The sequence below is a fragment of the Rhizobium sp. IBUN genome (genome assembly GCF_000510625.1).
Lineage (GTDB): Bacteria > Pseudomonadota > Alphaproteobacteria > Rhizobiales > Rhizobiaceae > Rhizobium > Rhizobium altiplani.
In genome coordinates this window covers 1-56,363 of record NZ_AZNV01000031.1, presented here as the reverse complement: position 1 = coordinate 56,363, position 56,363 = coordinate 1, and the positions used below count along the sequence as shown (strand labels likewise).

52 protein-coding genes and 4 pseudogenes (1 of these 56 running past the window's edge) are annotated in these 56,363 nt (G+C 58.3%); 33 read left to right on the top strand and 23 right to left on the bottom strand.

Going from position 1 to position 56,363, the window contains the following annotated elements; translation table 11 throughout:
• The 6 genes and pseudogenes from RHIBUN_RS0123945 to RHIBUN_RS33845 form a co-directional block, all read left to right on the top strand.
• Nucleotides 1–607: the 3' portion of an ABC transporter substrate-binding protein gene (locus RHIBUN_RS0123945; protein ID WP_025661502.1), read on the top strand. 326 nt of this gene lie to the left of the window's left edge; only the last 607 of its 933 coding nucleotides appear in the window; its start codon lies beyond the left edge, outside the window; the stop codon is at nt 605–607.
• A 5-nt stretch (nt 608–612) separates the two neighbouring features.
• Entirely contained in the window at nt 613–1,467 is an 855-nt protein-coding gene (locus RHIBUN_RS0123940; RefSeq protein WP_025661501.1) for an amino acid ABC transporter permease, read from the top strand.
• Nucleotides 1,468–1,534: 67 nt separating this feature from the next.
• Nucleotides 1,535–2,665 carry a sugar phosphate isomerase/epimerase family protein gene (locus RHIBUN_RS0123935; protein ID WP_025661500.1) on the top strand — a complete coding sequence of 377 codons (1,131 nt, stop codon included), beginning with the start codon at nt 1,535–1,537 and terminating at the stop codon, nt 2,663–2,665.
• Nucleotides 2,666–2,832: 167 nt separating this feature from the next.
• A complete protein-coding gene (locus RHIBUN_RS0123930) occupies nt 2,833–3,573 on the top strand; it encodes a GntR family transcriptional regulator (protein WP_025661499.1) in 741 nt (246 codons plus the stop codon).
• A 314-nt stretch (nt 3,574–3,887) separates the two neighbouring features.
• On the top strand, nt 3,888–4,148 hold the full coding sequence (locus tag RHIBUN_RS0123925; protein WP_025661498.1) for a type II toxin-antitoxin system prevent-host-death family antitoxin: 261 nt from the start codon (nt 3,888–3,890) through the stop codon (nt 4,146–4,148).
• Nucleotides 4,138–4,535: pseudogene (locus RHIBUN_RS33845) on the top strand (hypothetical protein). Before RHIBUN_RS0123925 ends, RHIBUN_RS33845 begins: the two are co-directional and overlap by 11 nt.
• Here RHIBUN_RS33845 and vapC read toward each other — a convergent pair.
• The 5 genes from vapC to RHIBUN_RS0123890 form a co-directional block, all read right to left on the bottom strand.
• A complete protein-coding gene (gene vapC, locus RHIBUN_RS0123915; protein ID WP_025661497.1) occupies nt 4,532–4,933 on the bottom strand; it encodes a tRNA(fMet)-specific endonuclease VapC in 402 nt (133 codons plus the stop codon). The pseudogene RHIBUN_RS33845 and the gene vapC overlap by 4 nt on opposite strands.
• On the bottom strand, nt 4,933–5,163 hold the full coding sequence (gene vapB, locus RHIBUN_RS0123910; RefSeq protein WP_007788143.1) for a type II toxin-antitoxin system VapB family antitoxin: 231 nt from the start codon (nt 5,161–5,163) through the stop codon (nt 4,933–4,935). Before vapB ends, vapC begins: the two co-directional genes overlap by 1 nt.
• A 343-nt stretch (nt 5,164–5,506) precedes the next feature.
• Nucleotides 5,507–6,259, bottom strand: coding sequence for an ABC transporter ATP-binding protein (locus tag RHIBUN_RS0123900; protein ID WP_025661496.1), 753 nt, complete (start codon nt 6,257–6,259; stop codon nt 5,507–5,509).
• The gene (locus tag RHIBUN_RS0123895; protein ID WP_025661495.1) at nt 6,253–7,317 is read right to left on the bottom strand and encodes an iron ABC transporter permease; all 1,065 of its coding nucleotides are present in this window, start codon (nt 7,315–7,317) and stop codon (nt 6,253–6,255) included. Before RHIBUN_RS0123895 ends, RHIBUN_RS0123900 begins: the two co-directional genes overlap by 7 nt.
• Nucleotides 7,318–7,320: 3 nt before the next feature.
• Nucleotides 7,321–8,451, bottom strand: a complete 1,131-nt coding sequence (locus RHIBUN_RS0123890; RefSeq protein ID WP_025661494.1) for an ABC transporter substrate-binding protein — start codon at nt 8,449–8,451, stop codon at nt 7,321–7,323.
• A 102-nt stretch (nt 8,452–8,553) separates the two neighbouring features.
• Between RHIBUN_RS0123890 and RHIBUN_RS0123885 the strand changes: the two genes are divergently transcribed.
• A complete protein-coding gene (locus RHIBUN_RS0123885) occupies nt 8,554–9,369 on the top strand; it encodes a class I SAM-dependent methyltransferase (RefSeq protein ID WP_025661493.1) in 816 nt (271 codons plus the stop codon).
• A gap of 676 nt (nt 9,370–10,045) precedes the next feature.
• Here the strand turns inward: RHIBUN_RS0123885 and RHIBUN_RS0123880 are convergent.
• The 3 genes from RHIBUN_RS0123880 to RHIBUN_RS0123870 all read right to left on the bottom strand — a co-directional run bounded on the left by RHIBUN_RS0123880 (nt 10,046) and on the right by RHIBUN_RS0123870 (nt 13,830).
• Nucleotides 10,046–10,420 (bottom strand): hypothetical protein, encoded by a 375-nt coding sequence (locus RHIBUN_RS0123880; RefSeq protein ID WP_025661492.1) that lies wholly within the window; start codon nt 10,418–10,420, stop codon nt 10,046–10,048.
• A 234-nt stretch (nt 10,421–10,654) separates the two neighbouring features.
• Complete coding sequence (locus RHIBUN_RS0123875; protein WP_025661491.1) at nt 10,655–12,073, bottom strand: DUF2252 domain-containing protein; 1,419 nt, start codon at nt 12,071–12,073, stop codon at nt 10,655–10,657.
• Nucleotides 12,074–12,126: 53 nt separating this feature from the next.
• Nucleotides 12,127–13,830 (bottom strand): SulP family inorganic anion transporter, encoded by a 1,704-nt coding sequence (locus tag RHIBUN_RS0123870; RefSeq protein ID WP_025661490.1) that lies wholly within the window; start codon nt 13,828–13,830, stop codon nt 12,127–12,129.
• A 1,059-nt stretch (nt 13,831–14,889) separates the two neighbouring features.
• Between RHIBUN_RS0123870 and RHIBUN_RS0123860 the strand changes: the two genes are divergently transcribed.
• The 3 genes from RHIBUN_RS0123860 (at nt 14,890) to RHIBUN_RS0123850 (ending at nt 20,471) form a co-directional block, all read left to right on the top strand.
• Nucleotides 14,890–16,041 (top strand): patatin-like phospholipase family protein, encoded by a 1,152-nt coding sequence (locus RHIBUN_RS0123860; protein ID WP_025661488.1) that lies wholly within the window; start codon nt 14,890–14,892, stop codon nt 16,039–16,041.
• A gap of 207 nt (nt 16,042–16,248) precedes the next feature.
• Nucleotides 16,249–18,972 (top strand): glucosidase, encoded by a 2,724-nt coding sequence (locus RHIBUN_RS0123855; protein ID WP_025661487.1) that lies wholly within the window; start codon nt 16,249–16,251, stop codon nt 18,970–18,972.
• Between the two features lie 29 nt (nt 18,973–19,001).
• Nucleotides 19,002–20,471 carry an alpha-amylase family glycosyl hydrolase gene (locus RHIBUN_RS0123850; RefSeq protein WP_025661486.1) on the top strand — a complete coding sequence of 490 codons (1,470 nt, stop codon included), beginning with the start codon at nt 19,002–19,004 and terminating at the stop codon, nt 20,469–20,471.
• Nucleotides 20,472–20,700: 229 nt separating this feature from the next.
• On the opposite strand, the gene RHIBUN_RS0123845 is transcribed toward RHIBUN_RS0123850, so the two are convergent.
• Both RHIBUN_RS0123845 and RHIBUN_RS0123840 read right to left on the bottom strand, forming a co-directional pair.
• Entirely contained in the window at nt 20,701–21,051 is a 351-nt protein-coding gene (locus RHIBUN_RS0123845) for a potassium channel family protein (protein WP_245271714.1), read from the bottom strand.
• A gap of 254 nt (nt 21,052–21,305) precedes the next feature.
• The gene (locus RHIBUN_RS0123840; RefSeq protein WP_051420088.1) at nt 21,306–22,577 is read right to left on the bottom strand and encodes a cation:proton antiporter; all 1,272 of its coding nucleotides are present in this window, start codon (nt 22,575–22,577) and stop codon (nt 21,306–21,308) included.
• Nucleotides 22,578–22,622: 45 nt separating this feature from the next.
• On the opposite strand from RHIBUN_RS0123840, the gene RHIBUN_RS36510 reads away from it, so the two are divergent.
• The 5 genes from RHIBUN_RS36510 to RHIBUN_RS37480 all read left to right on the top strand — a co-directional run bounded on the left by RHIBUN_RS36510 (nt 22,623) and on the right by RHIBUN_RS37480 (nt 25,984).
• Nucleotides 22,623–22,790, top strand: a complete 168-nt coding sequence (locus tag RHIBUN_RS36510; RefSeq protein ID WP_156932743.1) for a hypothetical protein — start codon at nt 22,623–22,625, stop codon at nt 22,788–22,790.
• A gap of 218 nt (nt 22,791–23,008) precedes the next feature.
• A complete protein-coding gene (locus RHIBUN_RS0123830; RefSeq protein WP_025661483.1) occupies nt 23,009–23,350 on the top strand; it encodes a DUF3302 domain-containing protein in 342 nt (113 codons plus the stop codon).
• Nucleotides 23,350–24,507: an HlyD family secretion protein gene (locus tag RHIBUN_RS0123825; RefSeq protein WP_025661482.1), complete on the top strand. Its 1,158-nt coding sequence runs from the start codon at nt 23,350–23,352 to the stop codon at nt 24,505–24,507. The genes RHIBUN_RS0123830 and RHIBUN_RS0123825 overlap by 1 nt, the downstream gene beginning before the upstream one ends.
• A gap of 458 nt (nt 24,508–24,965) precedes the next feature.
• Complete coding sequence (locus RHIBUN_RS0123820) at nt 24,966–25,763, top strand: DUF2092 domain-containing protein (RefSeq protein WP_025661481.1); 798 nt, start codon at nt 24,966–24,968, stop codon at nt 25,761–25,763.
• A gap of 20 nt (nt 25,764–25,783) precedes the next feature.
• The gene (locus RHIBUN_RS37480; protein ID WP_025661480.1) at nt 25,784–25,984 is read left to right on the top strand and encodes a hypothetical protein; all 201 of its coding nucleotides are present in this window, start codon (nt 25,784–25,786) and stop codon (nt 25,982–25,984) included.
• A 650-nt stretch (nt 25,985–26,634) separates the two neighbouring features.
• On the opposite strand, the gene RHIBUN_RS0123810 is transcribed toward RHIBUN_RS37480, so the two are convergent.
• From RHIBUN_RS0123810 to RHIBUN_RS37475, 4 genes and pseudogenes are all read right to left on the bottom strand, one after another.
• Nucleotides 26,635–27,297 carry a hypothetical protein gene (locus RHIBUN_RS0123810; protein WP_025661479.1) on the bottom strand — a complete coding sequence of 221 codons (663 nt, stop codon included), beginning with the start codon at nt 27,295–27,297 and terminating at the stop codon, nt 26,635–26,637.
• A 352-nt stretch (nt 27,298–27,649) separates the two neighbouring features.
• Nucleotides 27,650–28,270, bottom strand: a complete 621-nt coding sequence (locus RHIBUN_RS33840) for a hypothetical protein (protein ID WP_051420087.1) — start codon at nt 28,268–28,270, stop codon at nt 27,650–27,652.
• Between the two features lie 285 nt (nt 28,271–28,555).
• A complete protein-coding gene (locus tag RHIBUN_RS0123800; protein ID WP_025661478.1) occupies nt 28,556–30,661 on the bottom strand; it encodes an alkyl sulfatase dimerization domain-containing protein in 2,106 nt (701 codons plus the stop codon).
• Nucleotides 30,662–31,048: 387 nt separating this feature from the next.
• A pseudogene (locus tag RHIBUN_RS37475) lies at nt 31,049–31,213 on the bottom strand (IS110 family transposase); the annotation flags it as partial.
• Between the two features lie 12 nt (nt 31,214–31,225).
• Between RHIBUN_RS37475 and RHIBUN_RS35630 the strand changes: the two are divergent.
• Nucleotides 31,226–31,935, top strand: a pseudogene (locus RHIBUN_RS35630) (transposase); the annotation flags it as partial.
• Between the two features lie 227 nt (nt 31,936–32,162).
• On the opposite strand, the gene RHIBUN_RS33830 reads toward RHIBUN_RS35630, so the two are convergent.
• Nucleotides 32,163–33,035 carry an AraC family transcriptional regulator gene (locus RHIBUN_RS33830; RefSeq protein WP_037217473.1) on the bottom strand — a complete coding sequence of 291 codons (873 nt, stop codon included), beginning with the start codon at nt 33,033–33,035 and terminating at the stop codon, nt 32,163–32,165.
• A gap of 134 nt (nt 33,036–33,169) precedes the next feature.
• Between RHIBUN_RS33830 and RHIBUN_RS0123775 the strand changes: the two genes are divergently transcribed.
• The 7 genes from RHIBUN_RS0123775 to RHIBUN_RS38050 all read left to right on the top strand — a co-directional run bounded on the left by RHIBUN_RS0123775 (nt 33,170) and on the right by RHIBUN_RS38050 (nt 40,352).
• The gene (locus RHIBUN_RS0123775) at nt 33,170–33,913 is read left to right on the top strand and encodes an SDR family oxidoreductase (RefSeq protein ID WP_025661475.1); all 744 of its coding nucleotides are present in this window, start codon (nt 33,170–33,172) and stop codon (nt 33,911–33,913) included.
• 262 nt (nt 33,914–34,175) lie between these two features.
• Nucleotides 34,176–34,523 (top strand): nuclear transport factor 2 family protein, encoded by a 348-nt coding sequence (locus RHIBUN_RS37470; protein ID WP_025661474.1) that lies wholly within the window; start codon nt 34,176–34,178, stop codon nt 34,521–34,523.
• Between the two features lie 296 nt (nt 34,524–34,819).
• On the top strand, nt 34,820–35,653 hold the full coding sequence (locus RHIBUN_RS0123765) for a carbon-nitrogen hydrolase family protein (RefSeq protein ID WP_025661473.1): 834 nt from the start codon (nt 34,820–34,822) through the stop codon (nt 35,651–35,653).
• Between the two features lie 135 nt (nt 35,654–35,788).
• A complete protein-coding gene (locus RHIBUN_RS36940; protein WP_198021172.1) occupies nt 35,789–35,953 on the top strand; it encodes a transposase in 165 nt (54 codons plus the stop codon).
• 67 nt (nt 35,954–36,020) lie between these two features.
• Nucleotides 36,021–36,551: a hypothetical protein gene (locus tag RHIBUN_RS34850; RefSeq protein ID WP_025661471.1), complete on the top strand. Its 531-nt coding sequence runs from the start codon at nt 36,021–36,023 to the stop codon at nt 36,549–36,551.
• A gap of 531 nt (nt 36,552–37,082) precedes the next feature.
• A complete protein-coding gene (locus RHIBUN_RS0123745; RefSeq protein WP_025661469.1) occupies nt 37,083–37,643 on the top strand; it encodes a transcriptional regulator in 561 nt (186 codons plus the stop codon).
• Nucleotides 37,644–37,697: 54 nt separating this feature from the next.
• Complete coding sequence (locus tag RHIBUN_RS38050; protein ID WP_025661468.1) at nt 37,698–40,352, top strand: erythromycin esterase family protein; 2,655 nt, start codon at nt 37,698–37,700, stop codon at nt 40,350–40,352.
• A gap of 630 nt (nt 40,353–40,982) precedes the next feature.
• Here RHIBUN_RS38050 and RHIBUN_RS0123730 read toward each other — a convergent pair.
• Entirely contained in the window at nt 40,983–41,966 is a 984-nt protein-coding gene (locus RHIBUN_RS0123730; protein WP_025661467.1) for a zinc-dependent alcohol dehydrogenase family protein, read from the bottom strand.
• 166 nt (nt 41,967–42,132) lie between these two features.
• Between RHIBUN_RS0123730 and RHIBUN_RS0123725 the strand changes: the two genes are divergently transcribed.
• A complete protein-coding gene (locus tag RHIBUN_RS0123725; protein WP_245271713.1) occupies nt 42,133–42,435 on the top strand; it encodes a hypothetical protein in 303 nt (100 codons plus the stop codon).
• A gap of 61 nt (nt 42,436–42,496) precedes the next feature.
• On the opposite strand, the gene RHIBUN_RS0123720 is transcribed toward RHIBUN_RS0123725, so the two are convergent.
• Nucleotides 42,497–42,763, bottom strand: a complete 267-nt coding sequence (locus tag RHIBUN_RS0123720; RefSeq protein ID WP_025661465.1) for a hypothetical protein — start codon at nt 42,761–42,763, stop codon at nt 42,497–42,499.
• A 149-nt stretch (nt 42,764–42,912) separates the two neighbouring features.
• Here RHIBUN_RS0123720 and RHIBUN_RS0123715 point away from each other — a divergent pair, with 149 nt between their 5' ends.
• The 3 genes from RHIBUN_RS0123715 to RHIBUN_RS0123700 all read left to right on the top strand — a co-directional run bounded on the left by RHIBUN_RS0123715 (nt 42,913) and on the right by RHIBUN_RS0123700 (nt 45,309).
• The gene (locus RHIBUN_RS0123715; protein ID WP_025661464.1) at nt 42,913–43,746 is read left to right on the top strand and encodes a universal stress protein; all 834 of its coding nucleotides are present in this window, start codon (nt 42,913–42,915) and stop codon (nt 43,744–43,746) included.
• A gap of 74 nt (nt 43,747–43,820) precedes the next feature.
• A complete protein-coding gene (locus RHIBUN_RS0123710; RefSeq protein ID WP_025661463.1) occupies nt 43,821–44,633 on the top strand; it encodes a universal stress protein in 813 nt (270 codons plus the stop codon).
• A 229-nt stretch (nt 44,634–44,862) separates the two neighbouring features.
• Nucleotides 44,863–45,309 carry a hypothetical protein gene (locus tag RHIBUN_RS0123700; RefSeq protein ID WP_025661462.1) on the top strand — a complete coding sequence of 149 codons (447 nt, stop codon included), beginning with the start codon at nt 44,863–44,865 and terminating at the stop codon, nt 45,307–45,309.
• Here RHIBUN_RS0123700 and RHIBUN_RS0123695 read toward each other — a convergent pair.
• Nucleotides 45,263–46,012: a response regulator transcription factor gene (locus tag RHIBUN_RS0123695; RefSeq protein ID WP_025661461.1), complete on the bottom strand. Its 750-nt coding sequence runs from the start codon at nt 46,010–46,012 to the stop codon at nt 45,263–45,265. The two genes, RHIBUN_RS0123700 and RHIBUN_RS0123695, sit on opposite strands and share 47 nt — an antisense overlap.
• A 352-nt stretch (nt 46,013–46,364) precedes the next feature.
• Here RHIBUN_RS0123695 and RHIBUN_RS0123690 point away from each other — a divergent pair, with 352 nt between their 5' ends.
• The 3 genes from RHIBUN_RS0123690 to RHIBUN_RS0123680 all read left to right on the top strand — a co-directional run bounded on the left by RHIBUN_RS0123690 (nt 46,365) and on the right by RHIBUN_RS0123680 (nt 49,179).
• A complete protein-coding gene (locus RHIBUN_RS0123690) occupies nt 46,365–47,657 on the top strand; it encodes a trypsin-like peptidase domain-containing protein (RefSeq protein ID WP_245271712.1) in 1,293 nt (430 codons plus the stop codon).
• A 324-nt stretch (nt 47,658–47,981) separates the two neighbouring features.
• Nucleotides 47,982–48,437: a host attachment family protein gene (locus RHIBUN_RS0123685; RefSeq protein WP_025661459.1), complete on the top strand. Its 456-nt coding sequence runs from the start codon at nt 47,982–47,984 to the stop codon at nt 48,435–48,437.
• Between the two features lie 61 nt (nt 48,438–48,498).
• Nucleotides 48,499–49,179, top strand: coding sequence for a CBS domain-containing protein (locus RHIBUN_RS0123680; protein ID WP_025661458.1), 681 nt, complete (start codon nt 48,499–48,501; stop codon nt 49,177–49,179).
• Here RHIBUN_RS0123680 and RHIBUN_RS0123675 read toward each other — a convergent pair.
• Nucleotides 49,176–51,083 (bottom strand): PAS domain-containing sensor histidine kinase, encoded by a 1,908-nt coding sequence (locus tag RHIBUN_RS0123675; RefSeq protein ID WP_025661457.1) that lies wholly within the window; start codon nt 51,081–51,083, stop codon nt 49,176–49,178. The two genes, RHIBUN_RS0123680 and RHIBUN_RS0123675, sit on opposite strands and share 4 nt — an antisense overlap.
• A gap of 14 nt (nt 51,084–51,097) precedes the next feature.
• Nucleotides 51,098–51,676 carry a helix-turn-helix domain-containing protein gene (locus RHIBUN_RS0123670; protein ID WP_245271715.1) on the bottom strand — a complete coding sequence of 193 codons (579 nt, stop codon included), beginning with the start codon at nt 51,674–51,676 and terminating at the stop codon, nt 51,098–51,100.
• Here RHIBUN_RS0123670 and RHIBUN_RS37455 point away from each other — a divergent pair.
• Nucleotides 51,638–51,922 (top strand): hypothetical protein, encoded by a 285-nt coding sequence (locus tag RHIBUN_RS37455; RefSeq protein ID WP_245271716.1) that lies wholly within the window; start codon nt 51,638–51,640, stop codon nt 51,920–51,922. The two genes, RHIBUN_RS0123670 and RHIBUN_RS37455, sit on opposite strands and share 39 nt — an antisense overlap.
• A gap of 257 nt (nt 51,923–52,179) precedes the next feature.
• Nucleotides 52,180–52,503, top strand: coding sequence for a hypothetical protein (locus RHIBUN_RS0123665; RefSeq protein ID WP_025661455.1), 324 nt, complete (start codon nt 52,180–52,182; stop codon nt 52,501–52,503).
• A 256-nt stretch (nt 52,504–52,759) separates the two neighbouring features.
• Here RHIBUN_RS0123665 and RHIBUN_RS33820 read toward each other — a convergent pair.
• From RHIBUN_RS33820 to RHIBUN_RS0123635, 3 genes and pseudogenes are all read right to left on the bottom strand, one after another.
• A pseudogene (locus tag RHIBUN_RS33820) lies at nt 52,760–53,587 on the bottom strand (universal stress protein).
• A 658-nt stretch (nt 53,588–54,245) separates the two neighbouring features.
• The gene (locus RHIBUN_RS0123645; protein ID WP_025661452.1) at nt 54,246–54,704 is read right to left on the bottom strand and encodes a pyridoxamine 5'-phosphate oxidase family protein; all 459 of its coding nucleotides are present in this window, start codon (nt 54,702–54,704) and stop codon (nt 54,246–54,248) included.
• A gap of 247 nt (nt 54,705–54,951) precedes the next feature.
• Nucleotides 54,952–55,602 carry a BON domain-containing protein gene (locus RHIBUN_RS0123635; protein WP_025661450.1) on the bottom strand — a complete coding sequence of 217 codons (651 nt, stop codon included), beginning with the start codon at nt 55,600–55,602 and terminating at the stop codon, nt 54,952–54,954.
• A gap of 207 nt (nt 55,603–55,809) precedes the next feature.
• Here RHIBUN_RS0123635 and RHIBUN_RS0123630 point away from each other — a divergent pair.
• A partial coding sequence (locus RHIBUN_RS0123630) for a BON domain-containing protein (protein ID WP_025661449.1) occupies nt 55,810–56,363 on the top strand: 554 nt, incomplete at its 3' end.

Genomic DNA, 56,363 nt, shown 5'->3' with positions numbered 1-56,363 from the left:
CGGTGCCGGCGCTGCCATCGTTCCCGCGATCCTCTCCAAGCGCTTCGATATGACGATCTCCGGCATCAACGACGATGTCGAACTGGAAAAGCAGGTCGATGTCATCGACTACATGTATGACGCCACGACGATCATGACGATCAAGGACAACCCGCTCGGCATCAAGAGCATGGAAGCCCTCTGCGGCAAGAAGGTCGCCGTTCCGGTCGGCACCTTCCAGGGCAAGATGGTCGAGGCCGCCTCGGCGAAGTGCAAGACACCCATCGACATCATGGCGATCCCGAAGATGCCGGACGTGCTGCAGGCGGTGCGCACCGGTCGCGCCGACGCCACCGTCAACGGCTACGCGACCAGCGTCTACACGACCGAACACCAGACCGGCAACGGCAAGGGCCTGCAGGCGCTTCCCGAAGTCCGCCTCGCCGTCGGCTACCTCGGCATGCTGACATCGAAGGACAATCCGGAGCTCCGTGACACCGTCGTCGCCGCCCTGCAGCAGATGGTCGACAGTGGCGCCTACGAAACGATCATGAAGAAGTGGAGCCTCGGCCCGCTTGCCGTCAAGACCGTCAAGGTCAACGACGCCGCCAGCATGCCAGCGGAGTGAAACCCATGGCACTGTTCACCACGCAGACAACGACAATGAGCCTGCCGCCACCGGCCATGAGGTCGATCAAGTGGGGACAGTTCGCAACTGGTGCCAGCGCGATCCTCGCGCTAGTGCTCCTCGGCACCGTCGTCGCGCAGAGCCAGAGCGTGCAATGGTCCGAAATCCCGCGCTATCTCGTGCATCCCTCCATCCTGCGCGGCGTGCTTCTGACGCTCGAGCTCACGGCCGGTGCCATGGTCCTCGGCATCGGCCTCGGCTGCCTTCTCGCCGTCATGGCGACGTCGACGAATATCGTTCTGAAGGCGATTGCCGCAGGCTTTGTGTGGTGGTTTCGCGGTGTGCCACTGATCGTCCAGATCTTCCTCTGGTTCAATATCGCGCTTTTCATTCCGCAGGTCGGGGTGGGACGCTATAGCATCTCGATCAACGACCTGGTCACACCGGCGCTGGCGGGCTTCCTGGCGCTCGGGCTGCATGAGGCCGCCAACATGTCGGAAATCATCCGCAGCGGCCTTCTTGCCGTCGACCGCGGGCAGCGCGAGGCGGCGACGGCACTCGGCTTGAAGTCCCGGCAGACATTCCGGACGGTCATCCTGCCGCAGGCCGCACGCCTCATCGTGCCCCCGACCGGCAACCAAGCGATCGGCATGCTGAAGGCAAGCGCCATCGTCTCCGTCATCGGCATGCAGGACCTGCTGACACAGGCGCAGGTCATCTATGCACGCAACTTCCTGGTGATCGAACTGCTGTTCGTCGCGTCCATCTGGTACCTCGCGATCACCACGGTAGCGTCGATCGGCCAGCACTATCTCGAAAAGAGCCTCCAGCCCAGATACCGCATGGCGAAACGCGGTTGAGGACAGACCAACAACAAGTGCGTCGCCAGAGCAGCGAGGCCTGTCAGGAAACGACAAGGAACACATCATGAAGCTTGGCATCGACAATATCAAACTGCCGGAATCGAAGAAGCGCGGCCCGCTCGGCAGCCTTGACCACGTCAAGGAACTCGGGCTTTCGGGCATCTTCTTTTCGACGGCGCTGGACATGAGCCCGACGCTCGACCTCGGCGAGCTGCGCGACATCAAGGCGAAGGCCGACGAGCTCGGCCTCTACCTGGAAAGCGGCGTCGGCAAGATCAATCCCTATTGCAGCGCCGAGGAGCCTACCCTTCGTGCCGCCGGCGACGGCGACATCATCCTAGGCTTCACGCGGATGATCGAGGCGAGCGCCGCCATCGGTTGCTTCGAGCTCTGGGTCGCGCCTGGCAACTTCAAGTCCGAATATCGCGGCCGGCTGGCCAACGACCGCTTCCGGACCGACATCACCTGGGATGACCAGTTGATCGGCATCGAGAAGGTGCTACAGAAGCTTGCTCCGGTCGCCCGCGTGAATGGCGCGCACCTGAACATCGAGACCCATGACGAGATCACCTCCTTCGAGATCCTGCGGCTGATCGAGAAGGTCGGCGCCGATTGCGTCGGCGCCGTCTTCGACACTGCCAATGGCCTGCAGCGCGCCGAGCATCCGGTCTTCGCGGCGAAGCGCCTCGCCCCCTTCGTCCGCCAGACGCATATCAAGGACGCCTATGTCGGCCGCGCGCCCGGTGGCCTCGATTTCCAGACCCGCCCCGTCGGCGGCGGCATTGTCGATTTCCAGACGATCCTGCCGATCCTCGCCGAAGCCAACCCCACACTCAACCTCTCGCTGGAGGTCGCAGCCTCCGTCGCCGACAAGCCCCGCAAGGCCAACCCGCGCCAGTGCATCCAGATCGACGATCCGATCTGGCGCGCCGGCCATCCCGACCTGACAGCCGAAGAGCTCGACGCCTACACGGCGCTGGTCGATGCCTATGAGACGCGCGTCGCATCCGGCGAAGTCCCGGACTGGGAGACCTACGAAGCCAGCCAGTACGGCTATCCCACCTACGAAAATCAATCCTACGGCTTCGACGAGGCGATCGCCTTCATTAAACAGTCGGCGCGTCACATCGAAACGATCTGCAAGGACAAGGGGATTCCCTTGAACGCTGCGGCGGCGAACAAGCAGGCAGCCTGATCGCCTGAAGTGACGGTGGCTTCGGCCGCTCTCACTTCACCAGCTTATGGTGGAAACATCGAGTTGCGCACAAACATTCTTATGGAAAAAATTACAGTGCGCAGATATCGGTTAAATCACGGCTTACGGCATGACCCCGACGCCGTGGGATTGCCTGGAGAGGGATGATGAAGAGAACGCGCCGTCAAAGCCTGAAATCGCCCGCGACCAACGGCGCGGTAGACACCGCAGACAATGACGATGTGTCCGAGCGCATTCGTAACACGCTAGCGGCAGCGATCGGTGAAGGCGCGCTCAAGCCAGGGACCAAGATCCTTGAAGAAGCGATCGCCGAGCATTTCGGGGTTAGCCGAACCGTCGTTCGCGGTGCACTCGGCGTGCTCGAAAGCGACCATCTGCTCGAACGCAAGAGAAACCGTGGCACCTTCGTTGCTGAACCGAGCATCGAGCAGGCAAAGAGCCTATTCGAAGCACGGCGCAAACTGGAGCGGCTGCTGCTTGAACTCGTCATCATACGTGCGACACCGGAGCAGCTCGATGCACTGGAGCGCCTGACGGACGAGGAAGAGCACATCCATCACCACGGCGACGAGAAATCGAAGACGGTACTCTCGGGGAAGTTCCACATCGCCCTCGCTGATCTTGCCGGTAATCCCGTGCTGACGGAAATGCTGTCCAAGATCGTCGCGCGCCTCTCCCTCGTCATGTCGCTCTACGAAGAAGACCGCAAGGACGACTGTGGTGCCGACCACCACCGCATGATCGTTGCGGCGCTGAAGGCGAAAGACCTCGCCAAGGCACAAGACTTGATGGATCACCATCTCGCGGACATCGAGGGCCGCGTGCGACTGACAGAGGGCCAGGGTGATCGGCACACGTTCCTGGCAGTGTTGGAAAACTTCTCGTGAGCTTATCTATCGGGCCGGGCGGCAGTGGCCCTTCCTCGTCAGCAAGAGCGCTGTGTCGCCTTGATAGAATACGAACTGCCGACCTTGCGTTCCATCTCGCAAAGAAATGATCCGAGAAAGAATCTTTGGGAGAAGCGTGGAGGAACTGAAACACAGAGACCCGCCGCGAACCACGGCCGGGTTGCCGGTCCACGTCTCCCCGAGAAAGGGGCCACCGACAATCTCGCTCGCAAATCCGTCGGCTTGGCATCGCGTCTTTTTCTTCAAATATAGAAAATCTGGATATTCGGGAAATCTCAATCGGAGCTCGTTCCATGCGCCAGTTCACGACGGGTGACCTCAATAAACAGGTTGGTGACGTCACCGATGCTGCCAGCCGCGAGCCGGTCGTCCTGACCAAGCATAGGAAGCCGCGCTTTGTCCTTATGAGCTACGATCATTACCAGCGTCTGCGCACCGGCAGCGATACTCGCAAAGTACATCGTGCGCCGGGAATGCCTGCAGAGCATATGGACCTGTTTGACGCGGAAATCGATCGTCTGGCGCGTGGCGAAGGTTACGGCGATGAGCCGTGAATTTCTCCCCGGCCAGATCATCGCCCTTCGTTATCGAACGACCGCGGAGAGACAGATGGACGCACGTCGCGGCCGACCTGCGTCGTCGTCGCGGTCCGTAGCGCCAAGGACGGCCTCACGCACCTTGCCCTTCTTGCTGTTACCACGCAGCCACCGCAGTTGGATCGCGCCGCCATTGAAGTTCCGGATACGGAAGCACGCCGAGCCGGCTTGAGCGACCTGAAGCGCTGCTGGATCATAGTCGATGAATACAATTACGATATCGCCGAGCGTTCCTGGTATATCGAGCCCGACGGAAACGTTCTCGGCCGTTTCATCAAGGCGACCTCGATGAAGATCACACTCGGCGAATTTAGTTCGCCCGTCGTGATCATTCAAAGCGCCTAGGCTGTCCAGTCCTCGACACGTAAGCCAGGCACGCGATCAAACTCACGCCGATTGTTCGTGACCAGTATCAGCCCCCGCGAGCGGGCGTGACCGGCGATCAACTGGTCGTAAGGCCCGATCGGGGTGCCGCCGCGTGCAAGTTCCGCACGCAATTGTCCTGTATGGCCTGCTGCCATCTCGTCATATGGAAGGACTTCGAGCCGTGCGGCAAAGCCTTCGACGACCGACAGATTCCGCTCTGGGGCGGCTGACTTCTCTGCTCCATAGATTAGCTCCATCAGACTGATGGAGCTAATGCAGAGTTGACCATGGTGTCGGTTGAACGCCTCGCGCACCTGCTGCGGGCGGTTCTTCACCGTAAAGATACAGATGTTTGTATCCAGCATGTACTTCAGCATTAAAATGCGTCACGCTCCTGCAAGGCCGGTTGATCACGTTCGGTCATAAAATCCGAGGTAGCCGCTTCGCCTTCGAACCAGCTGTCCCAAACTTCTCCGGCAGGGGCGATAATCCTCGTGCGTCCAACTGCGACAATGTCGACGCGCTTTACATCATCAGGCAGAGCGACGGCCTTCGGCAACCGAACGGCCTGGCTGCGATTGCTTTGAAACACTGCACCTTGTTCCATTTCCTATCCTCCGCAATATACGAAAGCCATATCCCATTTAGTTTCGCGAATGGGATATGTCAATGGGATATACTTCGACAGACTGGGCGATGTTTGAGAACTCGGCCCAAAGCCGCGGCCTGTGTCGATGCGCTCAAGGCCGGACATCAGTACCATGCTGGAGGTTTCGACGACCTGCCACCAGACCACTGCGATCATCGCTATCGCCGCAGGCGAGTGACTGGAAGGTCAGGTCGTCCAATAGCCTGTTTGAAGCGAAAATGAGTCATCGTGCCTGCGCGAAGCGAGCGATTCTGGATTTGCGATCGGAATGCTCCGGCTTATCGCGCCAGCATCAACTTGATCAGAGCGCCCCATCGACAATGACTACAGGTCGCCCGCGCGAGCAGGATTCGATGCGGGCATCCACACGATAGATGTCGCGCAGCATTTTCGATGTGATCACGTCAGCGGTCGCGCCGCTCGAGGTCATTTCCCCATTGGCGATAACGATCGTGTTTGTGCAATAGCGCAAGGCGTGATTGAGATCATGGAGCGCAATGAGCACGATCATGCCGGTGCGGCTGGCGAGATCGACGACGAATTCCAGTACATCGATCTGGCGATGGAGGTCGAGGGCCGAGGTCGGCTCGTCCATCAGCAAGACCTCGGGTTTGCGCACCAGCGCCTGGCCGAGCGAGACGAGCTGTCGCTGGCCGCCCGACAGGGCGTCTAGCCCCCGGAAGGCAAGGTCCTCGATACGCAACGCCTTCAGGATCGCGTCGATCTCGAAAAGCTCTTCGTCCTTTACCCGCCAGCCGCCGCCCTGTTTTGTGGCAAGCAGGAGCGACTCGTAGACCGTCAGCACGGCATTCGAGCCGGTGTCCTGCGGCATGTAGCAGATCGCCCGGTCGCCGCGCGTCGCATCCGAAAGCTGCACGACACCGGGGCCGGAAATTAGACCGGCGATACGCTTGAACAGCGTCGACTTGCCGGCCGCATTCGGGCCGATCACGGCCGTGGTCGAACCGGGCGTCAAGAGCTCGATTGCGACCTTGGACAGAACTGTCGTGCGGCCATAGCTGGCGCCGAGGTCTTTAAGCACCAAGCTTACCATGCTCGCCTCCGGTTCGAGAAAATCAGGACGAAGAAGAAGGGAACGCCGACAAGCGCGGTGATGACGCCGATCGGCAGGATGGCGCCGGGGATCAGCACCTTGCTGACGACCGACGTCGCCGAGAGCAGCAGCGCACCGCAGATCACGGAACCGGGCAGAAAGAACCGCTGGTCCTCTCCGACGACCATGCGCGCGATATGGGGGCCGACAAGGCCGACAAAGCCGATCGTCCCGACGAAGGAGACAGGAATGGCGGCAAGCAGGCTGACGACAAGCATGGTGTGAAGGCGCAGGCGCCGGACATTGACACCCATACTTGCAGCCTTGTCGTCCCCGAGCCTCAGGGCTGTCAACGCCCATGCGTTATGCACGAAGAGCGGTAGCGTCACGACGAGAATGGCGCCGGTGACGAAGACTTTGTCCCACGTCGCCTTGGTAAGGCTTCCCATGGTCCAGAACACGACTGCGGCGAGCGCCTGCTCGGAGGCGAGGTATTCGAGAAGCGACAGGGCGGCATTGAACGTGAAGACGAGGGCGATGCCGAGCAGCACGATCGTCTCGACCGTAACACCGCGCAGCGTCGATGCGAAATGGATGAAGAGCGCGGCCACCATCGCCATGACGAAGGCATTGAACGGAACCATGTATTGAACCGCGCCCGGAAAAATGGCGACCCCTGCAACGAGCCCCAGCGCCGCGCCAAAGCTGGCGGCCGCCGAAATGCCGAGCGTGAAGGGACTGGCGAGCGGGTTCGAAAGGATCGTCTGCATCTGCGCACCTGCCAACGAGAGCGACGCGCCGACCGTGATCGCCATCAGCGCAATTGGCATGCGGATATCCCAGATGACGACACGCAGCTGGTCACCGGCAGCCTCTGGGGAAGCGAGCGCCGACAGCACCTCGGCAAGACTGTAATTCGCGGGGCCCAATGCCATGTCGGCAGCCATGCTTGCCGCAAGCGCGACGACAAGACCTGCCAGGATAAGGATGCGCCGAAAGGCAAGGGCGCGATATTGATCGCGCCCCGTCACCTTCGTTTCGATCGTCGCAACGCTCATCGCCTATTCGCCCTTCAACGAGACAAAGTAGCCTGGCTTGTAGTCGAGCGGCAGGAAGCGAGCATGCAACTCCTTGAAGGTCGCTTCCGGGTCGAGTTCGTTGAACAGGTCAGGGTGCAGCCATTTGGCGATCTGCTGGATTGCGACGAACTGATAGGGATTGTTGTAGAACTGGTGCCAGATGGCATGGACATTGCCATCCTTGACTGCCTTGATGCCGGTAAAGGCCGGGCGTTTCGTCAGGTTTTCCAGCTTGCGGTGCGCTTCGGCGATATCTGCGCCATAGCCGACGCCGACCCACTTGCCACCAGGCACATAGCCTTCCCACATGCCGCCGGTGATGATGACCTGATCAGGATTGGAGGCGATGATCTGTTCCGGGTTCACCGTGCCGAAGGTGCCTGGAATGATGTCCTTTGCCATGTTGATGCCGCCGGCCAGCTCGACCATCTTGCCGAAATTCTCGCTGCCGAAGGACATGCAGCAATCGTCGGAATAGCCGCCCGCACGCTCCATGAAGACGACCGGCTTTGCGGGGTTACTCTTCTCCAGGACATCCGTGACCTTCTTGATGGCGTCGGCGCGGAAGGTGATGAAGTCTTCGGCAACCTTCTCCTTGCCCATCAGCGTGCCCATGATACGCATGCTAGGCTCGGTGTTTTCCATCGGCTTTTCCCGGAAGTCGACATAGACCAGGGGAATGCCGACCTTGGCGAGCTTGTCGATATAGCCGGCCTCTTCCGTAGCTGTCTTGGCATCGACATTCATCAGGATGACGTCGGGTTTCAAGGCTACTGCCTGTTCGATATCGAACGTGCCATCCTTCATACCGCCGAAGGTCGGCAGCTTGGCGATGCCAGGATATTTTGCGAGATAGGCCGCGTAGGATTCCGGGTCCGCCTTCGGCAGGTCGTCGCGCCAGCCGACGACGTGCTGGAACGGGTTGTCCTTGTCGAGCGCGGCAAGGAAATAGATCTGCCGGCCTTCGCCGAGGATGACGTGCTTTGCCGGTACATTGACTTCGACGTCGCGGCCCGTCACGTCCCTCACGACGACGGGGTCGGCAATCGCGGGCAGCACTGTGGACACGAGAACGCCAAGGGCGATCATTGCCGACTTGCCAGAAAAGCGCATGGTTGAATCTCCGGTGGAAACTGACCGGCACTTATTATTTGATGACTTTCATAGTCAAGATTTATCTTTTAGAAGCATTCGAAGCTGAGATAAGGACGGAACATGCAGAGCGATCGAATGGCAGATAGCGCCAATTTCACCTTGCGCGATGAGATCAAGGCCTATTGGTCCGAACGCGCGGCAACATTCGACCAGTCGTCCGGCCACGAAATTTTCTCCGAGGAGGAGCGTGCGGCCTGGCACGCACTGATCGGGCGGCATCTCGGTCGCGGCGATGGCCGCAAGGCCCTCGACCTTGCCAGCGGCACCGGTGTGATCTCCCACCTGATGGACGATCTCGGCTACCAAGTCACCGGCATCGACTGGTCGGAAGCCATGCTGGAGCGGGCACGCGCCAAGGCGGCATCGCGGGGACGGGCGATCCGCTTTCACGTTGGCGATGCAGAGAACACGCTTGAAGCCGATGACAGCTACGACGTTATCATCACCCGCCACCTTGTGTGGACGCTGGTTGACCCCGAAGCCTGTTTTGCGGAATGGCTGCGCGTCCTGAAGCCGGGCGGGAAGCTGCTGATCATCGACGGGGATTTCGTCAACACGGGCCTTGCTGAGCGGCTCATCAAGCGTCTCGCGACCTTCCTCGAACGGACGAACCTCATCAAGACACAGGCACCCCATGCCCCCGCCACCATGGGCAGCATGCATGAGAGTATCCTGTCGCGCGTCCATTTTTCTGGAGGCGCACGGGTTGATACGGTTTCCCGCATGCTGAAAGCAACCGGTTTCTCCCCCGTTGCGGCCGACACTAACCTGCGGAAGATCCATAAGGCGCAGTCGCAGTATTTCGGCTTCTTCAAAGCCATCGCACGAGGCCTTCAGCATCGTTACGCGATCATAGCGCAAAAGCCAGCTGAATAGTCAGCAGCGGATTTTGAGGAACCTCCAGCCCTTGAGATGTCATCAAGTATGAATAGCGGCCGGCACCGTGGCACGACAGGGCGCGCGGCAGCTCGCCGGGCGGCACCATGACGGTGCTTGATGTCTCGCGACTTAGTCGCAGCGAGCGCCGTTACAGCCTTAGATCAGTTGCGGCCAGATGGGAGCCGTGCCTATTATAGGTAGTGCTCCTGCGGATGGACAGCGGGTGGACCATGGAATGCTTACCGTTGACGTTATGTTGCTAATTGCTGCTGCGGTGCTCACGGGAGCTCTGCTGCTGCTTTGTGGTTGGCCCCTGCCTATATCTCGCTCATTGACCGGCGCTCTCGCTGTCATCATGGCGGTGGTGGGTTTGGGACTGATGCTGTTAGTTTTCAAAGATGCGTCGATGAAGGTGAATGCAGCACTTGAGCGTGCAAGCGAGCCTCGATACGCCTCGGCTGGTCCCCCACCCCAATCTCGTTAAACAGCGCGAGTGAGACGCCGCCTTTTGTATCAACAACTGTCCCGGGCGACAGCGGGCGGAACAGATTTACAGATCCCACCCATTTTGGGCTTTACGACGGCGGACGCGCCTCAAAACCCAAGAACCCCAAGACGCGTGACGATTGGCCGTGCGTACGCCGCCTTCGGCTTCATAGCCGACGGGAAACAATCATTTCCCGCCGTATTTCTTGGCAACTGCATTGCGGAGCTGCGATATATACTCCGTCATTCTCCGCTCGTCGTCCTCAATGCTATTCCCGCGGCAGCCTTCGCCGCCGATCTCACTCTCCGCGTTGTGAGCGGCTTCGTCCAACCGCCTGCCGACCTCAACCATATCGACACCAGGAGCCTTGGCCATTATACGAAGAATGGTGTCCCTATCGTTGGGAACCTCACGGCCGCAGTTCCTGTAGTCAACGACCTTCATCCCATAGATATTGGTGACTGCAAAGAACAGGTCAGCCACGTCATCGGCCCTTGCCATGAGGGCCAGACCCAACGAGAGCGCGGATGCGATGATAAGGATTTTCAGTTTCTCCGCCACCTTTTGATTCCAAGCTCGAATGAAAATGGGCAGTCTTCGCACGCCCGGTACCTGAGTTCAGTCATACGATCGTCTCGCTTGGCGAATGGCAGCTCCGGCTCCGCCAGTCTGCCTGTCACCTGAGCATCGTGACCGTTGCCAATTGCGGGCATATTTCACAATAGGCAAAGGCGAGATCCGCCGGCAGACAGCGTGCAACGAAAAACCAACGTTCGCCCTATCCAAGTTGCATGGCTATGCGTCTCTGATAGCGGCAATCCTTCCCTCGCGCACGGCAGCCTTGAGCAAAGCATGATCGCGTTCCGTCTGATCCGCGTAGGCCAACGCGAAACTTCCCATTGCTGTGTCGAATGCGTCATTTGAGGAACCGAGGTAGCCGCTGATCGTTGCCGATATCTCGCTCGCCTTTGCATGAGCGCGAGCAAGCACCCAGCCGCACGCCTGGGCATAGGCGTCCAACATCTCGGCATCGAATGTATCCACCAAAGGCTTGATCTTGGCATCGTGTAACTGTCGCACATAGAACTGTCGCCCGTTTGGAGCAGTAACCCAACCGAGGAATATGTCCGAGGCCGGCTGCATCAGGCGCTGCCCCATCACGACGCGCTGCCCGTGATGGTCATATCTGCTCTTCCCGGCATACGCCTCAAGGACGGAGTTCACCGCTTCCTTGAACTGCAAAAACAAGGGGTGGTTCCCCTCGGACATCATCAACGCGATCCAGCATCTCCGGCCAACGCTACCGACGCCAACCACCTTGATGGCGACGTCGACGAGTTGATAGCGATCGAGCAGTATTCGACGATCCTCATCCAGCGATTGGCGGTAAATGTGCAAAAGCTGTTCGAGAGATACCTCCGCTTCAGGAGTGCTGGTCGCCCGCTCGTGAAAGATCAGTGGCGGTTGTTCCGTAATGCGGATCTGCCCGCCGACGGAAGCCGCGAGGTTTGGAAAATCAGATTCTGATCCACTACGGTTCGCTGCCTTCTCGATCCGCTTCCTGGTGCTCCGTTGCATGGCCGTCGGTAACGATTCGATAAAGTCTGAGGCCTCAGTTTTCGCGTACCAGATTGCAAGCGGGCTCATTTTGAAGAATTTGCGCATGTGCTCGCGATATCTGCGCGCGCAATTGACGGCACTATCCCGGCCCCGGTGATCCGAGATTCCGTTCGATCTGGCTGCAAGAACGATTGATGCGACAAGTCGCTTGACGTCCCACTCCCAAGGAGCTGGCGCCGTTTCATCGAAATCGTTGATGTCAAAGATGATGCTGCGTTCGGGCGTGGCAAACCCACCAAAATTGACAAGATGACAATCGCCGCATGCCTGGACCTTCAGTCCCGTGGCTGGCGTTTGTGCCAGGTCGGCGGCCATGACGCCGGCCGCCCCACGATAGAACGCAAAGGGAGATGGCAGCATACGGCCATAGCGGATCGGAATGAGTTTCTTCATTCGACCGTCATCCGACTCGCGCAACAGGTCGATCGGATCTCGCCGTCGCTGGATCTCATTCCATCGCCCCTGCTGCTCGCGCGGGATTTTGTCGCGCAGCGCCTTACCCATCGCAAGCCGGGCGTTCGGCGTCACGAAATTCGCGGAATGCCCAGAGCCAGACGAGACTGAGGTTTTGGTGGCGTCTTCTGCGTGTACCATGTTCAGAAAGCCGACAGTTTCACTGAGGATTGAGAACCAGTCATGATATCAACTCAGGCCTCAGGGGGACTTTGTTGCTGCCAGCCGCGCACGCCATCGGTCGTCCGTTCGAAGAAGTTTGGTGGGCCTACCGCTGTCTCGATACCGGCTTTCCGCATATCGTCGCGGACGGCGTCGCGCACGCGGACAAAGCCCACAGCAATGCCGGCTTTTTGCAGCTCTTTGACTAGACCAAGCAGTTCATCTCCGGCGCTGATGTCGATGAAGTCGACGGAATCACAATCCAGAAGGACGCGCTTCACGTCGAGCCGCGTCGCGAGCGACGCCTTCAGGGCCGTGCTCACGTGGCCTATGCTTGCGAAGAACAGGTCGCCGCCGACCCGCCAGATCAGCAGCCCCGGAAACGTGGCTGCTTCCGGATGGCGCTTGACATCCCGATAGGCTTCCGTGCCCGGCAGCTGACCAAGCTCGGCCCCTTTTGGATGGCTGGTCAGATAGATCAAGGTTATCAACGACAGCACGACACCCAGCGCGATTCCCTGCAGCACCCCCAGCGTCAACTCGCCCACGATGACAATGGCAGTGCTGCCGAACGCCCAGCGGCTTCGAGCCAGCAACTCCAGCAAATAACTTGGCTTGGTCAGATGCAGCATCGCCGCGATGACAATAGCCGCCAGCGCCGGCTGGGGCATGTTTCGAAACAGAGGGGTCAGAAAGATCAGCGTCAAGAAGCTAAAGACGGCCGCAACCACATTGGCGATCTGACTGCGAGCGCCAGCAGCGGTGGCAACTGAGGTTTTCGATAGGCTGCCGACCACGAGAAAGCCACCGAAAAGTCCGCTCAGAATGTTCGCAGGCCCGTGTGCCACAAGCTCCTGATTAGGATCGATCGTACCACCGCTCTGTAGAGCGGCCGCCTTTGCCGCCCCGAGCGCCTCTGCGTAGCCGACCATCACGATTGCAAGCGCGCCCGGCACAAGTTCGCTTAGTGTGGAGATTTCCGGATTGGGCAGAGTTAGGTGGGGCAACCCGGATGGGAGGTGGCCAGCCACATGCACACCAGTCGCCTCTCCGCCAAGCAGTCCGATAATGATTGTCGCAACGGCCATGACGACGAGGGCCGCAGGTATCTTCGGAGCCAGGTGGCGCAACAGCAGCATAGCGCCGAGAGATAGAACACCGGTTATGACCGACGCCGCAGAAACCTCCGGCAAATGCTGCAAGATGTGCCAAAGCTTGGTGAAGAAGTTGCCCGACGCGCCACTGATCCCGAGCAGATGAGGCACCTGGCCGATGATGGTGACGTAAACCAGCCCTTCGATGAAGCCACGCATCACGGGCGTTGGGATGAAGCTCGCGACCCACCCCATGCGCATGATTCCAAAAGCGAGAAAGAAGAAACCGATCAGCACGGCAAGCGTAGAAGTCAGCGTGTTGAATTCCGCCGTTCCCTGAGACGCAATGGCGCCAATGGTCACCGCGGAGATCAACCCGGTCGCTGTGTCTGGTCCGACCACAAGCTGCCGCGACGTGCCAAGGAGGGCATAGGCGATTAACGCCGGCACGATCGTATAGAGGCCCATGATTGGCGGTACACCAACGATGCCCGCATAGGCCATGCCCTCAGGCACCATGACCGCCCAGAGCGCGAGGCCGGCAAGAACATCCGGCAATAACCAGTCGGTTTGATAGCCTGGAGCCCAATCCAGAATAGGCAGATATCTATGAGCTGCAGGTGCCAAAGCGGCGTTGGCCATCGTCCACCCTCCCACGTGCGAATTGTCACATGCACACGCAAAGCCGAAGACAAATCACTGCCTTATCTTTTTCCGCCCCACCGGCTACGCCAACACAAGGAAGATGAGCCCCAAGTCTCGACGAGGATGGAGCCGATGACCCGAACTGGCGCTCGGTTCGAACTGATCAGACGCCAGTTCGGTGGCGTTTCATTGGTACTTCTGGCAGGTGTTTCCCGACCAGCGCAAGCAGCGGCGGTTGTGGCGCTTCTCGACTCTGGACTCGCATTTGCCATTGACCATTGTCTGGCCCACGCCGCAACCGGCGACGACAGGCGTGATCATGCTCTCTGATTGAATTGGTGAGCGAGGCATTGCCTGCGTCGTCGAAGCGATTGCGAAGACAAACCCCAGAACAGCAATTAGTCTGATCATTGTTCCCTCCTACTGTTGCGCTTCATTCAAACTTGAGAACGTCGATTCAACTCTGGAATCCGGGCAGCCGATGATCATGCTGCCAAAGAAGCTGTGCACCTACCAGATATCTGGGGCCCAGCATGTTGCGAGAGTTTTCCGAAAAAAGCGGAAGCCAGCCGATCTCGCATCTATAATGCTTATTTCGGAAGAGCCCTACTCTTCAAATTATGCTCCTAATTTCGGTCGTTGGCGAGCGAAAATCAACTTTAAGGCCATGTTGTATTGCAGGAGGTTGCGTAGAAAACCATGTGAAATATCACGCTTTCATGGAAGTGCAGTTTACCTGCTTTTCGCAACGGGTCCGGCAGGACATACCGTTGCGTGACTTCGCATCATAGCTAGCGCAACCAATCCGCTGATACCGGATCAGACTCGCCATTGGCTCCGTTCGGAACTAGACTTGAGGGGCCGCAGCAAAGGTTGCAATGTTCTGCTTGTTGTCGCAGCCTTCTCGACAAGAAGGCAGCCGCCTTTTCCGGCTCTCGATTACGGCAGCAGGCCTGTGGCAGGCCATCGATCTCGATCCTGTGTGACCAACATAGGAGGTAGCGTTCCCGATCTGGTGCCGCGGTGCTAGTGCCGATGCAATTGCCGGAGGTGACAATGGCTTACTCGATTCGAAAGCGGCTAGTTGCACCACCTGTCGCAGAGACGGAAAGGATACACGTCCTCGGGCTGCCGAACGCCCGATTCTACCCGGATCGGGAAATCGACGCGATCGTGCAAGAGGGCCTGCTTGCCGTGGATCGAGAACTTGTTCTCCTCGGTTCGGATCCGGATGGCGTGCTCCCACCCTCAAACCTTCTCGCTCTCTCCGGCGGTGGAGACAAGGGCGCTTTCGGCGCCGGGCTCATGGTGGGATGGACCGCAAGCGGCCAGCGCCCCGAGTTCAAGCTGGTGACTGGCGTCTCCACAGGAGCCCTGATCGCTCCCTTTGCCTTTCTCGGTCCCTCCCGCGACGAACAGCTCCGCAGCGTGTTCACCGGCTTTACGCAGGAGAACATCTTCATTCCGCGGTGGCTCACGTCGCTGCTCTACGATGACGCGCTCGCCGATACTACGCCGCTTTTCGGCCTGATCTCAAAATTCGTGAATGCGGAAATGCTGGCCGACATCGCCCGGGAATATTCCAAGGGGCGGCTTCTGTTCATTGGAACCACCAACATCGACCTTCAACGCCCGGTGATCTGGAACATGGGTGCTGTCGCAGCGAGCGGGCAACCTGGGGCGTTGGATCTCGTGCGCCGTATCCTCCTCGCCTCCGCGGCCATACCTGGTGCATTTCCGCCAGTGTTGATCAAGGTCGAGAACGACGGCCAGGTTTATAACGAGATGCACGTCGATGGCGGTGCGATTGCGCAGACTTTCCTCTACCCACCAGCGCTTGAACTGGAACGCGAGGCGGCCTGCCGGGGAATAGGGCGCGAGCGGAATGCCTACGTTATTCGTAACGGCCGCTTCGACCCGGATTGGGGCACTACGCCGCGCTCCTTCCTCAGCATCACGCAACGCACGATCGACGCGATGATCCACTACAGCGGAATCAGCGACGCAATCCGCATCTACGCGGATGCACAAAGGGATGGCGTGCGCTTCCATCTCGCCTACATCGGCACCGACTTTCAGTTCACGCCGCTCAGGAAATTCGACCAGGTCTACATGCAGGCCCTTTTCGACTACGCCTTCCAGAAGGCGCGGCATGGGTACCCCTGGGTAACGTCGATCGCAGATGCTTACGGGCGGCGCGCCGGATAATCGCAAGCTTTACGCGACCAGCGGCGCTGAAGGTGCGTGTTCGCCGAAACCAAGACATGGCAGTCTTCCGCAGGCCTGCCGATTGTGGCAAATTGAGTGTCTCCGCGCACGTGTTGTCGAGTTGATGAAACGCTGGCCGCCGAGGGGTCTCCTGAGTTGTAGGCCAAGAGTTGCTTTCATGGTGGCTGGAAACCACGAGGTGAAGCGATGAACGCCGAACAGATTCGCCTGGACGAAGCTCATACTCACCGCGCCCCTTGGAAAAAATGGGGCCCGTACCTCAGTGAACGGCAGTGGGGTACTGTTCGGGAGGATTGCAGCGACGACGGTAACGCGTGGGATTACTTCAGCCACGACCAGGCGCGTTCACGCGCCTACCGGTGGGGCGAAGACGGACTGGCCGGCATCTCCGACGATCAACAGCTCGTCTGCTTTTCACTGGCGCTCTGGAACGGCAAAGATCCGATTCTCAAGGAACGGCTGTTCGGTCTCACCAACGGCCAAGGGAACCACGGTGAGGACGTCAAGGAGTACTACTTCTACCTCGATTCCACGCCGACGCACTCGTATATGAAGTACCTCTACAAGTATCCGCAGGTCGCTTACCCTTATGGGGACCTGATTGAGAAAAACCGGCAACGTGGGCGCCGCGACTTCGAATACGAGTTGATCGATACCGGTGTGTTCAACGACGATCGCTACTTCGATGTGTTCGTCGAGTACGCGAAGGCGTCGGCTGAAGATATACTGATCGAGATTACCGTCCACAACCGCGGGCCGGAGGCGGCGGAACTGCACGTGCTGCCAACCCTCTGGTTCCGAAACATCTGGTCGTGGGGAGGCGAAGCTTCGCGACCAGAGCTCCACCAGATTGGCGACCGTACCAGTGCGGTGTCGATCTCGCATCCCGATCTCGGTGAGCGTTATCTTCATGTGGAAGGGACGAGTACGCTGTTGTTCACCGAGAATGACACGAACAACGCGCGCCTTTTCCAAGGGACCAACCAGAGCGCATACGTCAAGGACGGTATCAACGAGTACATCGTGCACGGGCACTCAGACGCAGTGAACCCGGCCAAGCAGGGAACCAAGGCGTCGGTGCACTACCGCATGACAATTCCGGTGGCAGCATCACACACGGTTCGTCTGAGGCTGAACGAAACGCCTCCTGCCATGGGATCGGCCAACAAGCGAACGCGGGGACCGTTCGGCGCCGATTTCGCAGCGTCGATGAACGAGCGCCGTCGCGAGGCTGACGAGTTCTTTGCGACAGTGATCGCTGAGGGGCTCGACGAGGATCAGGCACGCGTCACGCGGCAGGCGCTGGCCGGCATGCTCTGGACCAAGCAATTCTTTCACTACGACGTGAACAAGTGGCTAAAGGAGCACGGCTCCGATCCCTTCACGCCGTCACGACGCGCTTCGCGCAACGACCACTGGCACCACATGTACAATGCCGACATCATCTCGATGCCTGACAAATGGGAGTATCCGTGGTACGCTGCATGGGACCTGGCCTTCCACGTCCTGGCCCTGACAATGGTGGACCCCGACTTCGGCAAACAGCAGCTCGACCTGATGCTGCGTGCACGGTACATGCACCCAAACGGCCAGATTCCCGCCTATGAATGGAACTTCGGCGACGTCAATCCGCCTGTACACGCCTGGGCCACGATCTTCACGTACCGCCTCGACAAGGCCGCCAAGGGCCAAGGAGATGAGAAGTGGCTGCAAAGCAGCTTCCAGAAGCTGCTCCTGAACTTCACCTGGTGGGTCAACCGCAAGGACCGGTCCGATCGAAATGCGTTCGAGGGTGGCTTCCTGGGCCTCGACAACATCGGCGTGTTCGACCGCAGCGCGCCGCTGCCCACTGGTGGTTATTTGGAACAGGCCGACGGCACCGCGTGGATGGTTCTTTTCTGCGAGAACATGTTCGAGATCGCGGTCGAACTGGCGCTGAGCAATCCACAATACGCGGATATGGCCCTCAAGTTCGTCGAGCACTTCTACTGGATCGCCACGGCCATGACACATGTGGGTGACGCGGGGATGTGGGACGAGGAGGACGGCTTCTTCTACGACGTGCTCCGGCTGCCCGACGGCAGGGCCCAGCGCTTGAAAGTCAGGTCCATGGTCGGCCTGCTGCCCCTGTGCGCTGCAACGATGTTCCAGGGGAAAATGAGCGCCAAGTACCCGGAGGTGCGAGACCGGATCAATTCGTTTTTCGAAACCCGCGCCGAGATTCGTACGGCCATCCACGACCCGCTCAAGCTGGGTGTGGCCGGCCGCCAACTGGCTTCCATCCTGGATGAGCGCAAGCTGCGGCGAGTGCTGGCGGTCATGCTCGACGAGGACGAGTTCCTCAGTCAGCACGGAATCCGCTCGTTGTCTCGATATCATGCCGAGCATCCGTTTACGTTTCGAGTCGGCGATCGGGATTACGGTGTTGGCTATCTTCCAGGTGAATCCGACAGCGGCATGTTCGGCGGCAACTCCAACTGGCGCGGTCCAATCTGGCTGCCGGTCAATGGTCTGATCATCCGGGCACTGCTCCAATACTACGCGTACTTCGGAGACGACTTCAAAGTCGAATGTCCCACCCGGTCGGGACGACATATGACCTTGTATCAGGTGGCAGAAGAGATCACCAACCGCCTTTCTCGCATCTTCCTCCGCGACACTGAAGGACGGCGGCCGTTGTACGGAGGCACCGAAAAGTTTCAGCAGGACCCTTATTGGCGGGATCTGATCCTGTTCTATGAGTATTTCCACGGTGACAACGGTGCGGGACTGGGTGCGAGTCATCAGACGGGATGGACCGGCATCATCGCGCGCATGATGGACCTGTTTGCCACCACATCGCCTGAGCAGGTGCTGGAAACCGGCGGGTTGGCGGCGACGGCAGATGTAGAGCCCGCGGTAAGCGCGTGACCCGACGGACAATTCGTGAGGTTCGGCCGATGGAGAAGCCACGCTATCCGTGCCTGTATCAGATCAACACGCGCGTCTGGCTGACAGAACTGTCGCAGACACTCGGACGGACTGCAACGCTCGACGACATACCGGATGCCGAGCTCGATCGACTGGCCGCGACCGGGTTCGACTGGATTTGGCTGCTCAGCGTGTGGCGAACGGGATCAGCCGCCCAGCAGGTATCGCGCTTGAATAGCGAGTGGCGACACGAGTTTCAGGAGACGCTCCCCGACCTTCGAGAGGACGATATCGCCGGCTCGGGTTTCGCGATCTCCGGGTACACCGTGCATCCAAGCCTCGGGGGCGATACAGCGCTGGCGCGTGTTCGACAGCGCCTACGGGATCGCGGTCTGCGGCTGATGCTCGACTTCGTGCCCAACCACACGGCGCCGGATCATCCCTGGGTGGAGGAACACCCGGAATATTATGTGGCAGGAACCGAGTCAGACCTTGAGCAAGCGCCGCAGAATTACACACGTATCCCCCAGAACGACCGGGTGGTGGCGTTTGGACGCGACCCGTACTTCGCGGGCTGGCCCGACACATTGCAGCTCGACTACAGCAATCCAGCAACGCAACAAGCGATGTGCAGTGAACTCCTCAGGATTGCGAGCCAATGCGACGGCGTCCGGTGTGACATGGCGATGCTGGTCCTGCCGGATGTATTCGAGCGCACCTGGGGCCGTCGCGCCCCGCTGTTCTGGCCGGATATGACGCGGCGAGTGCGCGAACGGGTCCCCGGATTTTGCTTCATGGCGGAAGTGTACTGGGATCTCGAATGGACGATGCAGCAGCAAGGCTTCGATTACGCCTACGACAAACGGCTATACGATCGCTTACGCGATGGCCACGCAAGGCCCGTGCGCGAGCACTTTCGCGCCGGCCTGGACTTCCAGGACAAGGTCGCGCGTTTCATGGAGAACCACGACGAGCCGCGCGCGGCCGCCATCTTCCCGCCGGCGATGCACCAGGCGGCAGCCGTTATCACATACCTGTCACCAGGTCTGCGGTTCTTTCATCAAGGTCAATTCGAAGGACGCAGGAAGCGCATTGCGCCGCACCTCGTGCGCGCGCCGATCGAACCCGTCGATGAAGCCGTCAAGCGGTTCTACGAAGGACTGCTCTCAGTGATGCGCAATAGAACTGTTCGCGATGGCGATTGGTGCAAGCTCGACTGCGAACCGGCGTGGGACGGCAACTGGACCTCGGATGGGTTTCTGGCTTTTGGATGGCAGCGAGACGCAGCGCGGCTGCTCGTCGTCGTGAACTATGCCAGCAACCAGGGCCAATGTTACGTGCGACTGCCATACGCCGATCCGGATGGTGGTACGGTCCGCTTCACCGACCTCACGAGTGGCGCTTGTTACGAGCACGCCGAGAACGACCTTTTGTCGACAGGGCTCTACATCGACTTGCCACCCTGGGGGTATCACTTGTTCGAGATGAAACCAGCCTAACCGACGTTCCGTTAGTGACGGGGCGATGTGAGAGATGCCGCGTTGCGCACACGACAGTCGCTGTATACTCTCGAGTACGTCGAAGGCAGCAGTTCGGAGCCCGTCGTGCCTGTGCGGGGCGGGTTCCGATCACTACCGGGAATAAATCTGGATCCGCCTGTCTACGTCGACCATCCTGAGCATACGCTCTACTCACACCTGCGCGGCGCCTCAGTAGCTGGCGGAGCCGTCATTCTGTTCGGTTGCGATCCGTTGAGTTGAGAGCCTGCACGCTGACAGCGGCGACCAGTCCAGTCAGGACAATACCGGAAAGGCCAATTGCCAAGGCCACTATCCGCGCCACGACATGCTTGGGTACAAGATCGCCATAGCCGATTGTAAGCCCCGTGACGAAGGTGAAGTACAGGGTTTCACCTAGCCGCCAATTCTCGATCTCTCCGACGGCAACGCCGGATCCCACCATGACAACAAGGATCCCGGAAAAGATCGGCCACAATATGCGAACCTGTTGGAACAGCGCCGCGAAGAACAGTCGCCTCATTCTCTTCGATTGAGACCTGGAGCTTTTGCTTCCCGCCATGGCCTTCCTCCTTCAATTCAGGCGATAACGCCGGCATGCTTGCAGTGTCTGTGGCTAACTTGGCGTGAGCTCAGTCAACGAAACGCCAGCAATGCTTCAGCCGCCATTGTTTCGAATTCAGAAGGATCAACCACGGCAACCAAGAAGACGCGCCTGTTGTCACCATCAACATGGGTAGTGCGCGCTGGTTCGCCGTATGTCGACCTCATTCGGTAAGGCTTCCCGCAGGCCGAGACAGACACTGCAGACAGCAATCAAATAGATTTCAAGGAAACGGGCTTCGTTGCCGCCGAGTCCTTCGCCATCCCGCGGGCAAACACGTCCGTCAGGATCGTGCTCAGAACCGATGTAACGACTAACAGCACCAGCACCGCGTTAAAAATTTCTTCGGAGAGCAGCCTCTCCCCGGCGGCATTGAGAGTGTTGAAGCCCACCAAAGTGGCCGCGAGCGTGGCCGCGACTTGCGGCAGTGTAAGTGCCCACATCGTCAATCTCGCCGGACGCGAATAGCCAAAGGCGCGACCAGCGATCGCGGCTGCGGCTCCTTTTCCCACGATCAGAGCTGCAATCATGCCCGCAACCAGCCAAAAGTGGCTGAATATAGTCTGCCCAACCGCATTGGGGACAATGAGGAAGCCCACAACAATGAAGAAGATCGGAATAAAAAACGACTTACCGAAGAAATCCAATTTCTCCTTCGCCGGGTGGTCGCCGACAGCAGAGTTAACCGCCAATCCAGCCATAAACGCACCAACGATGTCTGGCAGATTGATGAAATTGGCGAGCTCGCCGGCCACCGCCATTATGCCAAGCATGGTGACAAAATAGGCCTCCTGATGATCGCGTAGCTTGTCCAAGATCCAAGCACCGACCCGGCTTACGCCTATCAGGACTAACGGCACAAAGATGGCAACCTCGATAAGTTGCAGCGCAAGTCCCGATACCGAAAAGCCGGTCGTGTAAACTGAAACGCAAATGCCGAAGACGACAAGCGACAACGTATCCGCTACCAAAGTCGCGCCAATCACGACCACGACCGGCTCAAACCCGAGAACCCCAAGACGCGCAACGATTGGCAGCGCGAGCAAGGTGTGCGATGACAACAGCGAGCCGATGACGATAGCGGGGATCATCCCGTAACCGAACGCGAGGCCATACGCTGTGCCGAGCAACTGGGGTATTATGGTTGTGACGACACCGAATACAACGCTTCGGGCCTGAGCCTTCCGAAAAAGGTCGATCTCAATCTCCAGCCCCGCCCCGAACATCAGCAGCAGCCTCCCGAGGTCACCGAAGAACTGAACGATCGGGTGGTTCATCGGGGCGACGTCCAGAACATACGGCCCGAGCAGGACTCCGAAGGCTAGCAGCCCCACGATTTCGGGAACTCTGAAGCGGCGTGCAAGCGCCGGTGCAACCGCAATAATAGCCATGATGATCGCGAACTTTGTCAGGTTCGGCAGCGCCACCGCGTGGGCTCTAAAAACATCTAGCCATTCCATCGTCATATGCTCCACGACCGCCATGGTTGGCATCGAAACCTGAAACGGTGCGACCGCCACGCGGATGCGATGACAACAACTGCCGACCAGGAAGATCTCGCGGCAAGCGATACAGTCCTTTACGCATCACGCCTTGAGCGCGACACGATCGTGCTCGGCCTGATCCACATAGAGCAGAGCAAATATTGCCATAGTTGCATCGATCGCTCCATTTTGAACTATCGAGCTACTCGCTGATCGTCGCGGAAAATTCAGTAGTCTTTACACAAGCGCGGACGAACAGCCGCCTCTCCTAATACAGCTACTCATCATACTACATCAATGGGCCTGGAGGCTACGTTCGAGACTCCGCAACACCTCTGCTGAGGTTGAGCTATAATGCCATTCCGACGGTATCCTTGAGGGCGCCGTCTGGACCCTCAGGTGCGTCGTCTGAAGCCAAGGAGGGTAAGCTCATGTTTCTCGATTATTTCGCGCTGGGCGTCCTGATCTTCGTGGTGATAACCCTTTTCTATGGGATCATCGCCATTCACGACATACCCCATCTCATCGCCGAATCGCGCAATCACCCGCATCAGGATGCAATCCACATCGCCGGCTGGGTAAGCCTGTTCACACTCCATGCCATCTGGCCGTTCCTCTTTATATGGGCAACGCTCTATCGTGAGGATCGAGGCTGGGGCATCCGCCAAGATGGGAAACTCCCAACACAAGTCGAAGCCAGTGTTCAAATTGCCCGGCTGCATGCTCGCATCGCCGAGCTTGAAGGGCAAGTGTCAACGAGGGAGGCAGTCTGATGGAACTCCTGCTCATGATGATCTACGCAGCGATCTGCATTGTAATCTTCAAGCTGTTCAGAATTCCGGTCAATCAATGGTCCCTCTCCACAGCGGTGCTTGGCGGCATCTTCATCATTTCCGCCCTCATCCTGGGGATGAGCTACAACCACCCGTTCTCCAGCGACGGCCGCATCTACTTTACCTCATCGCCGGTGATCCCTGCGGTCGGCGGGTTGGTGGTCGACGTGCCGGTCCAAGCGAACATGCCGTTGAAGAAGGGTGACGTACTGTTCCAGATTGATCGGCGCCCCTACGAGTTCGCGGTCGACCAGAAGAAAGCGCAACTCGCCGAGGCCAAGCAGACGGTGCTGCAATTGAAGGCCGCGCTGGATGCAGCCCAGTCGGGGGTGGAGGGCGCCATCGCCACGCGCGACCGGACGCAGCAGAGCTACGATCGCATAGTACAGTCGAACGAGAAGGCCAAGGAGGTGGGGCGTGCCGCTGTCTATTCGGAGCTCGAAGTCGACAACCGGCGCGGCCAGTATCTGACGGCCGAGGCTGCTGTAGCCACGGCACAAGCGCAGGCCACGCAAGCGCGCCTTGCCTATGAATCTGAAGTCAACGGGGTAAACCCGACCGTTGCCCGTGTCACTGCCGAATTGAACAATGCTCAGTTCGAGCTCGACCAGACGACCGTTCGGGCGCCGAGCGATGGCTATGTGGCCCAGCTCTTTCTGCGTCCGGGCATGATGGCCAACCCGCTTCCCTTGAGGCCGGTCATGGTCTTCATCAACAGCGAAGACAGGCAACTTGCCGCGGCATTTATCCAGAATTCCCTCCAGCGCGTGCGGACGGATGATGAAGCGGAAGTCGCCTTCAAGGCAGTTCCTGGCAAGATCTTCAAGGCAAAGGTGGGGCAGATCATCGATGTCATGGCGCAGGGTCAACTTCAGCCAACTGGCGCCCTCATCGACCCGCAGTCGCCCGAGCGCCTACAACCCGGCCTGACCTTGGCCCAGATCAACGTCACCGAGGATTTGACCCCGTACCAACTGCCGGGTGGTGTGGTTGCCGAAGTCGCCATCTACACCGAGCACCTGCATCACCTTGCTCTGCTCCGTAAGGTCTTGCTGCGCATGAGTAGTTGGATGAACTTCGTGTTCCTCGAGCACTGATGCAGGCTGGCGGCACACCCGCTGGCTGGAAGGGCGAATTTCGCCGGTGTAGATGCGTGAGAGAGAGCGAGGTTTTCGGATCTCGTGGTTCGTCTACGATTGCTCCTTCGCTCTCCCATCATGGGCAATCGAAGGCAGAGCAAGCCGCCTTGCCCTATTTGGTGGCGGCTTCCTTGCGCCGCTAGGTTGCTGTATATTAGCAAGAGCACCTGTGACGTTGCGCGCACAACCAGTCAATAGGCAAAGCCGGAGGTCTACAGACCTTGGCCGCGCCGCTTGCGACAATCGCAATTCTTATGCAGGCCACCATTTTGAAGGGTTAAGGTTGAGCCGAGAGTCGCACTCGGGCCGTCCAAGCGAGAGCGGACCCAAGTGAACGCTGCAGGGGCTATTCCATCCCGCGCCGTTGCTTAAACCACGCGGAGTGTCTTCTTACTGTGTCAGTGGAGGAAACGCCCATGCGATATCGATCGGAATCCCCGTTTCAAAATGCCAGACTGCTTGCCGTTACCTTGGCGCTCGCGGCGCTGGCCGGCGCGACGCCCGGCCACGCCGATGAAAAGCAGGCGAAGGACCTGCTGAAGACCATGTCGGACTATATGGCGGCGCAAGAGGCAATCTCGTTCGAGTATGACACGAGCCTGGAAGTCGTTACCAAGAAGCACCAAAAGCTGGCACTTGCGAGCTCCGGCGCCGTGACGCTCAAAAGGCCCGACAAGATACGCGTTACGCGTCAGGGCGGCTTCGCCAATGTCGAAATGGTATTTGACGGAAAAACGCTGTCGGTGCTCGGCAAGGACGCCAACCTCTTTGCTCAGACCGAAGTGCCGGGAACAATTGATCACCTCATCGACGCATTGCGGGACAAATTCCACAGGCCGTTGCCGGCCGGGGACATCTTGATGTCTCATCCCTACGACGAGCTCATGCCCCATGTCGTCGATGTGAAGGATCTCGGGAGCGGCGTCATTCGGGGTGAGGAATGCGACCACCTCGCCTTTCGCACCGATGATGGGGTGGATTGGCAAATCTGGATCGCCCAGGGTCAGAGCCCGTATCCTTGCCGTTATGTCGTCACCAGCACGAAAGTGGCGGGGTTTCCCCAATACACGATCGACATAAGGTCCTGGAAGGCAGGGTCGGACGCGGCGGCAGGCAACTTCAGCTTCAAAGCTCCCGATGGGGCCAAGGAGCGGAAGCTGAACGACCTTCCCGACACCGACGAACTGCCAGAACTATTCTCTGTAAAACGATAGGACTCGAAAGGAGGGACGACATGCTCAACCGGATCGCTATCATATTGCTGGCTTTGGCCGCCGGCGCTTCATGCATCGAAATTGGCGGGGGCCTCCCGGTCGAATTCAACTTCGTGTCAAACGCCGAGGCCAGGGTCGGGCGTCCGCTGACACCTGTCAGCGTCGCCGGCGTTGCTCGCAGGAGCGCGCGCCGATGCGCGGCCGGGGTCTATTATTGTTAGCTAAGGTGGCAGCCGAAGGCGAACAGCATCCATCTCCTCCTCTTCAGGGAGCAAACTCCCTTCCTGAGGACAATACGCTATCAGCCATGCGGAAAACCTTGCATCCAGGCATTTGCTGAAGCTTTGGGTTGGCTGGGGAAGGGCGGATGTGGATGGTAGATTATCGGCACCCCGTGGAAGCGGCATGCCTTGATGTCTCCTGCATTGAGCCTTGATTTCATTGGAGAACATTAGGGGCGCTTGAAACATAGTCGGGTGAGCGGGCCATGTGGCGGCGACGCACTTTCCGGTGAAGGTAAATGGCTATCAATGCCTGCGATTGCAGAGGTGGCTCCCGGCAAGGCTCGCCATAGCTGTACCAACCGCGGAAAAACGGATGTTGAATATTAGATCCTTCCGACTCCGGCAGAATAAAAGACCCAGTCGGTGGCGACGCCAAGGGCAACGGCGCAATCTCTCACAGGAAGCTTGAGAACGAACACAGGTTTTCTGGGTGGTTGCCATTATTGAGTGGCTGAGTTCAATCGCAGACCGATTGGCACGCAGCCGCCAACATCCTGTTAGTGACGCGCCAACGGGAGATTGCTTAGGCTGTGCTCCTTGCTCTTGATGGGAGGCGAACCATCGGAAGGCGTGCGTTGGTGAACCCCTCAAACTGCCTGCATGTAATCCGCCACACTGTAGCAATGGCTCGCCTGATAGGCGTTCCGCCCCCGGCTCATGTGGGTCAGGTTGAACGTGCGGATGGCGCTCAGTACGCGGCGGCTTCTGAGAAATTTGCGGATCGAGACAGAGCCGCGCACATTGATGCCGAAAATGTCCGCACCACGCGGGAAGAAGTAACTGACGTGCTCTGGCATCGCGACACTTTGCTCAAGAAAGTGTTCGTCCACCCGGCTCGGCGTTGCTGAGCCATCTGTAGTGAAATCCGAAAGATGCACGATGAATCGGGCGCGGATATCGTCACCGTGGGCATAGAGCGTGAAGAGCTCCATCCAGCTCGCATTGACGCGTATGAGCGGCTTGTCCGAGGTGGATGGCAGACAGGAAACCGACCAGTAGTAGCGCTCGGTCTTGCGCATGATCGGAATGCAGTTTGGACCGTATAGCCCGAGAATCTCCAGTAGTTGCCTCGCTTGCGGGCGACTGAGGAGCTTCTCAAATCGAGCGACATATTTGAAGCGCTGTTCAAGGGACTCCGGGCGCTCGCCCGCGTCCAACAAGTCGATCTTCCCCGCTATCCAATCGCGCTGCTGCTGAAGATCGAGGAATTGTCCCACACCGGTTGTTCTCGGGCGTGAAGTCGCGCCCATGTCAGACGTCCTGCGAAATACGTATGCACGTCATCGTCCAGCTCCTGTCTCCGCTGGAATGTCAGCGGTTATAAGCATCGCGCCCAGTGCGCCTTCCAATGATACCTCGTCAATGGTAAATTTGGAAAGTCTGTGCAACCACGATTAGAAAGTCACATGACCGTTCGTCGTCTTGGCAACGGCTCAAGACGGCTATTCCCAGCGCCGCTAAGCGGCCGCTTCCGGGATCAGGGTTCGCTGTGTGATCCAGCGGTTGAGAATCGCGACAATTCCGGAGCTCCCATCGTCCAAAGGATATGAGAGCCCAATGCCGGTAAGAACGGAACCCACCCAATCGCGGCAAATATCTGCTTCAGAACCGTATGATTGCTCCGAGAACGGGGCCTTGCTGGGTTACGTCAAATACAAACCCATTGTGGCTGTAATCGACACCTAGCGCACGATAGCCGGCGATGATCGAGACAGCGTTGTTCCATTGGTACCCCACCCCACCCATCAGGTCCCATGATAGGTTTGAAGAAACATCGAACCCGCCAATCATCGCCCAACCCGTAAGGAACCAGGAAGACGTCATATCAACGCGAGTCTTCGCACCGATCATCGGGTCCACCCACGACTGCCTTTCCGTGCCGCTGAAGGCAGCCAAAGGAGCTCCGCCTGCCGTCAGGCCCAGGCTCAGTTGATTGTCCACGCTCCAAACGCGCACACCGGCCATGAGGTCGAGCGATGCCGTTGGAATTGCCACGGCGCGATATTCACCCATCAGCGTCGCGGTGACGCTCGTTGTCTCGAGGGTGCCGGACAGGTTCAATGGGATGCCGCCGATCGCGCCCGTAAGCGATCGATCGGCTTCGATCTTGAGGTAAATAAGATCGGTGAACACGCCCCAGGTTCCGTTATGGGCCTCTCCGACGACCATCCCGCCAAAGCGTAGATCGTCGAAGATATCGCAAAAAGGCACATCGACAGTCACAGGACCCCTGCCACGCGCTCCCACATCTCCGCGTATTCCAGCCGCCCAAAATAAGGTGCGACACTGAACGTCCACGGATTGTCGATGGGGGCGATGTCAGGTGAGGCTACCCACGCCACGGGGTCAGCCGCCAACGCGGAGGTTCCTCCAAGCACACTTAGAGTGAGCACTGCGGCAAAAGTAAATCTAGAATAAGAGTTCACCGGCCACTCCCCTCGGCAAGTCCCCAAATTTCGTACCATAGTGCTGGAGTCGTCTCAAATGGCAACAAGGCCATTTGCACGTCTATTCAGCGATCGGTTTTGTCGGCAACGCCTCGTAAGGATCTGCTTGGGCGGTCACCGTCGTCCGTGCCTTGGTTCCCGGCATGATCTCGAATCGAGGGTCGAAGTCGATCATCGTCGATGCCAGCTTCGCCAGTACGCTGATGTCCCCATCGGCCTTGGCAGTGCCGCTCGCCAATTGAGCTTCGAGCGTCTTTACTCCCATCATTGTCTGCTCGAGGTCGGAGCGATTAATGGTCAAGGTAAGATCTGGCTTGAGAGACTGAAAGCCGGCGATGTTGGTGAGCGTCGCATTCTCCATCTCGATTATGAACTTTTCGCCGTTATCTGGGGTGACCAGATTGACTGTAAAGCGCATGCCCTCCGCCAAGCGGCTATCCATGCGGATGCCGAGGAAGTTGAGAAAGAGTTCGGTCGACATCGCGCGAATGACATCCGGACTGCTCGAATTTGCCGTCTCGCCCTGGGGTATGCCGGTTCTAAGCTCGTATGCGGCTGCCAGGAAGCTGTTGCGCAAGCCCGGGTTCTCCTGCTGATAGCCGAGTTGCTCGAAGACATCGGCGAGCAGATCCTTGGCGTCGCCATTGCTAGGCTCTGTCAGCACCAACTTGTTGAGAACCTCGCTCGCCAACAGATATTTGCCTTCGTCGTGTAACGCGCGCGCCCTCTCCAGGATTTTTCCCGGGCCTCCCATCATCTCGACGTAGAGCGGCGCGGAATCCGCAGGCGAGAGCGGGATGAGCGTCGTCGGATTGCAGTCCCAGAACCCCAGATAGCGTTGGATTACGCCGCGGGCATTATGTTCGGGGGAGCCATGATAGCCGCGGCAGTACCACTTGTCCTGCAGACCCTTTGGCAGCCGATAGACATTATGGACTTCGTTGATCGTAACGCCTTGGTTTGCAAGGTGAAGGACCTGATTGTTCATGTTTGCATAGAGATCGCGCTGCGCTCGCATAACCTCCTGTACTCTTTCATTGCCCCATCTCGGCCAATGATGTGAGGCAAACATGACCTCGGCCTCCTGACCGTAGAGGTGGAGGGCCTGGGCGATATACTTTGACCAGTTTAAGGGATCGCGCACCGGCGCGCCGCGTAGCGTATAGATGTTATGGAGTGAGGCTATTATATTCTCTGCCATCCACAGCGCTTTCATATCCGGGATGTAGGTATTCATCTCGCGAGGCGCTTCGGTATTGGGCGTATTTTGAAAGATCATGCGGATGCCGTCGACGTCAAATTCCTCGATCGCCTCGGAGACGAAGCGGTTCGGAGCGATTAGTCCGGTAGCACCCGCCGAAACCCCCTGTCCCAGCCCCTGACCGACGTAGCCGTGAGGAGCGGCGGGAAGCAGCAAGCCGTACTGGTAGAAAAGACGGCGGTTCATCGCGTTGCCGGCATAGACGTTCTCTGAGATGGTAAAGTCCATGAAGTCCGCAGGTGCGATCATTGCAACCTTGCCCGAACGAACATCGTCTTCATCGACGATCGCTCGCACACCACCCCAATGATCCCCGTGCGTATGGGAATAGATCACCGCAGTTACCGGCAGACCTACGCCAACGTGCTTTTGAAAGAGGTTCCAAGCTGCCCTGACGGGTTCGCCGCTCACCATCGGGTCAAAGACGATCCAGCCGGTCTTGCCGCGAACAAAGGTAATGTTCGAAAGGTCGAACCCCCGCACCTGGTAGATGCCGGGGATTACTTCATAAAGGCCGTAGTTGTTATTGAGGCGCGAAAGTCGATGTAGCGATGGATGGATACTGTCAAATTCCTCCTGTTGATCAAGAAACTGGAAGCGTTCCATGTCCCACGCGACATGTCCGGCGTCGGCCATGATCTTCATGTCAGTCATCGGCGCGATGAGGCCCTTCTTCTGTTCTTCGAAGTCCCTCTGGTCTGTGAAGGGCAACGTGGCCCTGGCATCCTTGAGTATCGCTCTTGTGAAGCTGGATGGTGCCTTGCCCTTGGGATGGAAGTGGTTCGGCAAGGTCCGTGTGGACGTAGATGCTCGGGCGGGGTTGTCTTCGAGGAAGAGGTTGCCTCCGATGGCCAACGCGGCGCCCGCCGCAGGAAGCGCACCGATAAACTGACGTCTCGTAGTCATCTTATGCTCCTCACCAGAATAGAAATCCTGCTGACGATCAATCAATGCGTCAGAAACGACCTTGACCTAGATCAAAATGCAGGTCTACTCCCACAAGACATTGCAACGTTAAGGATGATGTCCCAGGGAGGGGTTGTCTTCTCTATCGGCGTGGTGAGGTCAAGCACCTTCTGACTATCCGCAGCTACGGTGATTGATGTCTTCGCAGTATCGCGCTTCTCTCCGGGATCGGCCTGTACGGCCCTCCCACTATGGGACCAGAAGAATGAGGCGGAACAATCTAATCGGCGACCTAATCGCAATAAACGACCGTACCAAGACAATCACGCGAACTCAACGGCGGCGGAATCGTCTTGTCTCCATTTTTCTCGTTACCCTTGTTGCTAACTACGCAGCAACAGGCAAGCTCTCCCGTGTCCAACAGAATTCGGTTCCGTCACTCCACATGCGATGCATGATCACCGCAAGCCGTCGAGCCAACGCGACAACCGCTTTTTGCCTGCCGCGGCGTTTGGCGATATTCATCGCCCACGCTTTTAGCCACGACCATTTCTTGACGTTTAACCTTTGCGTCGCGATCGCCGCCAGCGACTGGATGAAGCCCGCACTGCCGGTTGCTATCAGCACCTAAAGGCCGAAATCTCCCGAGAACTCGATCGCCTCGAATTATTGCTCACACAAATCAAGGCTGTAGAAGCAGAACGAGATGCTTTGATAGCCCGTGAGACAGCGGATACGCCGGCAAGAGCTACCGCGCTTTTGGGGATCAGAGGAATAGGTCCTGAGTTCGCGACGATCATCTACTCGGAAGGTCTGTTTAGACACTTCGACAACCGGCGTCAGGTCGCTGCCTACGCGGGACTAGTCTAGCTCCGTCGCCATGGCAGTGCGGTAACGTCAACCGTGATCAAGGTGTCTCGAAGGCAGGGAACCCACGTCTGCGAGCGACGATGGTCGAACTCGCCTGGCTGTGGCTCCGCTACCAACCAAACTCGGCGCTCTCTCACTGGTTCAAGGAACGCATCGCCCGCAACAGCGGTCGCCTCAAACAGCCAATGGTTGTCGCGTTGGCGCGCAAGTTGCTAGTCGCACTCTGGAAGTACGTGAACTCTGGTGTTGTAATCGAGGGTGCGATCATTAAAACGTCTAAAAATACAGAAGCAACTGTCAATACTCATCCTCGGGAACTGATCGGCCCTGACGGATCCAGGTGGACGGACCGGGATTCCCATTGGCTTTACCCGCCGATCTTGAGAATGGTCCCGTTCTCCTGAGCCCGTGCCCGTCGAATGCGGGATAGTGGTCCAGCCGCTGAAACCGGCGACCGGATGTGAGGTTGTACAAGGTCCGAGAACGGGCCGGTAATTGCTATGGGCTCAGACCATGGATCCGCCCACCAAGGAGAAATTCAATGCTACCCAGATGATTCACTTGACAATTCCTGATGTGGTGGGAATCGAACTGACGACCCGCTTAGCGAAGAGTTTGTCACACTCGAATCTCATCTCCGCAGCCTTGCGGCATCCTTCGACGGCGGAAGTCCGAACTGGCGGGTATATTCCCGGCTGAACTGGTTCGGACTTTCATAGCCGACATGAAAGGCAACAGAAGTCGCGTTCACCTCCCCGGCAATCAGCAAAGATCGTGCATGGAGGAGGCGAATATGCTTTTGGTATTGGAGCGGGCTCAGCGCCGTCACTGCCTTGAAGTGGCGGTGAAAGGCTGAGACGCTCAGCGCCGCCATGTCCGCCAGCGCCTCGACACGAAGCGGCTTGGTGAAATTCTCGCGTATCCATTGTATGGCGATACTAACCCTCGAAAGAGCGGTATCGGGGGTCGCGATATCCCGTAGCATCCAGCCGAGCGGTCCCTGCAGCACGCGGAAGAGTATTTCCCGCTCGTAGGGCGGCGCCAGGGCAGCGATCTCGTTCGGGCGCTCCATCAACCGCAGCATGCGAACCCAAGCATCCAGTAGATCCGTCGTGACCGGCGCCACGGAAAAGCCGGCGCTATGAAGTTCGCCTCCGGCAGGTTTGGGCAGATCGACCAAAAGGTTCGCAACGATTGCCGGTTCCAGTGTCAGGCTGATCGCTAGATAAGGCTCATGGTCTACTGACGGATATACAGATCCCATGGCAGGCAGATCGATGGACATCACGAAATAGGTCGCGGGATCATAACGGAAGGTCCGGTCGCCGACAGTCATAGTCTTCGACCCGGTCAAAATGAGATTGACTATCGGATCGTATACTGCGGCAAGCCTGTGCTCTGGGATCTCGCCCTGCACCATCGCGACGCGCGGAATGCCTGTCTCGGTACGGCGGTTCTCTGCCTTGGAGGCCAATTGCCTGAGTTCTTGAAGCTGTGCGTCCATGAAATTTCTTGTTTCATAGCAATGCTGCGCAATCAACACGAAAGCAGAAATAGGCAAGCTTCGAAGAGGATCGTGCGAGCGGTCGCGAGCGGTCTGCCGCTATCTTTTGCTTATCCAAATCGAAGGAGAAGCATATGAGCATCGTCATCATCACCGGCGGCAGCCGCGGCCTTGGGGCCAGTGCCGCGATCCAGTGCGCTAAACGCGGTATGGGTATCATCCTGACCTACAACAATAATCCGGAAGCAGCAGAGAACGTAGTGCAGAGCATTGAATCCGAGGGCGTTAAGGCTGCAGCTCTGAAGTTGGACGTCGGCGATAGCGGGTCGTTTGCCGCCTTCCGCGAAACGGTGCGCGTTACGCTCGGCAAGGTTTGGGGCAGAAGTGACTTCGACTTCCTCGTCAACAACGCCGGATATGGTCTCTACAACCTGATCGCCACCGTGACCGAAGAGCAGTTCGACGGGCTGTTTCGTGTCCATCTTAAGGGGCCATTCTTTCTCACCAAAGCATTGCTTCCTATAATGGTCGACGGCGGACACATCGTAAACGTCAGCAGCGCCACCAGCCGAGTCGCGACCGCCGGCGTCGCGGCCTACGCTAGCTTCAAGGGCGGGCTGGAAGTGCTGACACGCTACATGGCCAAGGAATTCGGGGAGCGGCGCATCCGTGCCAATTCCATTGCGCCGGGCGCCATCCGCACTGAACTCGGCGGCGGCCTGAACGAGGAATTCGAGGTACTGCTGGCCGGACAGACGGCGCTTGGTCGCGTCGGCGAGCCTGACGATGTTGGCTGCATGATCGCAAGCCTGCTGTCGAACGACAACCGCTGGATCAACGCGCAAAATATCGAAGTCGCCGGCGGCTACATTATCTGACTCTGGCGTCTCATGCTCTATCAAATCTTCCTCACGATCCGTGGCATTACTCGTTCGATCGTTTTCCATGAATGAATGCCTTCGATCCTCGGGATCATTGGGCGCCTTGATCACAACAGGAACGGTGGTCCTGCGGGCCCGAACCTTGAGAGCTTTGGTGCAAACGGACACTTGTTCTTCTGGTTTCGGCACAGGACAGGGGACCTTGACGGCTACAGTCTCGAATTCTTCTGCAAAAGCTTACAGTACGGGAGTTGATGCCGTGACCGAACAGCAAGACGCCTTGCGCAGAGCCGTCGATGCGCTAATTGCCGCGACCAATACCTTCGACGTCGAAGCCGTGCTGGCCCTGTTCACGCCCGATGCAGTGGTCGACGATCCTTCGACCGGCCACCGCTTCGTCGGCCATGCGGGTATCTGCGACTACATTGAGCGATATTTCGTCGGTTATCACACCGTTACCCGCGTCCTCTCATTTGATGTCCTCGGCGACAATCAAGTCCGCGTTCGGGTTGATTTCACCGGCGACTTCGGCCACGAAATTGGTTTGATGGAGCTCTCTTTCGATGCCAAGGGCCTAATCGATCGCATAGAAGCCGATCTCGAATAGGTCAGGCAGAAAAGTCGCACCAATGCGAAGAAGGCATGCTCCGCTGCGCGACCACCACAATCGCCGTATGGGCGCAAAGGGGAGCACCTACCGGTACACGATCCGCGCATGATCTCAGAAACAACCAATCCGGGCAGAATCCAAAGGCCGGGGCTCTCGCGGGAGATTATTCTACCTGGGCAAACAGCTTTTCCGCATGGACTAGACCACCTCAGGCCTCTGAAGATTTGAACGGTCTTGTAAATTCATACGCCCAGACAGAATCATAGCTGATGTTCAGTGGAGGGAGAACGACGATGGTCAAGGTTTGTGTTGTGGAATGGCCTGATGGGCTCGTGATCGATAGCTATTCCTGGAAAGACCTCGCAGATCGTCTGCGGACGCTGCGTCCGGATATCCTCGTCACCAACGAGATGCCGTTTGGCGCCTGGCTTCCCAAAGCTCTGCCATTCGACCTCGGACGCGCAAGAGAATGGGCGCAACTCCATCAAGACGGGCTCGATGCGCTCGGCGCTCTTGCCAAGGCGGTGATTTCCTCACGGCCCGTTCTATACGGCGAGACATTGGCCAATGAAGCATTCGTGATCGAAAACGGGAAATATGGCGTGTTGCATCATAAGCATATCTTTCCAGCCGAGGAAGGATGGCAGGAAGACGGCTGGTTTTCCCCTTGCATTCCGGGCTTCGAAACAAAAGAAATCGCAGGTCTAAGGGTTGGCGTTCTTCTGTGCACGGAACTAATGTTTCCGGACCGAGCACGCGCGCTCGGGAAGCAAGGCGCCCATCTCATCACCGTACCGCGTGCTTCCGGCCGCGATATGACCTACTGGCGGACAGCCGGAGCGATGGCGGCAATTGTAAGCGGCGCCTACGTCGTCAGCTCAAATCGGGTGGGCTCGGTTGATAGCGCGCCTCCCCATTTCGGAGGCGGGGGTTTCGCATTCGATCCCACCGCCCGAACAGTTGCGACGACGACGCACGAAGCCTCTATGGTCGTGATAGAAATCGACACTCTGCAGGCCGACGCGGCTAAGCATGCCTATCCAGTCTATGTCAGCGAGAGGCATTTGCGCCCGCGCCGAGGCAACCAAAATTCGGATGAGATGCAAAGATCCCCCGTAGACTTCTGATGCAGCTCCGGTCAGGCATCAGATGTAGCGGCGGACAATTCGCGAAACTCTTTCAATTCGTTGAAGCTTTCGCCAAGCGTCCTTCGATCCACGACGCGGACGACCGCATCTTTCCTTTTCATGCGAGATAACGAAGTGAGCGTCACGTGCTCGGCTGGTGGTCGCATCGATTTTGTTGCCGTCATCATCGCCGTTAGCGTCAACACCGATGGCCGGCGCGAGGTTCTGGGCATTGAGGTTGCACATCCGATGCCGTTCTCACGCCCCCAAGGCTGGGGAGTGCAAATGGGCGTCACTTGATGCAAATCAATGCCGGTTTCACGATCTGATGTACCTTTGGCGGCAGTGATAACAGGGAGGTGTTGAGATGCGACCTTGCGCGGGCGCGCTGTTGATATCCGCTGTTGCTGCGACAACCACGTGGGCGGCCGACGAGGCAGCCACGGTGCGAGTGGCTCTCATCGACATGTCGAGCGCCATGCCAACAGGAATGACGGGCTACGGCATGATGGGGCCCGGCATGATGGGACAAGCTCCGGGATCGATGAGTCCGGGCGGCAGCTTTGGGATGATGATGGGCATGATGTCGATCCGCGCGGACAAGCCGACCGTCAAGGCTGGCACTGTGACCTTTGACATTACCAACTGGTCACGGAGCATATTGCATGAAATGCTCATCGTGCCTGTTGATAGCCCCAACGCGCCGTTACCATATGACTATGGGCGTACACAGGTCCCAGAAGAGCAGATCAAGGTGCTTGGCGAAGCAGAGGACATTCAACCAAGCAAATCAAAAACGCTGGAAATCAGGCTGCCGCAGGGCTCCTATCTGCTAATCTGTAACCTGCCCGGCCATTATTCGGCCGGGATGGTCGCGCCTCTCACCGTTACGCCGTAGGCGAACCTCAAGCTTTCGGGACGCGGCCATCAAATATTGAAGACTGCCCAATAGCCATGAAACTTACCCCCCATCTACAAGGAATGAAATGGCCACCACGAGGTCGCCTCAACGCCCGCAGAAGCGAATCAAGTCCATGGCTTCCGCGTTCATTTTGGGATGGCGCGGACTTCGGCCTTTGTCGGCAAGCGATTTCATGCGCTTCGACGGCTACCTTTCCAAATGGTCGTCACCCTTTGCTTCCTTCGCTAAAAGCAAGGCCATCCAACTTTAGCCCGGTTGCTCGTTGACGCAGGATCGCAAAATCGCACGGCTTCTAGAGATTCGTCGCCAACCCTTCCCCCTGCGAGGACCGTCCTCACGAGCGATTTCCGACGCCTCCTCGATCCGATGGTCGTGGCCGACGCTGACGCGTTCGAGCTGGGCTGGCCCATCGAGAGCTCAAAGAGAACGCGATCCGATCGTGATCTTACCCTCGGTGGGTTTCTATCGGGCGTTGCGACCAACTCGGGACCGCCCTAACTACTGGCTATGATCGTATTCCTCGACTTCGAAGCCTCCTCCCTTGGCAAGCACAGCTACCCCATCGAAATTGCCTGGGTCTTCGAGGACGGCCGCTCGCGGTCGTTCCTGATCAGGCCAAAGCCCGGATGGACGGACTGGTCCGCAGATGCGGAAAGGGTCCACGGTATCTCACGCGATCGCCTGCAAGAGGAAGGAAGCGACGTCGAACTCGTCGTCAGGGAACTCATGACGGAGCTCTCAGGGAACGAGCTTTATGCGAGTTCGCCTTCGTGGGACGGGAAGTGGCTTGGCGTGCTACTTCGAGGAGGAGGAGTGCCACGTCACGCGTTGCGACTGCGGAAATCCGACGATCTCTTCATTGAGGTGGCCACAGCTATCCTCAATACGGGTGACACCACAGTCGGCGCTCGGGCTTTGGTCGCGAAAGTCATCGCACAGTCGGAGCCTGTCAATCCGGCTCATCGCGCCCTTCCCGACGCGCACCTCGAGCTGAAACGGCTCGGGCTTGTCCAGGATACAGCGAGGAAGGTTGCCGCCGCCGAGAAGCCGAAAAGAACGCGATCTTAGACGTGGTTTGATTTCGCTCAATGCGCACCACTAGCGATCGCGTATATTTATTTGATGGATCAACAACACTTTCAGTTCCTGGACAGGGTAGATGCTGGCCGTCAGCTTGCAAGCAAGCTCGTCAAGCTGACGCTCGATCGTCCGGTTGTCTATGCCTTGCCGCGCGGCGGGGTGCCGGTGGCCCTGGAAATCGCGCGCGCCCTGAATGCTCCACTTGATTTGATCCTTGTCCGTAAGATTGGCGCACCAGGCGCGCCTGAAGTCGCACTGGGCGCCGTTGTGGATGGTGAAAACCCCGAGACGGTCGTCAACCAGAATGTCCGCCTGGCGAGTGGTGCTGACGATGCCTACCTTGAACGCGCCCGACAGCGCGAACTTGTCGAACTTGAGCGCCGCCGCGCCCTCTACCTCGGCAACCGCGAGCGTGTAGACCCCAAGGGTCGCACCGCCGTCGTTGTCGATGATGGACTTGCCACAGGGGCGACAGCGAAAGCGGCACTCATTGCCATGAGAGGCCAAGGTGCCGCAAAAATCGTTCTCGCCATTCCAGTCGCGCCGGAAGAAACACTTGCCGAGATGCGTCAATATGCCGACGTGGTCGTATGCCTTCATCCCGCCAAAGATTTCTGGGGAGTTGGCGCCTTTTACGAGGATTTCCACCAGCTCACCGACGAAGAGACGATTGGACTTCTGAGGCAGGGACGGACCCAATCCGAGAAAGCCGAGCCGAGCCTCAGCAAACGACAGATTGCTATCCCGCCACTAGGGCTGGTTGGCGATTTGAGCGTACCCCCGGACCCGCGCGGCATTATCCTGTTCGCTCATGGCAGTGGGTCGAGCCGGCTCAGTCCACGGAATATTGCCGTCGCCGACAGTTTGAATGACGCGGGCTTCGCAACCCTTCTCTTGGATCTGCTGACGGTGGATGAGGCAGGAGACCGTCGCAACGTCTTTGATATCCCCCTTCTCGCGGAGCGCTTGCTCGAGGCTGCGATCTGGATCGGTGCTGAGCCGGACATCGCTGATTTGCCGTTGGGCCTCTTCGGAGCAAGCACCGGCGCAGGAGCAGCAATGCTAGCATCGGCGGAACTTCAGGACCGGGTATCGGCGGTAGTTTCGCGTGGCGGTCGTCCAGATCTGGCCGGGCGACGGCTGACCGAGGTCGAAGCGCCAACGCTATTCATTGTCGGTGGCCATGACGAGCAGGTTCTTGCTTTAAACCGCGAAGCCCTTGCCGCCCTGACCTGCGAGAAACTGTTGAGGGTCGTCCCCGGCGCCACCCATCTGTTCGAGGAACCTGGCGCACTTGAGGCGGTGACCGAGATGGCAAGTGCTTGGTTCCAGCATTACCTCGCCCCGAAAGCCCTCAGCCACGGATCCGCGGCCACAGCAACGCAGCCGCTATCGCAGGCGTCGATATCGGAAGTACTTCGGTCCGCCGCGGAGCCTTTGCCCGCGCTCGACGATCCGGCCTTCGCCGACGCCTTCGACCGGTTCGGCCAGGCTCGTGTAGTGTTGCTCGGTGAAGCCTCCCATGGAACCTCGGAGTTTTACCGGGCGCGCGCTGCCATCACGCGCCGGCTGATCGAGAAACACGGCTTTACGATTGTCGCAGTCGAAGCTGACTGGCCGGATGCCGCAGCGATCGACCGTTACGTGCGGCGGAGCCCGCATCGGCCGATGAACCCGATGCCGTTTACCCGCTTTCCGACCTGGATGTGGCGCAACAAGGATGTTGATGCCTTCATTGGATTTCTGCGCACCCACAATGCCTTCAAACCGCTAGGCGAGAAGGTCGCATTTTATGGCCTCGACCTCTACAACATGACGGCATCGATGGCCGCTGTGCTGGCCTATCTCGATCGCGTCGACCCCCAGGCCGCAAAACTGGCCCGCGGGCGATACGCGTGTCTTTCGCCGTGGTCGCGAGAGCCCGCCGCCTATGGCCGCGCATCTCTGAGTGAAGGTTACGCCCTATGCGAGGGACCGATAGTAAGGATCCTGATCGATCTTTTGCAAAAGGAACTTCAGTACGCCAGGCAGGATGGCGCGGACTTCTTCGACGCCGTGCAGAATGCCCTCCTCGTAGCAGATGCGGAGCGTTATTATCGAGCCATGTACTACGGCGCCCACGAGTCATGGAATCAGCGTGACAAGCACATGTTCAACACGTTGCAGAACATCCTTGAGAAGACAGGCTCAAATAGAAAAGCCGTCGTTTGGGCACATAACTCTCATATCGGAGACGCCCGATTTACCGATATGGGTATGGAGCGGGGTGAGCTGAACCTCGGCCAGTTGTGCAGACAGACCTATGAAAACGATGCCGTCCTGATCGGCTTTGGCACGCATACCGGTACCGTCGCCGCAGCGTCGGAATGGGACGCACCGTTGGAAATCAAGGCCATCCGACCATCTCGCCCCGACAGCTATGAAGCACTTTGTCATGACGTCGGCACCGAGCGTTTCCTTCTGGATCTTCGCGCCGGGAAACATGACGATCTTCGCCGTGTCATGGCTGAACCACGACTTGAACGCTATATAGGCGTTGTCTATCGGCCAGATACGGAGCGCTGGAGCCACTACAGTTATGCGTCGATGTCCAATCAGTACGACGGGTTTGTGTGGTTCGATCAGACAAGTGCGGTGGTTCCACTGCCGACACAGATCACCGCCGGCGAGGATGAGACTTATCCGTTTGGCGTGTAATCTTGCCAGAGCGCGACTTGCAAGCAACACTGTTGAGAGTTCGAGGTGGGCGGCGGCCTCTTGTATTTATTGGATGAGCGAGGAGCTCATCCGCCAGAGCTCCGTCTGGCTAGACGAGACGCGTGAAAGTTTCTTACAATCTGTGAGATTGGTTACCAGGCAGTGGTCACGCCCCCACTCGGGAGCGACGAAGCCAAGCAGCATGCACAGCAGGAACGGACGCGAAGACGGCAAGCGTCGTACCAGGCCATAAGCGAGACATGAACTGCACTCGCTCGGGATGGCTCGCAATGGAAATTCAAGATTGTGTTCACATTGAACCGTCCTCCTCCGGCTGCTGCCGACCGCATGCTTCCGTGATATAAATCATGAATGCTAAAACATCACCCAGCCGCTTCGGCATCTCAACGAAAGGCGGGAAAGTAATCGCCGAAGATGCAACGCCATGCGTCTATTGCCAACTTTGCAAAACCTTTCACTGCATGGCCTTCGGCGGCGATGGCATTTCGAAATGCCACGTCCAGAGCCGCGATCATCGTCTCAGCGTCGGTCGTCGCAAGTGGTTCAGCGGGTTGCTCCCGCAACCCGCCCCGTAAAACAAGTCGCGCGGCGCATCGTCGAGCGGCTGGGTCAAGGCACGAGCACCGCTGCCCCATTGATCCGCCCTGCCCGCAAGTCGGCCAGCGCGTCATTGGCGCGCTCCAATGGATAGGAGGTGGTGACTGTTCGGATGCTCGCCTGTCCCACGAGCCCGAAGAATTCTCGTGCATCGTCGCGGGTGAGATTGGCTACCGATACGATGCGACGCTCTCCCCACAGGAGCCGATAGGGCATGACCGGAATGTCGCTCATGTGGATGCCCCCGCAAACGACGGTGCCGCCTTTGCGGACCGCCGCCAGAGCTTTGGGAACCAACTCTCCTGCTGGCGCAAATATGATAGCCGCGTCCAGTTGCACAGGTGGCATCTCGTCCGAGAAGCCCGCCCAGGTGGCGCCCAGCTCGAGCGCGAAGCGCCTTCCCGCCTCATCCCCCGGACGAACAAAAGCGTAGACCTCCTGCTTTCGCCACCGGCACACCTGCGCGAGAATGTGTGCCGCCGCACCGAAGCCATAGAGACCGATCGCCTTGCCTTGTCCGGCCATTTTCAATGATCGCCATCCGATCAGACCCGCGCAAAGAAGAGGCGCGTTTCCGACAGGGTCTAAACCTTCTCGCAAAGTGAACGCATAATTCGCATCAGCCACGGCGTGCGTCGCAAATCCGCCGTCGAGCGTATAGCCGGTAAAGCCGGGTGCGTCGCAAAGGTTCTCGGCTCCGGCGAGGCAAAACGAGCAACACCCGCACGTATGCCCGAGCCATGGCACGCCCACCCTCCATCCCTCAAGACTTTTCGAGACGCCGGGGCCAACGGCGACCACACGGCCAACGATCTCGTGTCCGAGCACCAGAGGCAGCTTCGGATTTGGAAGGTCGCCATCGAACACGTGAAGGTCCGTGCGGCAGACCCCGCAGGCTTCCACCGCTATCACAGCCTGACCTGCAGAAGGACACGGATCCGGCATCTCCATAAGACGCAACGGAACGCCGGCTCTTTCCAAGACCATAGCCCTCATCTCTTTCTCCTTGTCGACACCCGATGGATCATCCCGATCAATCCGAAAGTTCAAAGCTTGCCACCTTGACCTGGATCAACAACTCTGACCCCGTCTCCGGATAAGTTTAAGTCGGTTCCCACGTCGTGGTGGCCGCAGCCAAGAGGAGGATACCAGGATGAACCATATGCTGATCGCCGCCAAGGACAAGGACGCATCGGCGTTCGCCGCGTGCGCATCCGTCCCTCCCCCCAGAAAGAACGAGGGCGATATCTTGCTCGAACGGGCGGACGACGACCATTGGGTCGTCACGATGATCTCGCTGCGGGCTCTCGACTGGGCGACACGAGAGCTCTGCTGTCCGCTTCGTCTATGTTTCGCCGGAAGCATGCGGCTAGACATGATGAGCGCGGATCGCCTGTTAAAGCAAGCTCGCGCCCAAGGGTTTAGCACGAAGTTCGTCGGGCTTGGCGGAATGGACGTCTTTTAGCGCCGACCGCCGCACGCTTACTACATCGAGAGTTGACTGGGGTTAAGCCGCGGCTTGCCGGCTATCCCATGCCCACCTCGGGGTGGGCATCGTAGAATACGAGAAACCAATATACGTCCTGCTCGAGGTCGATACATAGCTGACCGTACTCGCCGAGCAGATTTTTATGTCCCGACGTCCGCAACCATTCGAGATAAAGAACCACCTCGCTGTAGGATTCGCATAGGTCCTTCACGCGATGCTGCTTGCCGCGAAAGGCCCGAAGGGCCGGACACCGCATCTGCAGAAGCAGCCAGCCGTGAGCGAAAGGATCGAATGTTTGTCGCATTGCAGGCTGCCGGTCTGCGTTTCGATTGGACGTTTGAACGCAGAAGTCGTCCCAGCGGTTCCCTGAGCTCGGCAATCGATTTTGACGAACATCAAAGAAGCCTTCCAGGAAAGCGATATGATCGCGACTATCAAGAAGGAGGCAGTGCAATGAGTATCAAAACCGTCATGTGCGTCTTCGACGTCGACCGCTGGGACCAGGACCTCAAGTCGGCAATGGAGTTTTGCGAGACACAGGGCGCCCATATGACTGCCCTTGTGATCTGCATGGGGGCCGTTCCGGCGATCGCCACCTACGAAGCAATCTCAACAGCGTGGCTCGAAGGCCAACAGCAGGAAATAGACCGGCTCGCCGCGGAAACGAAAGCGGTACAGGAGATCCTGGAAAGGACGGAGCTGTCCTTCGACGTCCAGGAGGTCTACACAGAGTTTGCATGGGCGGAAGGAGACATCGCTCAGCATGCGCTGTACGCCGATCTCGTTCTCGTGGGAGCCCAAGCTGCCGGCAACGAGGATCTTCAGAGACGTATCGTCGACGGCGCCCTGTTCGAGTCTCCGACGCCGATCCTGATCAACCCACGTACGCAGGCTGTCAGCTCGTTTCCAAAGTCGATCCTGCTCGCTTGGGATTCGAGCGACGAGGCAGCGCGCGCCACCCGCCAGTCGCTGGAATTCCTGAAGGGCTGTGATGCCGTGCACGTCACACTCGTAGACCCGGTCGCGAGAAGCTGGGAGAATGGCGAAGAGCCCGGATCCGACATCGCCATGTTCCTTACCCGTCACGGCGTGAAGGTCGAGGTCGATCGGGTTGCCAGCGGTGGACGCCGCGTGGACGAAACCTTGCGCCAACATGCCATGGACGTGGCAGCCGACCTGGTGGTCATGGGTGCCTACAATCACCCTCGGATACAGCAACGCCTGTTTGGAGGCGTCACCCGTTCGATGCTGAAGGACAGCCAGGTTCCGCTTTTCCTGTCGCGGTAGTGGAAACGTCTAGCGGCCCTGCCGGTCGGCCCGGCCGTCGAAGCAATGGACCACGTCACGTCTCGGAGGACGCCATGAAGCCACAGTTTCATCTGCCATTGACCACCCGTCCGGAAGCGAGTTCATTCGCGATCATCGAGAACGCTATCCAGTTTTCGTTGCATCAGGGTGCCGATCTTGTCGCCAGCCTTGCTGTCGCGCGGCGCCATGGCCACGAAGCCGCCGAAGCATATTCAGACGATGACGAGTTCCAGGCAGACCGCTTTGATCGGGATGTCGCAGCTCAGCTCGTCAGGCATTTGCGAGAGCGGGCCGAACGGGTTGGCCTCGACGTGAGGCTTGTTCCCATTGAGGCCGAGGCGATGTCGGCGACAATCCGGCTGGCTGAACTTGCTCGCGCCTACGACGTTACGATCCTGGAAAACACCGAGCTGGCGAGGCCGATTGTAGAAAGCCTCGTCTTTGACAGCGGTCGCCCGCTGCTTCTCCTGCCGTCGGCCGATTTCTATGGCCGCATCGACAATATTGCGATCGCATGGGATGGCAGTGCAACGGCGGCCCGCGCCGTCGCCAACGCGTTCCCTATGATCCAATCGGCGACGAAAGTGACAGTAATATGTGTGGGCGCCGCGGCTCGGCGGAGTGAGTGTCTTCTTGATCGCTATACCGAAGCGCTGAAGCATTCAGGGCTCGACGTCGCGTTAGCTGCCGTGCACAGCGATGGAGAAGACGTCACCACCATCATCCAGGACAACGCCATAGAGGGCCACGCCGACCTTCTTATCGCTGGTGCTTATGGGCACACCAAGCTGCGCGAGGCCTTTGTCGGCGGTGTGACGCGCAGCCTGCTCGACAATCTCCGCATTCCGGCCCTATTATCCCATTAAGCCAGCGCTCGAAGGGCGTTCAAGACGACCGCGACATCGATCGTCTCCTGGATCAGTGCGCCTTGGCGGGCGAAGTCCGGCTCCGGTAAATGCCATCGCGACCGCAGACAGGCCAATACCAACTGCCACGCTTTGATGCACCAAGTCATCGTCATTGATCTATGACAATGAACAAGGATGTCATCCGCGGGACAAATAACACTTCATTGTCCAGCACTGGGAGGACGCCATGCAGTACGACTACGTCGTTGGCGAATTGCGGCGGGACGACGAGCTCGCGGCCTTCGCCCTTGTCTGCAGTGTGGCGCCGACGTTCGGCGAAAAGGACTGGGCGGCTGTATTCGACGACAGTCGGAACTGGCGTTGCATCAGCGCCAGCGATCTTGCCGGTCGCGTGAGAGGCCTGGCCGTCTTCAGGCTTAGAATGCACCCGGAGGCGGGCTTACTTATGGATGTGCCGATCTTCATCGCCCTTAGCGCTGCCGATCACCATCAGATCGCCGAGAGCCTATTTTTATCGCTTGAGGCTCAGGCGACTGCGTGCCAGTTCATGCGCGTCTGGACCAACCTACCCGGCAGCCTGCAAGAACTGGAAGATCCGGATCTCTTTCGCCGTTGGGATCATGGAGTCATTTATCGCGTGCATCCAAAGCCAATCGGGACGGCTTGGCGGTGAAGACGTAACCGGCCGACCGAATGGATATTATGAGCTTCGGTCGTGCCGGATCGATTTCGATCTTTCGTCTCAACCGGGAAATCTGCGTATCTATCGAGCGATCGAAAGGATTCCGCTCCCGATGTCGCGTGAGATCCATTAATACGTCCCTGCTAAGAACCCGACCTGCATTGCGGACAAATGCGTCCAGCATCTCGAACTCCCCGGTGGAAAGCTCCACTTCAACATTCTCGGGGTTGAGAAGCTTTCGTTTCCCGCTGTCGAGGCGCCAGCCTTCGAAAACTAACACGCCATCTGAGTTTGAGACCGGTTTTCTGCCTGTCTGACTTCGGCGTAGGATTGACTTCAATCTCGCGTGAACCTCGCGCAGGTGGAAGGGCTTCACGACATAGTCGTCCGCGCCGACCTCGAGGCCGACCACACGGTCGACGACGTCCTCGCGTCCCGTGAGTATCATGATCGGCACGTTCGAAACGCTTCGTATCTCTCGCGCCAGATCAATCCCATCCTGATCAGGAAGGACGAGGTCAAGAAGGACGATGTCGAATGGTCTCGCGCTCTGCACCAATCGCATTTCCCTGCCCGTCGCCACGCAGGTAACCTTGTAGCCCTCATGTTCGAAATACCGCTGAAGCATCTTCCGGATATGCGGATCGTCGTCGACAACAAGGATTTGCGTTTCTGCTGGAGACCCCATGCTCATCATCGCTTCTGGATTATTGCAGTTGAGCGAGCGCGAAAATGCTGGATCGGGCGTAGAATACGCCGGAATTCATATTGGTCAATTGCGTCTTTGTTCGCTTGGGTTGCTCGGGTCGAGGGCGACACCCCGCCACCTCCTACTGAACCGCCGTTCGTGAAATATCCCGCCAAATTGCGCTTGATCAATGCGCCCATATTCTTTCCCTCCCAGTCTAGTAATTAGAGGCTGGTGAGACGGGAGATGAAGCATGGCTGGCGGCCACTTTTTTTACAGCTTGAGGAGCATAGCGTTTGTTATTGGCGCACTGGGGCTCACTCTCGGGTCCCTCGAGACCGCCGACGCAGGGCAATCAGTGACCCCGTCGCTAGCGCCGATGCTCAGCCGTGTTGTTCCAACAATCGTCAGCATATCCGTGCGCGGAAAATCCAGCGACGTGCAGGGCGACACTCTCTACCTGACGCCCGGTGCGCAAAACAAGTCGACCCCGAGGCAGACGGCTGTAGCTCAGATCTCCGAGACGGCAGGAACCGGTGTCATAACGGATGCACGCAACGGCTACATCCTCACGAACAATCATGTGATCGAGGGCGCCACATCCCTCAAGGTGACGATCGCCAATGGTGAAAGTTACGATGCGGTCGCTGTCGGCGCCGACGCCCAGACCGATCTGGCCGTCATAAGGATCAGCGCCGCCGGATTGAGCCAGGCAGTGCTCGGAGATTCCGCTTCGTTGAAAGTCGGTGATTACGTCGTCGCCATCGGCACTCCATACGGCCTGGGGAAGTCCGTGACGTTTGGCATCGTCAGCGCACTCGATCGATCCGGGCTGGGGTTGGATTCCGAAGAGGGCTTCATCCAGACCGACGCATCCTTGAACCCTGGGAATTCCGGCGGCGCCCTCGTTGACCTTGAGGGCAAGGTGGTCGGCATCAACACGGCGATCCTCGGGCCATCGGGAGCAAATATAGGGATTGGATTTGCTGTCCCAATCAATACGGCCAGTGCGATCATGCGGCAGCTCGTCTCACATGGCGAAATCCGTCGCGGCCAGCTTGGCGTGCAGGTTCAGGATAGCAGTGCAGACTTTGCAAAGGTCCTCGGAGTCAACATCTCAACGGGAGCCCTGGTAAATGAGGTGCGGCCTCAATCCCCCGGTGCCAAGGCCGGCATCGTCGTCGGTGACGTCATCGCCGCGGTCGATGGACTTCCGATCTCGGGCTCTACGCAACTGCGAGCGCGCGTATCTGCCCTTCCGCCGGGGACGGTCGTCAAGTTGACCATTCTGCGACGTGGCGGCAGCGTCCAGGTTGTCGCGACGCTCGCGGCCGCCGCCGCGACAGAGCCGCCGGTTGAAACTGTCGACTACGTCGATGGTAAAGGGTTGCTCGATCTTGTCACGCTGCAAACCCTTGATGCCGCATCGGACGCATTCGGAAAGGTTCAAGGTGCCGTGATATCCTCGATTTCAGACAGTAGCCCCGCCGCGGCTGCGGGCTTGCAGCCCGGAGATGTCATCACCAGCGTCAATCAGACGAATGCAACGACGCCGCAGATGGTGGTTGAGCTATCGAAGGCTTTGACAGACCTTCTCCTTCTCGGCATCTTTCGCGACGGCCACAGAAGCTTCCTCGTTGTTAAGCGATAGCCTGATCGGCTGGATCCAGATGCCAGATCACCTCTGTAGCGCATAGGCTGAGAGATGCGGAAGCGATTTCCCGGTTTCCCACCCGCTGTCGACGCTTGCAGGAGCATCCAGTGCCTTGGCGCGGCCCCGGACTTATCGCCAATGGCCAACGACGATCGAGACGCCGGTTGTCGCGGTTACCGCGACAACCGTGTTCGGATGAGGCCAATTTGATCCAGTGCAATGTAGCCCATTCGGTAGAACGATAGACTAGGCGTGTCAAATCAGAGGCAGGCCCGCGCGATCCCGCATTTCGTCTGCCTTTTACGAAGGAGGACGATGAAAATGGATAAAATACGGATTCGCGCGAAGGACTGGATTCTTGTTTGTGATGGATCGAAGGCGCTCCTCCTACGCAATGATGGGGACGCGCAAAACTTGAACCTTGTCGAGGTCCGCACGACGGCCCATGAGGGCGTGCCGACGCACGAACTGGGAGACGACCGGCCAGGTCGTGTCTACGGGACGGCAGGGGGCGCGCGGAGCGCCGTCGAGGCACCGGACCTGCACGAGCGCGATGAACAGAACTTCCTCGCCGGCTTAGCAAGGGAGTTGGCGAATGACATCGCCGGAGGCACCCTGCAGCGACTGCTGGTCGTCGCCCCTCCTCGCGCGCTTGGCATTCTACGACCAAATCTTGCGTCAATCGCCAAGGATGTGATCGTTGGAGAGATCGCCAAGGACTTCACAAAGATGCCAATCCAAGAGATCGAAACACGGTTGGAAGCCTACAATCATTGAGGCTGCCACCACTCCGATTGACCCGGATAAAAGGAGGTATCGCAATGTTTGCCAAGGACAAATGACCAGTCCGGTGACGACCATTGGCGAAGACCAGAACGTTCGGCGAGCGATCGAAATCATCAATGCCACACAGATCGGCGCCGTTCCGGTCGTCGATAACATGGGGAAGATGGTCGGTATCGTGACGGAGGGTGACCTTCTTCGTCGCATCTCCTCGTCAAATGGAACGCGACCGATTCCTCGCACCCGAGGCCGGGTTGAGACGCTCGCGAATTACATCAAGGCCCGGAGCTGGAGGATCAGGGACGTCATGACTTCGCCGGTCGTCAGCGCGCTTCTAAGTGCTACGATCTCGCAAGTCGCCGATCTCCTTCTTGCACGCGCCATCAAACACATCCCGGTCGTCGCCGACGAACGACTGGTCGGCATGGTGAGCCGCCGCGACCTCATGCGTGCCTTGGTCGATGAGCCTTCCGGTTCAGTGGCTTCTGGCGACGATGCCATATGCACTGCGGTGCGTGCACGGCTGCAGGCGGACCTCGGTGTTTTACCGGAAGCCATCGAGACTTCGGTCCGGGACGGGCTGGTCACACTTCGCGGAGAAGTCGAGAGTTCTCTCGAGCGGGATGCAGCAAGAGTGGCTGCCGAAAGAGTTCCGGGTGTACACGGTGTGTCAAACAACCTCCAGGTTACCTATCATATGGCTAGCCGGATGAAGCCCGCGCCCCTGAAACATTAGTCTAGAAGCTGACGCAGCCGGATCGAAAGTTCCTGCGCGGTGTACGGCTTCTTCAACCAACTGCCCGCCCGTAGCGACTTGTTGGCGATATCTGGCTCCGCATAACCGGATGTGAATAGTACCTTAAGGCCTGGCCTGAGTAGTACCGCCCTGCTTGCCAGCTCGTCGCCAGTCATACCACCTGGCATGACGATATCGGTGAACAGCAGATCGATCGGCTCACTCGTCGAAAGCAGTTCGAGAGCACTCGCGGCGTCCACGGACTCCAGAACGGAATAGCCCGCCTTTGTGAGCCTTGCCACGACGACCCGCCTTACACGCCCATCATCTTCGACGACGAGAATGCGCTCGGTTCCGCGGGGGGCATCCTCGGCGCTTAGTGTCGTCCGAGAAGCTTGAACCCCCGCAGAACCTACTGCAGGTAAGAAAATCCGGATCGTCGTTCCCTTGTCGAGCTCGCTGTAGAGCTGAACGTGCCCTCCCAATTGCTTAACGAAGCCGTAGACCATGCTGAGGCCAAGGCCAGTCCCAACGCCGACGCCCTTGGTCGTGAAAAACGGTTCAAATGCGCGGGCCTTCACCGCTTCCGGCATCCCTTTTCCCGTGTCCGTCACGGCGATCAGGATATAGTCGCCAGGCCTTAGCTCGGGATACATCTCAGCATAGTCGGTATCGAGCTGCACTCGTGAGATATCCAGCGTTAGGCTTCCGCCCGTCGGCATTGCGTCTCGAGCGTTCAAGGCAAGGTTGAGCAAAGCGCTCTGAAGCTGTGACTTGTCGACCAAGGCGGTGTGGGTGCTTCCTCTGATGCTTGTGCGAAGTTCGATCGTTTCCCCAAGGGTCCGTCGCAGAAGCTCTGAGAACCCGGATACGAGAGATCCTACGTCCACGATCTCGGGCTTGAGAGGCTGGCGCCTCCCAAAGGCGAGAAGTTGCGCCGTCAGTTTTGCACCATCGTCCGCTGCCTCCTGGGCCTCCCTGAGCAGCTCGCGCTGTTCATCATCGGCAAGCAGCGGTTCCAGCATTTCGAGATTGCCGCTGATCACTATCAGCAGATTGTTGAAATCGTGCGCCAGCCCACCCGTCAACTGCCCGACGGCTTCCATTTTCTGGGACTGCCGCAACTCTTCTTCGATCCGTTGCCTGCTTGTCAGGTCACGAATGAAGCCGGTGAATATCCGTCTTTGGTTCGCCACTGCTTCACCCACCGACAACTCCATTGGGAAGATTGACCCATCCTTTCTGCGTCCTTTCACGACACGCCCAAGGCCTATGATCTTCGCGCTGCCGGTGCGAAGGTAGTCTGCGATGTATCTGTCGTGTTCGTCGCGATATGGTGACGGCATGAGCATGCGGACGTTGCGGCCGATTACCTCGCGGGAGGAGTAGCCGAAGAGCTTTTCCGCGGCACTGCTGAAGGATGTGACCGACCCGGCCTCATCGATGACAACCATCGAATCCGGTACGGTGGCGAGTATTGACGTCAGATGCGCTTCGCGTTCGGCGAGGTCGTCCTGAATCTTCCTAGTCTCCGAAACGTCCGTATTCGTCTGTATGACCGCCGGTGTTGGAGAAAGGGCGTCGAAGACAACCCAGCGCGTTGCGATCGTCATCGGGTGTCCGTCCTTGTGATAGTGGATGATGTCGCCCTCCCAGGTGATGCCGGTATACACCTCCTTGCGGATATCCTCGATCGGTCTGGGGGATTTCGTCCGGAGCAATGTGTGAACCACCTTCCCCAGGGCCTCGATGCGTTTCCATCCATAGAGGCGCTCGCACCCCGACGTCCAGTGGCTGATGACGCCATCAACGCCATGAATGATGACATTCGTGTCGTCGAAAACGCGCGCGATGACGTCGAGATCCTGCGCCGAAGCTGATGGAACTATGGCATCGTCTGGCATTGCCGCCCTGCCTTTTAATGATGAGAGTAGATTGGCGTATCGTCGCGACCATCATCGACGTCAGCTTCGTCTTCACCAGCCCGCTGCACAAGCGCCGACTTCTTCAGCACGAGAATTTCATGGCGACGGCCCGCGGATAAAATGCCCTGCCCTGCCAACTTCGTCACCGTGCGCGAGACCGTCTCGATGGTCAAGCCAAGATAGTCTGCGATATCAAGCCGGGTCATGGGCAAATCGACCACGTTTGGCTTACAACCTTGAGTAGTGCTTTTCCGCAACCGGGCCAGTAGGAAGCTGCACAGACGCTCTTCGGCGCTCTTGCACGACAAAAGCACCATCTGATCTTGCGCTGCCGCCACCTCGTCGCAAAGCTGGGAGAGAAGCACCGGCCGTAGATCGGGGCGAGCGAGAAGCTGCTTTTCGAATGCGACCTTGGTCTGCCGCTGGAACGCGACATCGTCCAGCGCCTCGGCGCTATAGAGGTATCTGTTCTTGAACGAGACTCCCACGATGTCGCCCTTCGTAAGAAAGCCCGTAATGACACGACGTCCGTCATGAAGCTGCCGGCAGATTCGCAGATTGCCCTCACGAATCGCGAAGACATGGAGGGCGCGGTCGCCTTCGAAAAAAACGATCTGGCCCGCCGCCGCACGCTCGAGTGGACCGCGGTCGAAAAGCGCGCCGAGGCTGCATTGCTGGCCTATTGGGCCGGTTTCTTCAAACAGGGGTCGGACATTGAGACTGTTCGCGAACATGATCTTGCTCCCTCAAATCATGAAGATCGCAGTAGACGATCGCAACGTCACATCCCGATGCCACTTCCGTGCCAATTTGTCTAAATTGGTGACAGTTTGTAACAACCCGTCCGGCATCGCCGCAATACGCTGCCGGTCGTGCCTGGCCCCGTTAATGATGTTCGGGTCCGAAACCGGACACCAGTCCTGGTGCATTGATCGGCATCAAAGATTTGTACGCCAACTATCTGTAGCATTATAGGAACTGAAGCAGTCTTCGTCGCCCAACAAGGTGCCGATCGGCAGCCGGTTTCATGTAGGATTGCCTCGCTCCATGAGCTTGGCTGAGGATGACACGACCTATGACCCGAACAGGCATTTTACCAGGCGCCATCGCCGTTGCTCTCGTTTTGGCGTTCTTTGACGAGGGCGCGACTGCCGATCTTGCCCGCGGACGCGGCATCGCACTACGCTGGTGTGGCGAATGCCACGTCGTTGCTCCCGGACAGTTTCATGGCTCGGATTCCGTGCCGACGTTCGCTCAGATCGGTGGAGCCGAGCACTTCAACGAGGCGCGATTATCGGATTTTTTGGCCTCTCCCCAGCACACGCGAATGCCGAACCTTTCACTGACACGCTCGGAAATCGCTGATCTCGTGGCCTACATCAAGGCGCAGCACCACTAGCAAAAGCGCAGTCGCGTTCCCCTTGTTTTGGCGGACGCCGGCGTAATCGGCGTAAGAAGACCTGCTTCTCGCTTCTTATTGATTAGCCCCGCTCGAGATCAAGATTGCCGACAACCGCCTTCCGGCGGCGAATTACACTTCTTATCGACGATTCATGGCCACGGCGCAGCATCAGAGAGGCCCGCGGGAAGGTTTGTCTCCCGACGAACGGCGCCGGTCTCAATGATCGCGAAAGAATTCGCGTCCGGATGCGTCGTCAACGTGACAAGAAGAGCGGAACGTCGCTATTCTTGAGCATGTAGCGCGTGAGACCGCCGAAAAGCCGCTGCTGGAGCCGTGGGTGCCTGTATGCACCCATGACTACCATGTCGGCAGCGACGTCCATCGCATGTTGGCGCAACGTTTCGTCCACGCGGCGTCCACCGCTCGCAACCTTGTCGACTTCCACTTTCACGCCATGGCGCGTGAGAAACGTGGCAATATCAGCGCCCGGCTCTTCGCCGTTCCCAAGCTTCTGGCGACCGGATCGACAAGCGTCATGTGCACGGCATCGCAACCTTTGAGAAACTCGAGGGATTGGCGGGTGGCACGCGCCGCCTCATCGCTGGAATCACAAGCAAGAAGTATAGACTTCGGGAACGACGAGACCGCCTGCATGCGGGGGTTGACAGGGATTGGCGTCGGAGACTGGGACAGAGCCCCGTCAATGATCCTTCATTGGAGATTCTCACGCCGGCGGCCTGGGCCCCGACCAACACGAGGTCGGCGTAGCAGGCATGCTGTGCAATGTCGTCGTCGGCCCACGCAAATTCCGTGTAGATTTTGTGGATGTCGAAGGACAGTTCCGTCCTTTCTAGTATCTTTTGACTGGGATACGCTTCTTTGGCGCGCCGATCGATCTGCTTCTGCTGCTCGTCGAGCCAGGTTACCGTGAGGGGTAGACGGCGACTGGAGGAACGGAACACATGAAAATCACCATCGCGGTCATGTGCGCTCCCTGCGCTTCGCAGAACTCGATGGCAGACTTGATGTCCTGGTCCCAGCGGTCGGCTCCGAAGACACATATGATGGTCTTGATGCTCATGGACTAACCTCCCTGTCACATAAAATAAGTCTATCGCTTTCCGACAGTGTTTCCATCATGCGCGTCAAAGTACTGTTGCTCGGTGTTCATCGGACTGGTGAAATTGACGCTTGAGGTTCGGTTCGATGCAGATGGGACAGGAGGACCTCATGGCGCAGCAAAGTCGCCTGCCTCGACGGTATGACGATCATTTGCGGCAATCGAAATCTATTGCCCCAAAGTTGGGCAATTGAGCACGATGTCATTGACGTCAATCAATGTCTTCTCCGCGAAAATGGGGAAGTATCGGCAATATTTCCGACATCGGAGAGCGGCAGATGAACCACCTGTTTCTTGCCCCATCGGACTTGGATAAGCTGTCTGCTGCAGTCCAGAATTGGTATCGACACTACAGAGTGCCGTTAGATGAGGCGGTTTCCTCCTGCGTCTGCGCACTGGCGATCCAGATCTACCAACACGGCATCAGCAGCGTAGATGATATTTCTCGCATACTCATTGCAAGACTTCCGCCAGAGCGCGCTTTGGGGAAACTGTTTTCAGACACCGTCCACTAGGTCACGATATGCGAGGATCTGCCGAGCCAAGTCCTCACGTGGCTATTGAAGCTTCCTAGTCGATCCGCCTTATGGGCGATAAAAAACAGCGTTGGCCTGAGCGTTCATCCAATCTGAATCGCGGCCCGACCGGAGAGATCGTTCATATAGATGCCGTAGAAAAGATGGGGAGAGGCATGCGATGGTGGAATTTCGTCGGGCTTTAGCGAGCCGATCTCCCACCAGTTGAGGTATTTTTGGAGCAAAGACCACGCGGTAAGACGTTCCTCATGCCACGCGTCGTTGTCTGGAAACTCCTGGAAATTGCCACTGAGCACCACGCTTCTCCAACTACCCTTCGATGGCCATTCATCGACCTGAAGGCATACCTTCGGATTCAGTCGCATCCACTCGACTTTTCGTCCGGGCATGGAGAAGCTGTAAGCAACTCTTGACTGGAACGCGAAGTAGATCGGAACGACGTAGGGTTGCCCTTCGTTGCTGCAAGCCAGATGGCCAAAGTGCCCTCCTCTCAGCATTTCCAAGCATTCCGCGTGCGTCATGTTTTTCAATACCATTGACATTTCAATCGCTCCGTTTCTCAAAGCCGATCCCCGACCGATTGTTGCAACCGAAAATCTGACCGGTTGACACTGTCGGCATGATAGAAGAGGACGCTGAACACCGTCCCGATCATCACGATGAGAACTAGCAGCAACGCATGGTCAAGAACCAACCAGCGCAGCCATTTGTAACCGTCTTGAGCGTGCATGTTGGCAATCCTATTTGGTCGAGAAGGCTTCATTCAGCCTTGCCAATTCTGATGCTGGATCAGCCTCTGACCGCGAGATCGTTTATGACGCTGACGACTCCAGGAATCGACCAGGCCGCCCGCTCCGCAGCGCTGCGTTCCCGCCAACCGCTTACCCCGCCCTTCAGCGTGACGTTGCCACCGGAAACGTCGATCTGGATTCGGTTCGCCTCTACCTCGGCATTGCGTTTCAGCGCACCCTCGATGCGGTTCTTGACATCGGGAATGGATGCGACGGGTTTGATCGACAATACGTTTGTTACTCCGACGACGCCGCCAAGCTTCATGACCGCCTTTTCAGCCGCCACCCGCTGAAAATGCCAGGGCACCTCCCCTGACAACGTCACCCAGCCTTTTTGAACTTTGACGCCGATCGCGCCGTCCGGCAGAAGCGTGTCCCATTCGATAATGTCCAAAGCCCGCGCCGCGATCTCGTCGTCCGCATGGTGCTTGCGGCCCGCGTACCGGACCTCGAGGGTCTCAGCGAGCGCACGCACGCCCTTGACCCGTTTCACCGCCATTTCAGCAGCGATCTTTTCTGCGTAGCTGCCAACATGGCCCGAAAGAGTGACGACACCTTCTTCCACCGCGACGCCTATATTAGCTGCATTGACGCTCGGTTCGAACCCGAGTTCGTCGATGATGTTTTGGCGTAGTCCGAGATCGTTCATGACATTCCTCCATTAACCAAATTTCCCCGAGGGAAAATTCATGATCGGTCCCTTTTGTCTGGCCTGCATTGCGCTTGATCAAATGAGTGGAAATTGTGCCGGCTTTAACGGCGCCGCGTGAGGAGGCGCGCCATTTTGAGCCAGATCAAAGTGCGGACGTCGACTTGCCTCTAAGATCAAGTCCGTTGAGTGGAAGGAGGCTTTCCCATGACAGATGTTACTTTGAGACAGAATGTACTGGACGAGCTGGAATTCGAGCCGAGCATCGACGCGGCCCATATCGGTGTCACGGCAGAAGGTGGTGTGGTCACACTGACCGGCCACGTTGCCACCTATTCCGAAAAGGACGCCGCCGAGCGTGCGGCTCGACGCGTGAAGGGCGTGCACGCTATCGCCCAGGAAATAGAGGTGCGTCCGTACGGCACCCATGTTACCGCAGACGACGAAATCGCCAAGCGCTCGATCAGCACGCTGGCATGGCGTACGACCGTGCCAAGGGATGCAGTCACCGTCAGGGTTCAGAACGGCTGGGTCACCCTCGAAGGCACGGTTGAATGGCAATATCAGAAAAACGCGGCTGCGAGCGCCATTCGCGATCTGGCAGGCGTCGTCGGCATCTCAAACCTGATCGCGGTTGCCCCTCGCCCCACCTCGAGCGATGTCAAACGGCGGATCGAAGACGCGTTCCGACGCGACGCAGAACTTGAGGCTCAAGCCATCCAAGTGAACGTGCTTGATGGCAAGGTCACGCTTGATGGAAC

Excerpts from the sequence above, each read along its gene's own strand:
- RHIBUN_RS0123900 (WP_025661496.1), bottom strand. The coding sequence starts at position 6,259 with ATGGTAAGCTTGGTGCTTAAAGACCTCGGCGCCAGCTATGGCCGCACG.
- RHIBUN_RS37455 (WP_245271716.1), top strand. The coding sequence starts at position 51,638 with ATGAAGCTGCCGGCAGATTCGCAGATTGCCCTCACGAATCGCGAAGAC.
- RHIBUN_RS0123890 (WP_025661494.1), bottom strand. The coding sequence starts at position 8,451 with ATGCGCTTTTCTGGCAAGTCGGCAATGATCGCCCTTGGCGTTCTCGTG.
- RHIBUN_RS0123885 (WP_025661493.1), top strand. The coding sequence starts at position 8,554 with ATGCAGAGCGATCGAATGGCAGATAGCGCCAATTTCACCTTGCGCGAT.
- RHIBUN_RS0123730 (WP_025661467.1), bottom strand. The coding sequence starts at position 41,966 with ATGAGGGCTATGGTCTTGGAAAGAGCCGGCGTTCCGTTGCGTCTTATG.
- RHIBUN_RS0123765 (WP_025661473.1), top strand. The coding sequence starts at position 34,820 with ATGGTCAAGGTTTGTGTTGTGGAATGGCCTGATGGGCTCGTGATCGAT.
- RHIBUN_RS0123825 (WP_025661482.1), top strand. The coding sequence starts at position 23,350 with ATGGAACTCCTGCTCATGATGATCTACGCAGCGATCTGCATTGTAATC.
- RHIBUN_RS0123645 (WP_025661452.1), bottom strand. The coding sequence starts at position 54,704 with ATGTCAATGGTATTGAAAAACATGACGCACGCGGAATGCTTGGAAATG.
- RHIBUN_RS0123745 (WP_025661469.1), top strand. The coding sequence starts at position 37,083 with ATGATCGTATTCCTCGACTTCGAAGCCTCCTCCCTTGGCAAGCACAGC.
- RHIBUN_RS0123935 (WP_025661500.1), top strand. The coding sequence starts at position 1,535 with ATGAAGCTTGGCATCGACAATATCAAACTGCCGGAATCGAAGAAGCGC.
- RHIBUN_RS0123665 (WP_025661455.1), top strand. The coding sequence starts at position 52,180 with ATGACCCGAACAGGCATTTTACCAGGCGCCATCGCCGTTGCTCTCGTT.
- RHIBUN_RS0123855 (WP_025661487.1), top strand. The coding sequence starts at position 16,249 with ATGAACGCCGAACAGATTCGCCTGGACGAAGCTCATACTCACCGCGCC.
- RHIBUN_RS0123930 (WP_025661499.1), top strand. The coding sequence starts at position 2,833 with ATGAAGAGAACGCGCCGTCAAAGCCTGAAATCGCCCGCGACCAACGGC.
- RHIBUN_RS0123775 (WP_025661475.1), top strand. The coding sequence starts at position 33,170 with ATGAGCATCGTCATCATCACCGGCGGCAGCCGCGGCCTTGGGGCCAGT.
- RHIBUN_RS0123710 (WP_025661463.1), top strand. The coding sequence starts at position 43,821 with ATGAAGCCACAGTTTCATCTGCCATTGACCACCCGTCCGGAAGCGAGT.
- RHIBUN_RS0123830 (WP_025661483.1), top strand. The coding sequence starts at position 23,009 with ATGTTTCTCGATTATTTCGCGCTGGGCGTCCTGATCTTCGTGGTGATA.
- RHIBUN_RS0123850 (WP_025661486.1), top strand. The coding sequence starts at position 19,002 with ATGGAGAAGCCACGCTATCCGTGCCTGTATCAGATCAACACGCGCGTC.
- vapB (WP_007788143.1), bottom strand. The coding sequence starts at position 5,163 with ATGGAACAAGGTGCAGTGTTTCAAAGCAATCGCAGCCAGGCCGTTCGG.
- RHIBUN_RS0123925 (WP_025661498.1), top strand. The coding sequence starts at position 3,888 with ATGCGCCAGTTCACGACGGGTGACCTCAATAAACAGGTTGGTGACGTC.
- RHIBUN_RS36510 (WP_156932743.1), top strand. The coding sequence starts at position 22,623 with ATGACAACAACTGCCGACCAGGAAGATCTCGCGGCAAGCGATACAGTC.
- RHIBUN_RS0123810 (WP_025661479.1), bottom strand. The coding sequence starts at position 27,297 with ATGGGCGCGACTTCACGCCCGAGAACAACCGGTGTGGGACAATTCCTC.
- RHIBUN_RS0123680 (WP_025661458.1), top strand. The coding sequence starts at position 48,499 with ATGACCAGTCCGGTGACGACCATTGGCGAAGACCAGAACGTTCGGCGA.
- RHIBUN_RS0123895 (WP_025661495.1), bottom strand. The coding sequence starts at position 7,317 with ATGAGCGTTGCGACGATCGAAACGAAGGTGACGGGGCGCGATCAATAT.
- RHIBUN_RS0123875 (WP_025661491.1), bottom strand. The coding sequence starts at position 12,073 with ATGGTACACGCAGAAGACGCCACCAAAACCTCAGTCTCGTCTGGCTCT.
- RHIBUN_RS34850 (WP_025661471.1), top strand. The coding sequence starts at position 36,021 with ATGCGACCTTGCGCGGGCGCGCTGTTGATATCCGCTGTTGCTGCGACA.
- RHIBUN_RS0123715 (WP_025661464.1), top strand. The coding sequence starts at position 42,913 with ATGAGTATCAAAACCGTCATGTGCGTCTTCGACGTCGACCGCTGGGAC.
- RHIBUN_RS0123870 (WP_025661490.1), bottom strand. The coding sequence starts at position 13,830 with ATGGCCAACGCCGCTTTGGCACCTGCAGCTCATAGATATCTGCCTATT.
- RHIBUN_RS38050 (WP_025661468.1), top strand. The coding sequence starts at position 37,698 with ATGGATCAACAACACTTTCAGTTCCTGGACAGGGTAGATGCTGGCCGT.
- RHIBUN_RS0123675 (WP_025661457.1), bottom strand. The coding sequence starts at position 51,083 with ATGCCAGACGATGCCATAGTTCCATCAGCTTCGGCGCAGGATCTCGAC.
- vapC (WP_025661497.1), bottom strand. The coding sequence starts at position 4,933 with ATGCTGAAGTACATGCTGGATACAAACATCTGTATCTTTACGGTGAAG.
- RHIBUN_RS33830 (WP_037217473.1), bottom strand. The coding sequence starts at position 33,035 with ATGGACGCACAGCTTCAAGAACTCAGGCAATTGGCCTCCAAGGCAGAG.
- RHIBUN_RS0123940 (WP_025661501.1), top strand. The coding sequence starts at position 613 with ATGGCACTGTTCACCACGCAGACAACGACAATGAGCCTGCCGCCACCG.
- RHIBUN_RS0123635 (WP_025661450.1), bottom strand. The coding sequence starts at position 55,602 with ATGAACGATCTCGGACTACGCCAAAACATCATCGACGAACTCGGGTTC.
- RHIBUN_RS0123800 (WP_025661478.1), bottom strand. The coding sequence starts at position 30,661 with ATGACTACGAGACGTCAGTTTATCGGTGCGCTTCCTGCGGCGGGCGCC.
- RHIBUN_RS0123725 (WP_245271713.1), top strand. The coding sequence starts at position 42,133 with ATGCTGATCGCCGCCAAGGACAAGGACGCATCGGCGTTCGCCGCGTGC.
- RHIBUN_RS0123820 (WP_025661481.1), top strand. The coding sequence starts at position 24,966 with ATGCGATATCGATCGGAATCCCCGTTTCAAAATGCCAGACTGCTTGCC.
- RHIBUN_RS0123840 (WP_051420088.1), bottom strand. The coding sequence starts at position 22,577 with ATGGCGGTCGTGGAGCATATGACGATGGAATGGCTAGATGTTTTTAGA.
- RHIBUN_RS0123860 (WP_025661488.1), top strand. The coding sequence starts at position 14,890 with ATGGCTTACTCGATTCGAAAGCGGCTAGTTGCACCACCTGTCGCAGAG.
- RHIBUN_RS0123700 (WP_025661462.1), top strand. The coding sequence starts at position 44,863 with ATGCAGTACGACTACGTCGTTGGCGAATTGCGGCGGGACGACGAGCTC.
- RHIBUN_RS37480 (WP_025661480.1), top strand. The coding sequence starts at position 25,784 with ATGCTCAACCGGATCGCTATCATATTGCTGGCTTTGGCCGCCGGCGCT.
- RHIBUN_RS0123720 (WP_025661465.1), bottom strand. The coding sequence starts at position 42,763 with ATGCGACAAACATTCGATCCTTTCGCTCACGGCTGGCTGCTTCTGCAG.
- RHIBUN_RS0123695 (WP_025661461.1), bottom strand. The coding sequence starts at position 46,012 with ATGAGCATGGGGTCTCCAGCAGAAACGCAAATCCTTGTTGTCGACGAC.
- RHIBUN_RS0123845 (WP_245271714.1), bottom strand. The coding sequence starts at position 21,051 with ATGGCGGGAAGCAAAAGCTCCAGGTCTCAATCGAAGAGAATGAGGCGA.
- RHIBUN_RS0123685 (WP_025661459.1), top strand. The coding sequence starts at position 47,982 with ATGGATAAAATACGGATTCGCGCGAAGGACTGGATTCTTGTTTGTGAT.